Genomic DNA, 57,671 nt, shown 5'->3' on the forward strand with positions numbered 1-57,671 from the left:
AGTAATAGGTCAATATCTTGATATTATAAACAATATTTCAAAGAACGTTAAAGAGTATTAATCGCTTGCAAAGTCAAATGACTTTAGCAAAGGAGGATACCATGCGGAGACGCTGTATAGCGCAGCCTATCCTCCTTTGGAGGAGGTGCCCGTAGGGCGGAGGAGGAGAAGCCTCCGTGTTCAGCACAAGGAAAAGCTCAGTGTTTCTGTGTCTCCGTGTTTTTATTCAATTCCAATCTGATTTGAACCAAATAATGCAGATTAAATAAGCTTTTTCTTTTTCCGGTAATTCTCTCTGAACTCTTTTGGCGAGCAGTTTTTTTTCTTCTTAAATATCCGATTAAAATTAGACAAGTTATTAAAACCGCAGTCGTAGCAGATTTCGGCAACAGACATGGTAGAGTCTACCAATAAACGTGCAGCAAAACCAATCCGGATGTCGATAATATAATCGGATAAGTTTTTACCTGTACGTAATTTGAAAAAGCGACTGAAAGAAACCGGAGTCATACTCACCATTTCGGCAAGCTGATTTAAACGAATCTCTTCTTTATAATGTGCATTAATATAACTCTGCACTTTGTGTACACGGCGACTGTCCGATTGTGTATCTATTTTTGCAAATGAAGAACTGGATAATGTTCGGGCATCCTCAACCAATGATAGCTCGTATAATATGGTAAGGAAGTTTATTGTTGCATAAAAACCTTGTTTCTCGGAAGCTAATGTATCGAGCTTGGGATACACTTTTAATATGGCCGACATAGGGAATGCCAAACCTTTCTGTGCCCGCTCAAACATTTTTGCTATGGAATGAAACTGGTTTTTGTTTAAAAAACTTTTAAAGAACAAATCGGAAGAAAACTGAATGGTTATTTCGCGAATCTCTTTCGAATTACATTCGTGTTGTTCCCATACATGTTCCAGTTTTTCACTTGCTATTAGTACCAAATCGTAATCGCCTATTACTTCTACCGAATCGCCAACAATACGCCGCACCCCAGCTGCCTTTTCAGTGAAATTTAATTCAAACTCTGTGTGGCTGTGTATAGGGTAGGTAAATTCTGTTTTATAGCGTTCGGCTATATAGAAACAGTCTTTATCTGATAGTGGGGTTATCTCCCGGATTATATTGTTTGTAGGTGTTGGCATACGGCAATTTTATTACTTAATTAGTACGAACCATTTTTTCGAAATCATTTCCTGAAGGAGCCTGATATACATGCAGATCGAAATAAGGAATTACTGCCAATACATGATCGAAAATATCCGACTGTATGTTTTCGTAAGCTATCCATGCAGTTGTATTGGTAAAGAAGTACAATTCCAGTGGTAAACCTTTGTCGGTGGGTTGCAACTGGCGCACCATGCACGTCATTCCCTGATGTACAGATGGGTGGTTTTTAAGATAGTTATCCAGGTATGCGCGGAAAATTCCCAGATTGGTTTGGCGGCGTCCGTTAACAACAATAGAGTCGTCAATGTTATGCTCTTTGTTGTACTCGTTCAACATTTTTTCTTTATCTTCAATGTATTCGGACACAACCTGTATCTTGTTGTATCTTTCAAGCATTTCGTGGGTACAAAAATGTACACTGTTCATGTCTATATAAATAGAGCGCTTTACCCGGCGACCACCGGCATCTACCATTCCACGCCAGTTCTTAAACGAGTCTTTCATTAACAGGGTAGGGGGGATGGTAACAATGGTGCGGTCAAAGTTTTGAACCTTTACGGTGTTCAGGGTAACTTCAATAACATCTCCGTCAACACCGTATTTAGGCATTTCAATCCAGTCGCCAACCCGTAACATATCGTTAGCCGAGAGTTGAATTCCGGAAACAAATCCTAATATACTATCCTGGAATACTAACATCAGTATGGCAGCCGAAGCTCCTAAACCGGTTAGCAGTATAGCAGGCGATTTATCAATAAGGATGCTAACAATAGCAATTCCGGCAACAAAATAAAGTGCAATTTGTACTGTTTGCAACAAACCTTTTAATGGGCGGTCTTTGAATTTTTCTTTTGCACTATATACGCTATAGAATGCCGAAAGCAGTGCACTGATGAAGCGTACAAATACAGCTATGATATATACCATACATAACCGTTGAACAAGGATAAGTCCTTCGCTTCCGGCTTCGTATGCCAAAGGAGTCAACACATAAATCAATACAGGGGCAATAAGTCCGGCCAATCCACCAATAACTTTCTTGTCGAATATAATATCATCCCAGGTGGCTTTGGTTGATTTTATAACTTTTTGAATGACAGGCAGAATAAGCTTTTTGCATATCCTCTGTGCCAGAAAAGCTAAGGCAATAATAACAAGGAGAATAATAAGTTTGTTTACGAAATCGGCTGTAGAACTTTCCAGCCCGATTGAGGTTAAAAAATCATGTAAGGTTTCTCTAATTGCTTTCATATTTTTAAGTTTTAAATAATGAGTTTAGGTTTACACTTGAGTATGAACAATTCATGTTATAACTCATCTACAAATTTTTGAATGTCTTTTCGCAGCCATTGATATAAATATAGTCCACCGAAATTGGTGTTTTTGCGGAGTACAAGGTTTACATTGGTTTGGCTATTTTGGTAAGAAGTTAGCTCGTTGCGGTAGTGCTGGTTGTGTTCGGCCAATCTTTGGATATCATTTTCGCGTTCCCGGCGTAGTATTGTGCACACAGGATTAAGGATTTTAAGCACAACATTATCCATAATATGATGTCCCTGAATAAAAAGGTAAGTTGTGTCCGGATAAAGACCCACTTCTCGTAATTCGGTACCAAGGTCTATTACATTTTGCCTGTATTCCGGGAATCTTCTCTCCAACTCGGCCAGTTTTTCTGTTACATGGTTACTCATGCCATCAAGGCTTTGGTATGGATTTCGCATACTTATGTTTCTGATACGAACACAACAATTAAAATCAGTAATCGAAAATGTATTCGTATCTCTGTTGCGGTAAAACCAGATACACCACAGAAACAGTGGGTAGGCTATTTCGGAATAGCGTCCCATAAACTTGGTAAAGTTTACCAAGTAACGGTCGTTCAGGGTAGCCTGAACACAAACCCCATGTAAACTTTCGGCATAGCACCGGTAGTTTTCAATGGCATAGGCATACGTTTGAAAGATATATTTGTTTTTATTTATTTTTCTCGATAACGGGGTTATTCCCTGCATCAGGTAATCGTAATCGCTATCTACACAAGCAATCAGGCTTTTGCCCAGTTCGGCAGTATTGAGGGTATTCATCAATACCATTTTCTTTCCTTTGGTCAATGTAGTGGTCGAAGGTAGCATTACCTGAAAATATCTTTCTTCGTTTTCGAATTCGGCCAGCAATGGTTTCCAGAAAGCTATATCTTCATAACTTTCTACATAAGCAATAATTCGGCGGCGTGTTTTCCGTGGATAAAGTTTATGTGCGGCATCAAAGTATGCCGAACTTATGTTATCTTTTAATTTCTTTGCCATGTAATTTTATTTATCCACAGGGGTTGAAATGTCGCTAACTTCGGTTACAGCATCCAACCAGCCTTCCATTATTAATGCAGGCGAATGGGTGGTAAGAATAATCTGCACGTTTGGATTCAGTTCGCGTATCATTGCTATCAGTCGTTGTTGCCACTCTATATGTAATGATGCTTCGGGCTCATCCATAAACAGTACACTATGCTCATCATCTTTAACTAAAACGGTAAGGAGGATAACAAGCATCTGTTTTTCGCCGGAAGATAGTTTACTGGGGAAAAGCAATTCGTTGTTCTGATGAAAAGCTATGTCGTTACGTTTGCGGTCAATCGTTTTATGGGTATCACTGAAGAGGCTATCAATCATATCCTGAAATTGTTTTTTCTTCTTCGATATATCGGCAGCATGTTTACGGATATCTTCATTGTCGCTGTTCAGCATTTCAATCATTTTATTGCCTATATTTACCTGGTAGTCCAGATACTTGCGCTGCAACAGGTATAACTGCCAGTCGAGTTCGGTTACTACGTCTTCCATCGGAATCCGGTTCATCTCTACAGTAAACAGTGGCTTATCGTAACTGTGAATAACATCGTAAGGAATATAGGTAGCTTCGGGATCGTCGAAGAAAATCCGTACTCCGTTTTTGCCGTCATTCTTTATCTTGCCTGAAATCTTTTCGAGTTGATTTACCGAACGATTGAGTATTGTAGTTTTTCCCACTCCGTTTATACCGGAAAGGATATTTACGTCGGCATGGAGATCCCATGCAATATTAAAACGTCCCCACATAGCATCAATCTCAATTCGCTTAATATAGTTGGCTTGTTTTTCCATAATCAATAGTCTCTTTTAAAGGTGAGATAGGCAAATGTAGAGAATTTGGAGTTAATATACAAATTTAGGAGTAAGGAGTAAGGAGTAAGGAGTAAGAATCCATGCGGCATCGTATTCTTACTTCTTACTCCTTACTTCTTACTCCTAGCTATCTACTATCTACTAACTACTATCTACTAACTACTAACTACTAACTACTAACTACTAACTAGCTTTAACAAAAAGTATGAATAATGCTGCTTCTATCTCACATAAAAGGTCTATTTTTGTTCTCAAATTAAAATAGGAAAGATGAAACGTATATTATTCTCCATGTTTATTCTGGCAACTATCTTTACGAATGCCTGGTCGCAAGCCAGATTAACTTCAAATAAGGAGACCCACAGTTTTGGGCAAATAGAATGGAAAAAGCCGGTTACAGTTGAGTATGTTATCACCAATACAGGTGATGCCCCTTTGGTTCTTTCTAATATTACAACATCATGTGCATGTGCCGTGGCCGATTGGACACAGACCCCGATAGCTCCGGGAGGAAAAGGATTTGTAAAAGCTACTTTTGATGCAAAGGCATTAGGACGCTTTCATAAATCAATAGGGATTTACAGCAATGCACCAACCAATTTAGTTTATCTTCATTTTACAGGCGAAGTAGTGCGTAATCCGGTAGTTAATTTGTCGGAATTCTACTCGCATACGATAGGGCAAATACTGATTGACAATACCGAACTAGAGTTTCCTGATACTTATTTAGGAAAGAATCCAACCCAGACAATATATATAGCCAATCAATCTGACCGTCCTTACGAACCCGTATTGATGCATTTACCATCTTACCTGGAGGCTAAAAGTGAACCCAATGTATTGCAGAAAGGTGAAAGAGGAAAAATAACAGTGACTCTTCTTACCGATCGCTTGCCCGATTTAGGGTTAACCCAAACATCAGTTTATCTGGCACGCTTTGCCGGAGACAAAGTTGGGGAAGAGAACGAAATTCCGGTATCTGTAGTATTGTTACCGGATTTAACAAGTGTAAACCCTCCCGAAAAAGCAGACCTGCCTGTTATCGACTTATCCGAAACAACAGTTAATTTGCACCAGAAACTTGAGAAGAAAAGTAAAGTAACTCATAACATAACCATTACCAACAAAGGTGGAACAGCGTTAGAAATCAGTAAATTACAGGTGTTTAATCCGGCAGTTGGTGTCGACTTGAAAAAGAATGTTCTTCAGCCAGGAGAAAAAACACGCCTGCGGATATCTGTAGATCAACAGCTTTTAAACAAAAAAAGACATCCCAGAATATTGATGATAACCAACGATCCTAAAAAAACAAAAGTTACCATCGATCTTATTATTGACAATAAGTAACTTCAATCGTAAATTGTAAATAGTTAAATCGTAAATATCATGGAGCATCCCGAAAACAACGAAGAATACAAAGGTTTGGTAGTGAACAAAGGTATTGAACAACCTTCTTCTATTAATCCGTATCTGAAAAAAATACGTAAGCCAAAGAAGAAAGAACTTACGGTTAGCGAATTTGTTGAAGGGATAATACAAGGAAATATCACCATACTCAGCCAGGCAGTAACACTTGTTGAAAGCGTTAAACCCGAACATCAGTCAATTGCTCAGGAAGTAATAGAAAAATGCCTGCCTTATTCGGGCAACTCTATCCGCATAGGTATAAGCGGAGTTCCCGGTGCAGGTAAGAGTACATCTATTGATGTGTTTGGTTTACATGTGTTAGAAAAAGGAGGAAAACTGGCTGTACTTGCCATCGACCCAAGTAGTGAGCGCAGTAAAGGAAGTATTTTGGGAGATAAAACCCGGATGGAACAACTTTCGGTACATCCTCATTCTTTTATACGTCCTAGCCCGTCGGCCGGGTCTTTGGGTGGGGTAGCCCGTAAAACACGCGAAACAATAATTCTTTGTGAAGCTGCCGGGTTTGATAAAATCTTTGTGGAAACTGTTGGGGTGGGGCAGAGTGAAACTGCAGTACACTCTATGGTAGATTTCTTTTTGTTAATTCAGTTGGCCGGTACTGGCGATGAACTGCAAGGTATAAAGCGTGGTATTATGGAAATGGCCGATGGTATTGTTATTAATAAGGCCGATGGAAACAATATAGACAAAGCAAAACTTGCAGCTACTCAATTTAGAAATGCATTACATCTTTTTCCGGCTCCCGATTCGGGTTGGACTCCACAGGTTCTTACTTATTCGGGCTTTTACAATATCGGAGTAAAAGAAATCTGGGACATGGTGTATGAGTATATAGATTTTGTAAAGGCAAACGGATATTTTAACTACCGCCGCAACGAGCAAAGCAAATACTGGATGTACGAAAGCATCAATGAACAGTTAAAAGATAGCTTCTATACTAATGAAGTAATTAAAAAGATGCTCCCCGAAAAAGAAAAGCAGGTATTGAATGCTGATCTGACTTCTTTTATTGCAGCAAGAAAGTTGCTGGATGCTTACTTTAAGGAGTTGAAAATTGAAAGTTGAAAATTGAAAATTACGATGCCGGTACGCAATCCGCATGGTAATTTTCAATTTTCAATTTTCAATTTTCAATTTTCAATTTTCAACTTTCAATTTTTAATTTAATTCAACGATTTCTTCCGGAGCATTTGTGAGTTTTTCAACTCCTTCGGAAGTTACAAGCCATGAATTTTCAATACCAACCGGACCGATACCAGGTAATACTATTTTAGGTTCGAGTGCAAACACCATTCCGGGTTCGAATTCCTGTTTCTGGCGGGGAGCAAGAACAGGGGCTTCATTAATCTGTAATCCTATTCCGTGGCCAATAAAAGAAGCTTTTTGTCCGGCCCCCATGAAGTAGTTGGCATAGGGAGTATTCTGTACAACAGCCATACCTATGTTATAGAGTTCATCTCCTGTTATACCTGGCTTGGTAGCTTCAATAACAGCATTTTGTACATCTAAACATACCTGATGTGCCTTGAGTGCTTCGTCGGCTGTTTTACCAATAGAGAATACACGGCTCATATCGCTCATATAACCATTGAAGTTGCCACCGTAATCGGCCATTACGGTTTGTCCCACATTCAGTGGAGTACCGTTTACGCTTACAGGTAAAGAACCATCCATGCCTTTTCCTCCCAAAGCAAAATCGTAGGGTGAAGGTTCTAAAGCATTATCGCCAGTCAATAAACTGCCCATGAATATTTCCATGCTTTGACCAAAAACCCGGAAAATACCCAGGCATCCATTCAACCTCATTAGTCTTTCTATCTCGACAGATAATTCATAGTCTGTCATTCCTGCTTTGTAAACCTCAGGAATCTGGCTGTATGCTTTAGCATGAGCAATACCTGCACGGCGAAACATTTCAATTTCGAAATCGGTTTTTGTGCAACGTGCTTCCCTTATAATAGATGTGCCATTTACAATCTCTGTTTCCGGAAACACTGCAGCCAAACGATTAAAATCACTCCATGGAAGTTCATCCCCTTCGAGCATAAGCTTTTTAGGTAATGAAAGTTTTTCTTCCAAAAGAATGGCCGGAATCTGTTCGGGTTTACGTATAGAATGTACAAACTCTCCTGTTATGTTGTTGGGGCGTTTAATGAAAATGCGTGCAGGTTCGTGCAATGGCAGATAAAGATATCCTGAAATAACAGAACCATATGTATAGATGAGATTTACGTTACATGCAATTAATGCAGCATCAATGTTTTGTTCAGCCATAAGTACGCGAATCTTATCACGCCTTTTTTTCAATTCGGGTAATAACATGATTTTTAAATTGAAAATTAATAATTGAAAATTATTTGTGTCGCTATGTCACTATTTTCATAACTAAGATGCAAAGGTATAATTTCAATTTTCAATATTCAACTTTCCATTAAAAAAAGAACCGCCTGCGTCCAGTCACAGGAGGCAGGCGGCAGATACCACAAATACAAATACAACTAAACAAAGTATTTTAATTAACTAGAAATTAATTAATTATGCATTTTGATTCAGTTATGAGTTGCAAAGATATGATTCAAATTTCAAAAATCAAAGTTTTTTATACTATTCCTTGCGCTAACATAGCTTTTGCTACTTTCATGAAGCCTGCCACGTTTGCTCCTTTCAGATAATTAATGTATCCGTCGGGCTCTGTGCCATACTCCACACATTGTCTGTGTATGCCATTCATAATGCTTTTTAGTCTTTCGTCAACCTCTTCGGCTCCCCAGCTAATGTGCATGGCGTTTTGTGTCATTTCCAATCCGCTGGTTGCAACACCACCTGCATTTACGGCTTTGCCTGGTCCGTAAGGTATGCGTGCTTCAATAAATGCTTCAATAGCTTCGGGAGTACATCCCATATTAGAAATTTCTCCGATATATTTTACACCATTATTAATAAGGTTGGCAGCATCTTCACCATTTAACTCGTTTTGTGTAGCACATGGCAAAGCAATATCTACTTTAACTTCCCACGGGCGACGGTTGGGAACGAAAGTTGCTCCGGGGAATTCGTCAGCATAAGGCTGAACGATATCGTTTCCGCTTGCACGAAGTTCGAGCATATAATCAATCTTCTCGCCCGAGATTCCATCCGGATCATAAATATACCCATCCGGTCCTGAAATAGTAATTACTTTGGCTCCCAGTTCGGTAGCTTTCAAAGCTGCTCCCCATGCTACGTTACCAAATCCCGAAATACCTACGGTTTTTCCTACCATGGTTTCGCCTTTGGTTTGCAACATTTGGTTCACAAAGTACAGTCCTCCAAATCCGGTAGCTTCCGGGCGAATCAGCGAACCGCCATACTCTAATCCTTTGCCGGTGAATGTTCCGGTTACTTCGTGGGTTAGTTTCTTGTACATACCATACATATAACCAACTTCGCGACCTCCTACACCAATATCGCCGGCAGGAACATCTGTATCCGGACCTATATGGCGCCATAGTTCGAGCATAAATGCCTGGCAGAAGCGCATAATTTCGGCATCACTTTTTCCGCGTGGCGAAAAGTCCGAACCACCTTTACCACCACCCATTGGCAGCGTAGTTAATGCGTTTTTAAATGTTTGTTCAAACCCGAGGAATTTCAGAATAGAAAGGGTTACTGAGGCATGAAACCGGATACCACCTTTATATGGACCAATAGCGTTGTTAAACTGAACGCGATAGCCAAGGTTTGTTTGTACTTCACCTTTATCATCAACCCAGGTAACGCGGAAGGTGAATATACGATCGGGTTCTACAAGACGCTCAATAATCTTAGCTTTTTCAAACTCTGGATGCTTGTTATAAATATCTTCGATAGAAATAAGAACTTCTTTTACGGCTTGAAGATATTCAGATTCGCCGGGGTGTTTTGCCTCGAGAGAGGACATGATTCGTTCGATATTCATGATGCTTTTCTTTAAGGGTTAATGATAAAATGTAAGATAACTCATCACAAATATAGAAATTAAATTTAAAAAACGATTGTTTGTAGCCAAGAAAAAGTGATAAAAATATCAAAATGACAATATCTTCTGGTAAAACATTACATCCAGTTTCTTGTTGAATTTCTCGGCAACTTCTTTTAGATGTGCACTACGGGTATATTCGGCTTCTTCGAACATACGTATGCTGCCATGGTTTTCGGAGTCGACCAATGCAATAATGGTTTTAAACCCATTTTTACGGATTATTTTTTCTATGATTTTTAATGCTTCTTTTCCATACCCTTTTCCTGTGTAATCCGGATGTAGGTAGATTGTGACTTCTACCGAAACATTGTAAGCTTCGCGAGGTTTAAATCTGGAATAATAGCAAAAGCCACATTTCTCTCCGGTTTCGGTACATATTATATACGACCGGTATTTTTCATCATTAATGGGGATGAAGGATTTTAAATCTTCAACAGATATAGGCGACAAGAAATAGACCGACGTTGTGTGTTCGGTGTAATAATCATAAATCTCCTTCACATAAAGCAGGTCCGATTCCTGCAATTCAACTAATTTGATTCTCATTTTGTCTTTACTTTATAATAGGTTTGTGATGTTGTTAGCTATTCTTGAATATGGATAATTCAGTTAGCTTCTTTTCTCTCAATATTTCTCTGAATGAATTCTATTTTAAGGCTTGCTTCTTTAATCTCTTTTTTTATTTCTTCGATTGAAGATAATATTTGCGATAGGTTGTATAATTCTGCTGCTGCATTACGGTCGTTGGCAGTCATATTGGTTGTGTATTTGTGTTCTCCGCGATAATCAATTTTAATATTATTATCTTTATTCATATAAATAAAACCGATAACATTGCCATCTTGCCCCAGTTTATAATCGGCTTTTTCTATTTTTTGTCCCATATCGGTTGTTTCGTAGCTATCGTTAGAAGCCGGAGTCTCGGCAAATGTTCCATCGGGTGCTGTTACTTTTATTGCTACGTGGTGAATGTTTTTTGCTCCGCAGTAAATGGATGTCATGGTCATAGTTCCATGTTCGTCTACCTGAAAGCGCAAGAAGGATCGGTTCAGGTTTTTTTCTACAACCTGTGTTGGCCAAAAATAATTTCCGGTTTCCTGGTATTCGGAATCTTTCTCCAAAACAAATTTATTTTTTATTTCTTCAAATTCTTTCTGTTTTTGTTGCAACATGCTATCCAGATAGGCAATGGTTTGAGTTTGTTCACTCAACTCTACTTGTTGCATTAGTTTGATTCCTTCTTTGCGAACTTCAAAAGCTTTTGGATAGAGAATTTTAATACTGTCTATTTTCAACTTGGCAGTGTTGTAATCGCCAGTGCTAAAGGACGTTCTGGCATTTTCCAGTAATTGCATTGCTTTTTTCTCTCCATTGTTGTTGCATGCAATAAGTAATATCAAAAGGGAAACAATCGTAACGTATTTCTTCATTTTGCAGATTGTATTGAAGTTCAATTGGCAAATATACAATTTAGCCGCTTAATGCTTTCGTTTTATAAAAATAATTTTTGCTAATTTGGTTAGGGGGGGGTTGAAACGCTGAGTTACGCTGAGTTACGCGGAGTGAATAAAAACACAGAGGCACAGAAACACGGAGCTTTTCCTTGTGCTGAACACGGAGGCTTCGCTTTTGTCGTACGGTGACTCAAAATAGGCCAACGGCCTTATAGCTTCTAGCGTAGGCCAACGGCCTACGATGAAGGATACCGCATGGAATGCGAGGCTGTAAGCCTCAGAGCTTTCTTGCATACAATATGCTTCGAGGCCTACAGCCTCACATTTTTATGTAACATTGCGTAGGCCGTTGACCTACGCTAGAAGCTATTAGGCCGTTGGCCTATAAAAAATCTGTTCAAGGAAATATCAGAGGCTTCGTTTTTAGTTCAACTCAGCCTCTTACCAAACCAAAAATGCAGTTCATTTGCACCTCAAATGCAGTTCATTTACACCTCAAATGCAGTTCATTTAGCATGCAAATGCAGTTCATTTAGGGTGCAAATGCAGTTCATTTGAGTTGAGAGTTGAAAGTTGAGAGTTACGATGCCGCATGGAACTCTCAACTCTCAATTCTCAACTCTCAACTAGAGTATCAGCAGCAGCAGTTTCTTTTTTATCTTTTTCTACTGATGTTTTCTTTTCTGTTATGTTCTTTTCTGTTGCCATGGTATTACCATTTTTCTGTTGCCAGCGTTTGTTTGCGTTTTTCTTTCCGACTATACTGCGTTTAACTATCGTATCATTGTAATTTTGCATAACCCGTGTAACATATTCAGACGAAATCAATGGTTGTCATTTTCCATTCTATCTACAGTGAATAAACCGTGGTTGTACAATACATCATCAATCTATTTATAACGAATGTGCAATTAATCGTAATGATTAACCAACTAAATATATCCAAATTGGGTTTAACATTCTATAACGGGAGTGGGTGTTCCGCTGTTATGATAGATTATTCCGGCTTGTATCCTTCGTAATAATAAGATTGTGTAATCCCCTTGAATATTATTTCTCGGTCGTGAATATTGTATAATTAGACAGTAGAAATATTTCCACCAAAACATTTGGGTAGTGGTGGAATTATTTCTATCTTTGTTGGGTAATCAAACGAGATATTTGACATTATGAAGTACAACGAATTTCACAGGATCGTTAAAGCCCACGGATGGGAAGCGATTCGGCAAAAAGGAAGCCATGTGACATACGAAAAGGACAGCGATAAGGTTACAGTACCGAATCATGGTTCTAAAGAGATGCCAGAGGGGCTTCGATTGACTTTAGTTAAAAGGATGGGGCTTGAATAGCCCTACCTTTTTGTACTTTATAGTAAAATATCTCTTTGATTATTTTTAAAAGATACCAATATGGATAAAGTTAAAGCTATTATTACTGGCGGCAAAGATCAGTTTGGAGTGTGGATTGAAGGCACTGACATATTTAGTGCTGGAGATACAATTGAAGAGTTAAAAAACAATTTAAGTGAAGCCATAGAACTTCATAAAGATGCCGGGGGGATAATCCCTAAAGTAATGGAGGGTAAGTATGAAATTGAATATACATTTGATGTATCCGGTTTCTTGCGTTATTATTCTAAGTTTATTAACTTCGCAAGTATGCGTGACATTACAGGCATAAACCAAAAACAATTATGGAACTATGCTTACGGATACCGAAAACCTCGGAAAGATATATCTGAAAAGATAATTAAAAGTATAAGCAACTTTGCTGAAGAATTAAGTCAGGTTCAAATATCTCTTTGATTACACTTTTGAGTTTTGTTCATGACATTAGCCCTGCCATTGGTGGGGCTTTCTTATTGCAATGTTGTGCAAATGTTAGTCAGCTTTTTACATTATAAAACACAGTAATCACAGCAAAATCAACCTCTATAAAACAACAAAGGTCCATGAGAACCTTCTCACAGACCTTTCTATGTGACCCCGGTGCGATTCAAACGCACGACCTTCAGAACCGGAATCTGACGCTCTATTCACTAAGCTACGGAGCCAAATATTTACGGGTGCAAAAGTATAAAAAATAAAAGCACCTGCCAACTTTTTCATGTCTTTTTGTGTTTACGCTCTCATAAACAAAGAGATAAATGTTATTTTGAAACCAAGTTTGCTTTATTGTATGCATTTTGCTTATATTTTAGGCGTACTTTAAATCATATATAAATATTATTTCTATCTTTGCCAACAAATTTAAAAACAGATACCTTAAATAAGTAAAATCCGTTCATTATATGAGCTATTTGATAAAACCTAAAAACTATCGACCTTTTCTAGATCTCAAGCAGACAGAACTTGGTATTAAACAAATTAAAGAGTTCTTTCAATTGAATCTGTCGTCCGAACTAAGGTTACGCCGGGTTACGGCTCCACTTTTTGTTTTAAAAGGCATGGGGATAAACGACGACCTGAATGGAATAGAAAGACCAGTGTCGTTCCCGATTAAAGATATGGGAGATGTTAAAGCAGAGGTTGTACACTCTCTGGCCAAATGGAAAAGAATGACTCTGGCTGATTATAATATTGAACCCGGATACGGTATTTATACAGATATGAATGCTATCCGGCCAGACGAAGAAATGGGTAACCTACATTCATTGTATGTTGACCAATGGGACTGGGAACGTGTTATTCTTCCGGAAAACCGGAATGTAACCTTCTTAAAGGAAATAGTTACGCGTATTTACGCCGCTATGGTTCGGACAGAATATATGGTTTACGAAATGTTCCCCCTTATTAAACCTTGCTTACCCGAAAAATTATACTTTATTCATTCGGAAGAACTTAGGCAACAGTATCCTGATCTTGACTCGAAGGGACGTGAAGATGCTATAGCCAAAGAATATGGAGCGGTATTTATAATTGGTATCGGTGGCAAATTAGGTGATGGCAAAAAACACGATGGCAGAGCACCCGATTACGATGATTATACCACAATTGGTGAAAATGGATTAGCCGGATTAAATGGCGACCTACTGGTTTGGAACCATGTGTTGCAACGGGCTGTAGAACTTTCGTCAATGGGTATCAGGGTAGATAAAGAAGCACTGTTACGACAACTGAAAGAAGAAGGTGAGGAGAAAAGATTAGAACTCTATTTCCATAAAAAATTAATGAGCGATAGTTTACCTCTTTCAATTGGAGGTGGTATCGGGCAGTCCAGACTTTGTATGTTCTATCTTCGGAAAGCACATATCGGAGAAATTCAAGCAAGTATCTGGCCCGATGATATGCGAGAAGAATGTTTGCAGCATGACATGCCATTAATTTAAGTATTTAGACACGGATAACGCAGGATGACACGGATTAAAAAACACGGATTAATAATCAGTGTTTTTAATCAGTGTTTTTAATCCGTGTTTTTTAATCCGTGCAATCCGCGTAATCCGTGTCTAAAAGAATTTTTATGCAATTGGTATATAAATCGAAGATTTTATCTAGATTTGTAATCTAATTTAATAAACTTATATCATGGATGTACAGATTGAAGACAGTTGGAAAACACAATTAGCACCCGAATTTGAGAAAGATTATTTTCAAAAGCTCACAGAGTTTATTAAAGCCGAATACTCACAAGCCACCATATACCCTCCCGGAAAACTTATTTTCAATGCTTTTAACCTATGCTCGTTCGATAAGGTTAAGGTAGTTGTTATTGGACAAGATCCTTATCATGGACCTGGCCAGGCACACGGATTATCATTTTCTGTTAACGATGGGGTACGGTTTCCGCCTTCCTTAAACAATATATTCAAAGAAATAAAGGCCGACCTTGGCATTGATCCTCCTGCATCGGGAAATCTTACCCGCTGGGCCGAACAAGGAGTATTGTTATTAAATGCTACTTTAACAGTTCGTGCAAGTCAGGCTGGTTCGCATCAAAACAAAGGATGGGAACAGTTTACGGATGCTGCGATTAAAAGATTAGCCGAAGAAAAAGAGAATTTAGTGTTCATTCTTTGGGGATCGTATGCACAGAAGAAGGGGGCATTTATCGACCGTAATAAACACTTGGTACTAGCCTCGGCACACCCTTCTCCGCTATCTGCTTTTAATGGTTTCTTTGGTAATGGGCATTTCAGCAAAACAAATGAATATTTAAAAGCACATAATATCGAAGAAATAAAGTGGTGAGTGCTTAATCCAGCAATTCCATAATTTCTGCTGCCCGTTTAGCATAATAGCCTTGTTCTTAAGTTGCTTACGGGCATATACACCTCTGTTTACCGAATCGCCAACCTGATAAACAGTATAATACTGATTATAGATTTCTGTATCTGTTTTATAATTCTGGAATATATTAAACGCAATTACCCAAGCAATAACAAAAGTATCACGCTTGTGGTACAAAAGTGCCACGCTTGTGATACAAAAGTATCTTAGTAGTGATACTTTTGTACCACGCTGGTTGGTACTTTTGTACCAAGCCTGAAAAATTGTTGGTACTTTTGTACCAGCGTTTCAAAACTAGTGATACTGTAATTTGTTGATTATTAGTAGTGTTGTTGGTTTCTTGCCATTTACGCAAACCTTTGCGTTTTGTTTTGTCCGGTTTACAGTACAACCAATTCGAACTGATCTTATTTTTGATGAAAAAAATAGGAACAGAATATGAAAGTAATCACAATAGCAGGTGAGCGTAAGGTATCTCTTACAGAACGTTCTAAACCGGAAATAACTCCAGATGAAGTATTAGTGAAAATATCCTATGTAGGCTTTTGTGGTTCGGACCTCAATACCTATCTGGGTAAAAATCCTATGGTTAAGCTTCCGGTGATACCCGGGCATGAAATAGGTGCAGTAATAGAGGCAACAGGGAATGCAGTACCCAATAGCATACAGCGAGGTATGAACTGCACTGTTAATCCTTATACCAATTGTGGCAACTGTTCATCGTGTAGAAACGGGCGGCCAAACGCTTGTAGGTTTAACCAGACTTTCGGTGTTCAGCGAGATGGAGCCATGGCCGAATATATCGCTGTTCCATGGCAAAAAGTAATTGTTGATAAAGATATATCCACCCGTGATTTTGCACTGGTAGAACCTATGAGTGTAGGATTTCATGCCATATCACGTGCCGAAATAACCGATCTTGATGTAGTAATGGTTATAGGTTGCGGCATGATTGGTATTGGAGCCATTATAAGAGCTTCCCTGAGAGGAGCATGTGTTATTGCTGTTGATGTAGACGATGAAAAGCTTGAACTAGCCAAAACATTAGGTGCACATTTTACCATAAACTCGCTAACGGAAAATCTGCACAACCGGGTGCAGCAACTAACCGCTCAGATGGGGCCGGATGTAGTTATTGAAGCCGTAGGTGCACCTGCTACCTACCAGATTGCAGTTAACGAAGTAGCCTTTACCGGAAGAGTGGTGTGTATAGGTTATGCCAAAACCGAAATAGCTTTCGAGACCAAATATTTTGTAATGAAAGAAATGGATATTCGTGGGTCGCGCAATGCCATGCCCGAAGATTTCAGGGCAGTAATGAAATACATGAAACAGAAAAAATGTCCTGTTAATGAACTTATTAGTGGCATATATCCACCCGAAGAAGCCGGCCAGGCATTGGAAGCATGGGCTGCCAATCCAGGAAAAGTTTTCAGAATACTAATAAAATTCTAAACAATGGAATACAAAATAGTAGATGCTCATGCACACCTCTGGCTGCATCAGGATACGGAAGTAAACGGTTTGAAGATTGAAACAATGGAAGATGGTAAATCTCTTTTCATGGGTGAAATACGCCAGATGCTTCCTCCATTTATGATTGACGGACGGAATACCGCAGAAATTTTTCTGTCGAACATGAACTACGCACTGGTATCGGCCGCAGTTATTACACAGGAATACATAGATGGTTTGCAGAACGATTATTTATATGAAGTGCAACAAAAATATCCCAACCGATTTCTTTGTTGTGGAATGGTAGATGCCCGGAAGAGTGGTTTTCTACCACACGCGGAAGCATTGATAAATCAGGGATTTGGTGCCATTAAGATACCAGCCGAAAGATTGATTTTGCCCGACAGAAGAGTATATCTTACTTCGGATGAGATGATGCAAATGTTCCGGCTGATGGAAAAGAACGATATCATACTTTCCATTGATCTGGCTGCCGGAAATCTGCAAGTGGGCGAAATGGCAGAAATTATTTCGGAGTATCCCACTCTGCGGATTGCTATAGGTCATTTTGGAATGGTTACCCGTGCTGGTTGGCAGGAACAAATAAAATTAGCACTCAACAAAAATGTGTTTATTGAGTCGGGTGGTATAACCTGGCTGTTTAATGATGAATTTTATCCGTTCAAAGGAGCGGTGTGGGCAATAAAAGAAGCTGCATCACTTGTGGGTATTGACAAACTTATGTGGGGTTCCGATTATCCACGCACAATAACAGCTATTACCTACCGCATGTCTTATGATTTTGTAATCAAATCCAATCTTATATCCGAGGAAGAAAAAGCAAAATTCCTCGGTTTGAATGCTACCGGATTCTATAGGTTTGATAATCTTGTTACATTACCTTATATAAAGAATATGTCTGAATAGGTACAACTTCTGTTTATTAATCAAGAGTTTTCTCCATAATATTCCAATTGCTTCTTTTTAGGAAGTTTCTTTATAACCTCTTCGACCGAGTGCTTAATTAATTCCTCAATTAGGCTATCCGGTACATCTTTTTGAATATATACAGAATTCCACATCAGGTTGTTGCCTGCATAATAACCTTTGGTAACACCAACATATTTTTCTCTTAATTGCACCGTTTTTTCAGGATCACATTTCAAAACTACAAAATGTTCATTGTCTTTTGGGTTCAGAGAAAAAAAGGCAAACATCTTATTCATGACTTTATAAACCAATACATCTTCGCCAAAAGGTGTACATTCTTCTGCATCCTTTACTGCAAGGCAATGATTGCGTAATTCTTCGATATTCATATATGTTTAATCAATAATCAATCACTTAAACAAAGGTAGTGTTTTTTAATTGAATAGAACTCCGCAATATATAAACCACGCGTTTTCGTCTACCAAATAGGCTCATCCGTCTCAAATAAAAAATCCCCCTTTCGGAACCTTGTATTTTCGCAGTAGGAATTAATAATCAATTAAAATACATTACGATGAAACAATTATCCATTTCTATGTTGCTAATCATTAGCATCTTGTTTTCAATAAGCGTATCAGCGCAAGATAATAGGCCTGTACAAACGATTCGTGGAACAGTAATCGACAATGCTTCGGGCAGTCCGCTTTCTTTCGTATCAGTTGGACTCTCTGATTTGCCAGGCATTGGTACAACCACCGATGATGAGGGAAAATTCGTTATCAAGAATATCCCTGTTGGTCGCCACGATTTATTAGCAACCTTTGTTGGTTATGAACCTGCCATTTTCCGTGAAATCATGCTAACATCAGCAAAAGAAGTATATATTGAAATCCAATTGAAAGAAAACATTCAACAGTTAGAGGAAGTGGAAGTCAAACCACGCATCAATAAAGAAGAGGCTTTGAATAAAATGGCCCTGTCGGGTGCACGGATGTTAAGTGTGGAAGAAGCCAGCCGTTTTGCCGGAGGGATGGACGACCCGGCTCGTTTGGTAAGTTCTTTCGCAGGAGTTTCGCCAAGCGTTGGTAACAATGGAATCTCAGTACATGGCAATGCTCCGAGTTTGCTCCAATGGCGGTTGGAAGATGTAGAGATACCTAACCCCAATCACTTTGCAGATGTAGCTTCTTTGGGCGGAGGAATACTGTCGTCGTTAAGTAGTAATGTACTAGGAAACTCCGACTTTTATACAAGCGCTTTCCCTGCCGAATATAATAACGCCGTTTCGGGAGTGTTCGATATGAAAATGAGAAATGGAAACAACCAAAAAATCCAACATACTTTGCAAGCTGGCGTATTAGGGCTTGATGTTGCATCAGAAGGACCTTTCAGTAGAAACAGTAACGCTTCGTATATCTTCAATTATCGCTACTCTACCACCGGACTGATGAATAAAATAAGCCCTGCCGGAGATTTAGAACAGGTGATGGACTATCAGGATTTGAACTTTAAACTGAACTTTCCGACAAAGAAAGCAGGCGTATTCTCGGTATGGGGAACGGCTTTGATTGACGAGATTAAGCCAGAAATAAAATCGCCTAAAGAATGGGAATACATGGATGATGGTAAGGATTCACGAATGAAACAGACTTCGGCTGCTGTTGGATTGAGTCACCGTTACTTCTTCGGCAATGATGCCATGCTAAAAACAACATTGGCAACTACCTATTCTAAGATGGATGCATGGGAAAATATGTTCGATACCGATATGAACTCTTCGCCCTGCCTCGATTTCAAAAGCCGATACACAAATTTAATATTGACTTCTTCTTTGAATAAGAAATACAGTGCAAAGCATACCAATAAAACAGGATTTACACTTACAAACATGCGGTATAATATGGACTTTGATTTGACTCCTTTGTATAATAATCCGATGGAACGTATTTCGGAAGGAAAGGGAAACACCAACCTCATTTCGGCTTATACAAGTTCGTTGTTCAATATTAACGACCGTCTTTCTGCTACTTTGGGTATGAATGGACAATTCCTTACGTTGAATAATAATTGGACTGTAGAACCCCGTGCGGCAATTAAATATCAGGTTTCGGAGAAAAGCTCTTTTGGCATGGCTTACGGACTACACAGCCGTATGGAAAAGATGGACGTATATTTTGTAAAAACAAAAACAACAGGTGATAAATTAGTTAATAAAGACCTCGACTTTACCAAGACACACCACATATCATTGTCCTACAATTACAAGATATCTGATAACATGAACTTGAAAGTAGAGCCTTATTACCAATACTTATACGATGTGCCTGTAATAACAGATAGTTCCTATTCGGTACTTAACCGCAGTACATTTTATGTGGAAGATGCGCTGGTAAACAAAGGCAAAGGTCGTAACTACGGTATCGATGTTACATTTGAAAAGTACATGACTAAAGGTTTGTACTACATGGTAACGGCATCAGTATTTAATTCTGAATATTGCGGAGGTGATGGAGTATGGCACAACACTAAATTCAACCGAAACTATGTGATAAACGGATTAATTGGCAAAGAATGGATGATGGGACGAAATAAGCAAAATGTATTAAGCATAAACCTAAAACTGACATTGCAAGGCGGCAACAGATATTCGCCAGTGGACGAAGCAGCTACATTAGCCCATCCTGATCTGAAAACACAATATAATGAAACAGAGGCTTATTCCAAGCAATTATCGGCTATGTTTCTAGCCAATTATACGGTTAGCTACCGTATGAATCGCAATAAAGTTTCGCATGAATTTGCAGTGAAAGGCATGAATGCTACGGGTTATAAGGAATATTTTGGACATGAGTACAATCTGAAAACCAATGTAATAGAACCGCGTCGGATAAAAAATGCTATCTTCAATGTTACATACAGACTTGATTTTTAATGTATCTTTGTACATCTCTTACAGAAGGAAAAATGAATAAGATAAAAGAAAATAGTTTTTTACCCCTTTTCCTGTTCGGTTCAAAATATCGGATTTGGCGACACTTGATCTTCATTCTTGTGGGGGCGATTATCACTTTCAATCAGGTATTTATTGCTTATCAGGATAGCCAATCTGTTTTGGACAACCGCATCTATCTTATTTGTTTTTCCTCTTTTGCTGCATATCTGATAACTATGTACTTCAACTACTTTTATCTGACACCCAAGTTTCTTTTAAAAGGTAACTATACCGTTTATGCAATAGCCTTGTGTATCATTGTGTTTTTATTGCCAACACTCTCCATTGCCGAAGAATATTGGGTTCGTAATATGTTGGGCTTAACACATCGGATTACTTCATACACCAATCCGTTAATTTTAGTCGATAATTTATCAGCATCTGTTATTACAGCCGTTTGTTTTTGTAGCGTTTCTGTAATTATGCTGTTTCGTAAGTGGATGACAGGAAATCAGGAAGTTGCCCGTTTAGAAGAAGAACGTATCAAATCAGAACTAAACAAATTGAAAGGACAAATTGCTCCTGCATTTTTATCCAAAACACTTCGGAACGCTTCTTCTTCCGCAGAATTGAATCCACAAAAAACCTCTGGTATGTTGATGCAACTGGGGCAATTATTGAGGTACCAACTGTATGATGCTGGTAGAGACAGGATATTACTGAAATCGGAAATAAACTTCCTGACCCAATTTATCGAGTTGGAAGAAAAGAGTAATCCCAGTGTTCAATATTGTATCCACACAGAAGGAGATATAAACAATACATTTGTTGCACCAATGCTTTTTATATCTCTTGTTCAATGTGTAATTGCTGATAGTAGTATGTTAAATTTGTTTTTCATACTCGAAGAGCAGATACTCACTTTTGTTTGCAAAACAGATGCTGAAGAGCTTTTGGATAGTGATGCTTTTTCGTTAGTCGGGCAGCGGTTGGAACTACAATATCCTGATAAATATACGTTGGCAGTAAGCCCAAGAATGATAGAACTTAAAATAGATATAATAGAATGATGGATTTGAAAATACATAAGGACGGCATACCCTCATTCTTAATTGATGATAAATACCATATTTACAGACATATTGTATTACAGGTTATTATGGTAGCCATCTCTGTCAGTATCTTTTTCGATGCACCCGACAAACTGAACATTTCGCCCAACCGTTTTTATGGTTGGATCAGCTATTTTTTGTTTCTCAATATGTTGGTATATGTCAACGCTTATGTGCTGTTTCCCTGTTTCCTGGCAAAGAACAAAGTGTTTGCTTATGCAATATCAGTAGTGTTGTTTACTATTTTTGCATTATTTATCATGGTTATCTTACAAGAACTCTTTTACGATATAGCAGTAACTCATCAGCAACCCTCCGGTGTGGCAATCTTCTTAAGTATTGCATCCTCCATGTGTACCATACTTCTTTTTCTGGGAGGAATATCGACACTTCTCTTATTTAAACAATGGATAATAAACAACCAGAATATCAATAAACTTCAAATTGCAACATCCCAATCGGAACTTAACTTTCTAAAGAGTCAAATCAATCCGCATTTTTTGTTCAATATGATTAATAATGCCAATATTATGGTAGATGAGGATTCTAAGATGGCTTCGCATATATTGGATAAATTGGATAACATGTTGCAATATCAATTCAATGACAGTACACAGGATAAAGTTTTGTTGAAGGCTGATATTGCTTTTCTTTCCGACTTCCTTGATTTGGAGAAGGTCCGTCGTGACCATTTTGAATATACTGTTGTGGTAGAGGGTAATATTGAAGAGGTTGAGGTGCCGCCGTTGCTCTTTATCCCATTTGTGGAAAATGCGGTAAAACACAATCTCGACACAAACAAGTCGTATGTACATCTTAAAGTCCGTTTGGAAGACAGTCGTTTATTTTTTGAATGTACAAACTCAAAACCAGCAAAACCTGTTAAACGAGATGTAGGAGGATTGGGATTGGTAAATATCAAACGCCGCTTGGATTTATTATTTGAAAACAGGTATGTGTTGGATGTGCTGGAAACAAAAACAACCTACACAGTAAATTTATATTTGAACTTATGAAATGCATTATAGTAGACGATGAGCCTATTGCACGTAAAGGCGTAAAAAAATTAGTTGATCAGATTTCGCAGTTGGAATTATTGGATAGCTTCAATAGTGCAGAAGCTGCTTCCGAATATATACAAACAACAGATGTTGATTTGATATTTCTGGACATTCAAATGCCGGGTATCAATGGTATTGAGTTTGCCCGAAGCATACCCAAACACACATTGATTATTTTCACAACAGCCTATTCGGAATACGCACTCGACAGCTACGAGGTCGATGCTATCGATTATCTGGTAAAACCTATCGACCCAGCCAAATTTCGTAAAGCAGTAGATAAGGCTATTACTTACCATTCTTTATTGCTGGAAGAAGACAAGAAAAATGTAGAAAATGTAGAAGATGAATGCATCTTTGTTAAGTCCGACAGGCGTTTCTTTAAAGTAAACCTGAAAGATATTCTTTTCATCGAAGGGTTGAAAGATTATGTAATCATACAAATGGAAGAGCAACGCCTCATTACCCGAATGAATGTGAAAAATATACACGATCTACTTCCTAAGAATATATTTTTGCGAATAAACAGGTCGTATATAGTAAATAGAAATCACATAGATTCTTTCGATAACAACGATGTTTTTATTAAGAAACACGAAATAGCCATAGGGAATTCGTATCGCGATGCTTTCTTTGGTGAATTGATGAAGAACAGATAACTTATAATGGATGCCACGTAGCGAAGTTGTGGCAGTCGTACAACGATTTTTCTGAGGCTTATTGTTTAAGACATTGTATTTCCTCATACACATTGTTGCAATCAGCAGCCAGTTCTATGAGTTCGTCCGAACTCATCATTTCGGCCAGATTGTAATGGGTAGGGTTAGTGGTGAAGGCTTTGAGTTCGTTGAGCAGCAGATCAAGATCTTCTTTGTCAGCATGGATGGTGAAGGCGGGATAGTCTTTCCGTTCGTATTTGTAGAGGTCTTTCAGCGTTATTCTTCCTTTTCGGAAGGTTTCCAACAGGATGGCGGAAAGATCGATTACCACGTCGATAGCAATGTCAAAATCGCTTGTCAACTCTCTGCCATCAGGCATGACGGTGGTGTAGAACAGGTCTGCTCCGTTGTGTATCTGATCCTGTCCCAGCTTGTCGAAGAGGTGGAGGTCAGTGAGAATGGTTTTGAGGTTGTAATCGGTCGCGCTTTTTTCCTTGAAATAATCAAAGAGTGTCAGGGTATCGTCGCTACACCATTCGTCAAATAGGATTTTTTTGTTATTCATTATATTTGGCTTTTAAGACAGTTTATACTCGTTAACTATGTTCGTTCAATATTAAATTCCGTTTGATTTCTTTTTCCCATGCGTTTACATAGGAGTTCCTATTCCGGACAGCATATTATTCATTTCTTCAAAATGCTCTTTGCTTCCTGATGCATAAGCTATACAATCCGATGCGGGCATATAGGTAATCACGGTATCGGGACGATTTCCATAAAATTCAATACCCCCGATCCATTGTTGAAATGATATGTCGCGCTTTTGAAAGTTATGCCTGATAAACTGTATATCACCTGGTGTTACTTCCCGAAAACATTCGGGTGTGTATTCTAAGGCAAAGGTGGCTTGAAGACAGGCCATGGCATAAAGAAACTGGGATAACGTAGGTGATTCTATTTCCCAGTTAATTTTATTTCCACTCATATAAACGGGCGGGTCGGGGTTTGATAAATCATTTTTGTTTATTGCCCAAAAACAACAGCCCTGATTTTCTATATAAAAGATCAAATAATCAGGATTTGTAACATTCAGAATATTGTCGGGTGTTAATAAACTATCCTGTGCCTGATTAAAAGAGTATTTACCCAGTTTAGCATAGTAATCGGCTAATAGCTGTGGGATTTCCCCAAAAAGATTTTTAATTATCTCAATTTCTGCTTTTTCATATCCATTGGGCTGGTTAATTGTGTACAGTTGAGTGATATGGATAAACTGTTCCATGTTGTATTTTTATCTATAGTTACACGATTCTCAATTTTCTGCAAATGTATAAAGAATTCCCGATTCTCTTTGATTCTTAGTATCTTTATCCGCGGTTTTCCTTGAAATAATCGAAGAGTGTTAGGGTATCGTCGCTACACCAATTTCTTCTATATCGTATTCAAAATCGTTGCCGTTTTTGTCTTCCTGGCGTTCAAAAAGTTCTGAGAAGTACGAATTATGAATTGGTTGTTTGAAAATATTCGTATTAAGCGTTAATCTGTTCTCTGTACTCCTTTGGATTTCTATTGGTTATTGTATAAAATTGTTTGATGAAATAAGGAATATTATTATAGCCTGATTCATAAGCTACCTGAGATACAGTTAGATTGGAGTAAGAGAGCAATTTACAAGCATGTTCAATCCGAATTTCTGCAAGGCACTGAAATATACTTTTGTCCGTTTTCTGTTTAAAAGAACGACAAAGTGCCGACGGATTCTGATTTACATAGTTGGCAACTTCTTTTAATGTAATCTTATCTTTAAAATGATTAAACAGATAGGCATAAACCTTGTTGATAGGTTCGTTTAGCTCATTAACGATATTAGAACTATTATAAGCCGTATCAGAAAGTAATTTTGTTCTTTTACATTGTGAAAGCTTCTCTAGGATACGGAATAAATGGATTAACCGTGCGGTAAATTCTAAACCATTTATTTCTTGAATCATTTGTTTTATCTCAAAATAAAGCTCCTTGTCGTAGAACCGTATTCCATACTGGCTCTTATATAGCAACTCATAGATATCCCGGTAATCAGGAAGTTTTTCCATGTTCAAGGGGAAAATTTCAGGCAGAAACTGTAAAGTATCTCCTCCACTTATTTCAGTTTCTGGTGAATTTTTTAGTTTGGTATTGCATAAATGAAGATGAGGCACATTACTACCTATTAGAGCTAAATCACTTTCTCTATAATCGGCAACGCCTTCTCCTACAAACTGTTTTCCACTACCTTGGTTAAAAACCATTATTTCATACTCAGGATGTTTATGACGAGGTAATACAAACTGCGGATATGGAACATGGCTACACAAGGTAGTCATATTATGGATAATTTTTCGTTCTAAAATGGCCATAGTTTTATTTTTATTCACTGCAAATATAGAAAAGTATACTGCAAATAAAATAGAATTTAATCAGAAATAGTTCCTTTAAATTTGCCAAATAATAATTTGATAATTCAGGATGCTAGTTTAATAGCTGAGATTGTATTTAAATACTCAAATAACAGGAAAATGGATTTTTCGATGTGGATGCTCTCACTTTTTGATTGGTTGATGTTTTTCATAGCAGCATTGCTTATTGGTATGTCCAAAACGGGCATACAGGGTATTAGTTTACTGTCTATACCTTTAATGGTTATGGTTTTTGGAGCAAAACCTTCCACCGGAATTATACTACCAATCCTATGCTTTGCCGATTTGATAGCTGTATTTTATTACAGAAGAATAGCCAAATGGAAATATATACTCAAATTATTACCATCGGCTTTTATTGGTTTTGGTATAGCCTTATTAGTTGATAAGATAATTCCACCCGAAGGGTTTAAACAATTGATGGGTATTTGCTTACTAATAGTCTTTTTGTTTATGCTTTGGTCTGAATCGAAAGGAAAGGAGAATAACATATCTACTCACTGGTGGTATGCACCATTGTTTGGAATATTGGGAGGCTTCACAACGATGATAGGCAATGCTGCCGGTCCGGTTTTAGCTATATATCTTTTATCCATGAAACTTCCTAAATACAGTTTCGTAGGAACTAATGCATGGTTTTTCCTTGTTATAAATTATCTAAAAATCCCAGTTCAGGTTATAGCATGGAACAATATAAACACAACCTCTTTGATATTAGATGCCTTTGCCATTCCTTTTGTTATTGTAGGAGGAATATTAGGAATTCAATTGGTCAGGAGGCTTCCAGAAAAAGGATTTAAATATTTTACGATAATTATGACTTTTATATCGGTTTTATTATTGATAATATAAACTCAAAAATCAGAAAAATATGGAATACAGAAAATGCACCCAAAAACTATCCATATTGGCACCAAGATGAAAAGCCGTGGTTGAAATCACAAATATTTATTTAACAAATTAATAATAATGAAAATTGTTTTATGAAAAGTGTCTTTAAAATCTCATTGCTTGCTGGGTTATTGATTTTGTTACCCAGCATCACATTTAGTCAAACAAGTACAAATTCTAACAATAGAAAGAAAATGAAAATAATGGTAACAGGACACAAGGGGTTCATTGGTGGTCACTTTGTGAAAACATTTGCAGACAGGTATGAGATAGTAGGTTATGATCTTAAAGATGGAGATGATATTTTGGATTATGACAAACTAAAAGAACGTATGAAAGGGTGTGAAGTTGTAGTGCATGAAGCAGCTATACCGGCACCTGTTCCTGGCAAAACTTATGAAGATTATATCCAAACCAATGTAATGGGAACTTTCAACATTTTGAAGGCAGCACACGAAAATGGTGTCAAACGAGTAGTATACGCTAGTTCGACTACTGTGTACGGTATTGAGGGTGGTATTCCTTTCTCATATCCTATCGTTGAAGGACAGATGTTTGTATCACAATACCTGAAAGCTGATGATTTGAGTTGTCGTGATATTGATCTATCCTATCATACCAGCAAAGTAATGGCAGAACAGATGGTAGCATGGTATGGGTTGAATAAAAAAATTCAAACTATAGCCTTACGTTATGGGCCAACTGAGCATGTAAACCTCGGATCGCATGTGAGTATCCTGAATGTGTTACAGGCAACTCGTTTGGCCGTTGATAGCCCTAAAGAATTCTGGTATGAGGCTTTTAGTATTGTAGATGAAGATGTCGATTATATTGATATATCCAAAGCAAGGGAAATGTTGGGCTACAAACCTGAACCAGCTACTTATCCAAAGGACAAAGTGGTAGCAACTTTTGAAGATAGATTGAAATTGGATAAACACGAATAGGAATTGGTTTAAAAAAAAGTCCTGTATTCAATTGAATATCAGGACCTTTTTTTGTGCCGTACATGATTATTAACCTGTGTAAGTCCACTACGGGTAGCTTACAACAGCTTCACCGGGATGCAGATATCTACAATATGCTTCTGCTCGGGATGTGTAGTGTAGTCGTTATGATAGAGTTCGTAGGTACAGCCGTCACCTTGCTGATAGCCGCTTTCCACAAACCAGTTGCACATGGAGTTCCATGCTTTCTCAAAGTCGGCAAAGCCCAGTTCAAAGTGTCCGACTGCATATTTCCCGCCGGGAATGGTGAGTTTGCCGATTTCGCCATCTACTTTCACGTCTTCTTCGATGATGATACAGGCGCTTTGGCGTACTTTCTCCAGTTCGGTTACAGAAGGATCATCATGGGTGATAGATGCCGACTTCGATACATTGGGTGTATACAATCCACGAGGGTATGCCCATTTGAATAGTTTCTCGTAGGCCTGACCAATTTGATTGAATGCTCCGATGTGGCGCACATACACTGCCTTCATTTCAGGCATTTCCTTTACTTCAATGTTTGCTTTCATAAAATAAAATTGATTTGATTCGACGATACAAAGGTCGGCGTTATCGCCTGCATCGCTTTTCAAATTCTTGCGGAGCATTTGTCCATTCTTGCTAAACAGCTTCCCATTTTGCGAATAGACGGGTTTATCGGCTTTGCTAAACTGACTGGGAGTCATACCGAAGTGCTTTTTGAAAGTTCTACTGAATAAAGAAACGCTTCCAAAGCCACAACCGTAGGCGATCTCAGTAATGGTTTCAGGAGCCTTTTCACGGAGTTTCCATGCGGCTTTCTCTACCCGCAGGCGTTGAATGTAGTCGATAGGCGTTTCGCCAATCAGGAAAGAGAAAATACGATGAAAGTGAAATGGAGAGAAGTTGGCAATATCGGCGATGGTTTTCAACTCCAATGACTGGTCGAGGTGCTGGTCGATATAATCCATTACCCTATTGATGCGTGCACGGTATTCTATGCGGCTATTTTCTTGTATATTCATAGTCTGCAAAGGTAATCGGAAGGAAAGAGATGGAGTGTCCTATTCTTGCTACTTTTTGAGTATTCTCTTTAAGTTCTCAACACTCAATAGATTTACCGTCTCGAATCGTTCTTTATAAAACATGGCCCAGTTATTGAAAACGCAGGGCAATTCTTTTGCTTTTTGCAGTGTATCCACTTGAATTAAGGAAATAGGAATATGGTGTGCGTCGCAATACTGTTTTAAAGTTTCAATGGTTTGATAGACAAACGGACACTGGAAGACAGAGCCTTATTTTGATTTGATGAGAATAGCGTTCCACGTATTAACCAATTTATCGTCATAAAGTGCGCCTTGTGCATTTGACGCAAAAATACGAATTAAAAGAACTTCAACCCAATTATACCAATGATAATCAACGATGCAGAAAACAGTCGCATCAGTCCCATGGAATCATTGAAAAAGAGAATACCTATTGTAATCGTGCCAATAGCTCCGATACCTGTCCATACGGCATACGCTGTACCAATCGGGATACTTCGCTGAGCAAGATACAGAAAGTAACCGCTCATAGCCATAGAGAGTACGGACATCGCAATAAACAAGAACTTGTGTAGATGAAGCTAATTTGAAACCGAGAGGCCAGCCTATTTCGAAAAGCCCTCCTAATACAAGGAATAACCATGCCATAATTTAATGATTTAGGATGGTCGTCCATCTGTTATTAGTTTATAGCCGCTCGTCCGGCATTGCAAAGGTAATATTTTTTTTGTATAAAACAATCCTAAATCTACTGTTCCAACATATCACTTTATTTATTGTCATAATATTTTTGACTTTACTCGATTCTGGAAATTATTTATGCCAACTGAATCTTTCTGCTCAATGCAGTAAAGCATATTGAGCACATCTATCATCTTAGAGGTTGCCTCTGCCGCTTCTTTGCTTATTATTTCCCCGCCGCCATATGCCTTAATCATCGCCTCTCTTAATACGTGGTCATCCATCCCTCTAAAATCCTGCGACCTGTCATATAACCTCGCATCGCCAAAATCAATAACACCTACGCGATTTTCATCGTTTATCAAAGTGTTATTGTAATCTAAGTCGCCATGACAGAAAACAAGATCGCCCGTCTCTATCATACACTTTGGCATCTCGCAGGTAAAAAAGTCATCTATCTTTTTTAGTTCCGGTTCAGAGAAAAAGTCTTTTAGCAAATCCCTGTCTCTTCGATACCAATTCTGGTATTCTTCAGCTTGCTCTTCGAGTGTTTGTTCCTTTATATCACCGTAGTTTTTAATACTGTGAAGTTGCTTTAAGAAGTCGCCTAATTGCGTACCTATTTCGATTTTTTGATGTTCGTTCAATCCATCTATAACTATTCCGAGCGGCTTACCCTCCACACCATAAAAGCCAAAGTATGAGTTATCCTCCGCCACCCAATTCAAAACAGGAACGCTTAAACTAAAATGTTGCTCTTTTATTAATTTGAGTGTGGCGATTTCTTGTTTACATTCCTCCTGGAATTCGACATTACGTGGAAATTTGAACACAATTCTTCCACCGTCAATGATATAGACCCGGCTGGTCCAGCCTGTTTCATTGACTTCAATTCTATTCTCGTCAACGTTCGCTAATCGCTTTACTATTTTTAGTTCGTTCTCTATACTCATACAAACATCATACTATTGCTGAGCCGTTGATAAACAAAACGGATGCCCTGCCGGGTCGAGCATTACGGTAGAAGTGTTATAATATTGAACTTCTGCCTTTTTTGCGCCACACAGCAAAGCGTATTCTACGGCTTTCTGCAAATCATCTACCTTGAAGTCGATATGTGCCATCTGCTGTTGAGCATTTTCTTTCCATGGCCATACAGGGGGAATATAATTCTCTACAGTCTGAAAAACAAGTAGTATTCCTTGTGGAGTGCGTAAAGCAGCAAATTCATCACCGGAGATTTCCTTCTCCCAACCCGATAATTTTACGTAAAAATCGGCAAGTTCGTTTGCATTCGGGCAGTCAAACGCTATGCCTATAATAGATGAAATCATATTGTTTGTTTATATAAGAATTAAAGTTTCTTTATCATTTCATACTGCTTGCCTTTGGGTTCGATGCCGTGAACAGAAAGAAAAGCCTTTACCGAATCGCAGCCTATATCTGTATTCACGACTTTAAGCGTTGGAAATGTGTTATCATTTACCATTTCCTGCAAAAGCATCGAACCAATCCCTTTACGGCGGAAACCGGGATGCACGGCAAGTTGCGTTACATCACCCGAACCGGGTTCAAATATACTGTAGGCGATGAGATTCCCATCCGAGAACACTCCTTTGCAGATGAAATCCTCTTTCGTCCGTTCTATCGATTCGAAACTGTTTTGCCAGGAGGGGTGAAAATTCCAGAAAGTGGGTATTATATCTTTGTATTCGTCGATATGGATGGGTTGTATGATATAAGAGTGCCGGATCATAACCGCGCCTGCGGATCATCGTACGGAATTCTTCCTTGTCTATTTGAACATCATATTGAGCGAATGCTTGTGAAAAAGCTTCGAACAACTGGTCAAAATTGGTTTTTGAGAAGGATTTGATTTTCATATAGGTTGTGCCATAGTTCTATTATTTTAGATTTTCGTCTTGTTGAACAATCAGTTATTCATATTTTTTGCCGGTTGCTTCTACAATCTCGATTTCGATAACGCTTGTTGCTTTTAGCATATTATCGGGAAATGGTATTTCTGCCAGATGGGGAGTGTACTTACTTACAATAGCTTTCAGTGCGTTAGTTTTCTCATCGCCTTCTACCAATTTGGCATTTCCTACTATAATTACACTTTTGTAGGCGGTATTCACATCACAAGGTTTCTCGTCTAATATCAATCCTAACATCTCTTCCGTTTCAAAACAAACCTTCGGATTATTGTTGATATTACCAATTTTCTGCCCCTTTGATAAACCGTGAATGTAAATACGATTGTTTTCATAAACGAAATGAACCGGTGTTACATACGGATATCCGTCGGAGTTCTGGGTAGCCAGTCTACCCACCTTCTGCTCTTTTAAAATCTCTTCTATCTCAGAAAAAGAGATTTGATATTTTTTCATTCTTCCTTGCATATTCTGCGTAATATCTGTTTTCTATACTCTTTGAATTGCCAACAAATTTAGTAAATATCCGGTAAACAGTTTATTTTATATATTTTCCTTTTTTTCCTAATATATCCTGCCACCATAATGGCGTAAATTCTTTACTTCGGGGATAGCTGGAAAATTCTTCTATAAAGTTTTCGGGGGCTTTTAATCTTTCTTCTGGTAGCTTGTTTCTGTCATCGTAATTAAAATTGACTTTATACTCCATGTCAGGATAAACTTCTATTGTACACATAATCCATGCTCCTTCTTTCTGGGCTTGAATATACATTTCATCTTTTACTTCACCCATCAAATCGAAAGAGCCTAAATTTCCTCTTATTTTATCATCTTTTGCACCTATTGTAAAAAACGTTCTTACCTGTATCCCGATATCCATGCAGCGTGCTTCTATAATGATCTTATCCCATTTTTCATTATGATCTTTGCGAAAAGAATCAAGTGTATTATTTATAACGGTATCTATCTTTTTAAGAATAGATTCTGTTTGATAAGTTTGTGCTCTTTCAAGAATTGTTTTTTCTGTTGATAAAGAAGGAATACTTATACTTAACAATTGTGTATCATGTGACTGATTTATTTTGAGTATCATATCAAGATACCACAACCAAAAATCCCGCCGCTTACTTATATCTCCTTCGCTCTGAAAAGGGTTTCCTCCTGAATATGCCATTGATGCATAGAAATCCGGATTCCAGACATCCCATTCATAGGAATTATCATCTTGTCTTTTGTATTCATCAATATTAATGATTGGCGAGGCATCATATAATATCGAATTAGATAATGAGATACATCCCAATCCCACTAAGCCTGCCGTATGATCAACTTCTTCAAAAAAGTTTTTATATTGTTCGGATAACTGTGCAAATTCATTTTTATTTCCTTTACTTTTATATAAATAATCTTCCGCTTTTTTTAAAATTGAAAAGACTGAATTATCTGATGGAAATTGCTGTAGCCATATTTCCTGAACATATTTTATACATTCAAAGAATATTCTATTAATGGTTTGTATGTTTCCAATATCCTGCATTAAACTTACTCTGTAGGATAATGGAAGATGCCCTTTGGTATCTTCCATTATGACTGTTCTTAATTTTAGTATTCTATTTTCCATTTTCTTATATATAAATTAAATCAATACCAAAATCGGATGGGTCTGCATCACCAATATCCAATGGCTTTTTTCCTTGTCTGAATATCTAGGGTTCCAAACAGGCATTTTGCTTCCGAATCTTCTACACCCAGTTTGCTTCGTCAAGCAGATAGCGCTCGGTATGCCGGGTGCTGAGCTGGCTTGCTGCTGTAGGATCGTCGCTGAGCGTGCGCACAAAGTTACGAATTATCTTCGTCAAAATGTTCACGGTCTATTTTTCCTTCTGATTGTACCTCGTATTGCTGCCGGTCATTTACAATCAGGACATCCTGCCAATTTCGGTCAAACTGTACCCCCTTCGTTTCGATTTACTGTACCTCTTGCATTTTTTCGGAAAGGGGGTACAGTTTAGGTTAGCTGCTTTGTCTTTTTATGTCTTTTTTTTGTCTTTCGACCAAGACACTATAAACAAAAAAGTCCTTCATATTCACTGAATATCTACAAGATATAGAATTGTCCGCCTTGTAGTCCACCTGATGTGACTTTTTAATAATTTTTCAACGAACGCTTGCGCACTTCAATTGCATTGAGTAATTTTGCTAATCATATTGAGTAAAATCAGAAACATATGTTTGAACGTCCTTATTTGAACTCGGTTAAAGCAAGAATTGAAGAACCAAGAAAGTTCATTCAAGTTGTTCTTGGACCTCGTCAAGTGGGTAAAACCACTATGGTTACCCAACTTGTTGAACAGTTATCAATTCTTAATCTATTTGAATCAGCAGACGCCATTTCAGCTACAAATTCTGCTTGGATCACACAAGTTTGGGAATCAGCACGGTTGCGAATGAAAGCATCTAACGCATCAGAATTTCTGCTTGTAATTGATGAGGTTCAGAAAATAGACAATTGGAGTGAAGTTGTGAAGCGACAATGGGATAGGGATACTCGTGAGAAAGTCAATATTAAAGTGATTCTACTTGGGTCTTCTCGCTTGCTAATTCAGAAAGGATTAACCGAATCCTTAGCTGGGCGGTTTGAAACACTCTATCTTGGGCATTGGTCTTTTCCTGAAATGCAAGAGGCATTTGGGTGGAGCATCGAACAGTATGTTTACTTTGGTGGATATCCGGGATCGGCAACATTGATTAACGATGAAGGGCGTTGGAAGAACTACATAAAGGATTCACTTATAGAGACGAGTATTTCCAAAGATATTTTGATGCTGACACGTGTTGATAAGCCTGCTTTGTTAAAACGATTATTTGAGTTAGGCTGTCTTTATTCAGGTCAGATACTCTCATATACGAAGATATTGGGCCAGCTTCAGGATGCCGGAAATACAACCACTCTCGCCAATTACCTGAAACTATTATCCGATTGTGGATTATTAGGCGGGTTAGATAAGTATGCCGGAGATATAATCCGTAAACGTGGTTCAAGTCCAAAGTTTCAGGTATATAATAATGCTTTGATTACAGCCCAAAGTGATGAAATTTACGAGAAAGCAATTATCAATCCCGAATTATGGGGGCGGCTTGTAGAATCTTCAGTCGGTACACATCTGATTAATCACGCTATTTCCGAAAGATATAATCTCTACTACTGGCGAGATGGTAATTACGAAGTTGATTTTGTCTTAGAAAAAGGCGATAAGGTAATGGGGCTTGAAGTGAAAAGTGGGATGAAAGCTGAAAATGCAGGGATGGGAATTTTTGCAGAGAGATTTCATCCTGAAAAAGTGTTGCTTGTCGGAACGGGCGGTATTTCTTATGATGAGTTTTTGAAGATTAATCCGAGAGAGTTATTTTGATAAATATGCAATAGTATTACTGATTGCAAACAAAAATTAACACATAGTCACTAAAATGGATTTTACTCCCAATAAATCAATAACTCCTAGCGTAATCTTAGAGAAGTCATCGATATCTCATGTCGAACGACTATTTTTAGGTTCCGAGGCAAACCCGTATTTGTCTGATAATGATAAAACGCCTAATTATGACGGTATTATAGAGTTGCTTGATGGGCAGATTATTTGCGGTAAGATTACAGTTCAAGTTAAATCATATCCCCCAAAGTATGCTGGATTAAATAAATTTGACATCCCAACGTCTTTATTGGGGTATGCACAAAGAGTCCCTACTGAAGTCGTTGTGTTATTGGTTGTTGATCATCTGAATAAAATTGTATTTTGGAAGCATATTTCAAATGAGTTTATAAACCAAAATAAATCAAAAGCGACTCAATTTACGATTACTTACAATTTCACAAAAGAAGAGATTTTATCTGAAATCAATAAAGATGAGACGATTAAACAATGGAAAGCGATATACAACACAACCGCAGAAAGTATCGTAAATAAAACAGAGAAGATAAATGCGATTATTGACTCATATGCTTGTGCCTTTGAATGTGTGAATACGCACTTTTACAGCATTCCAGATTCATATATCGAGAGACAAGAACTCAGCCAAATATATCAATGGATATATGATGCTAAAGGAAACATAAAAGAGTCGGATAATATTTGTATCCTAACCGGGGAGGCTGGCGTTGGTAAAAGTGTGATCATTAAACAATTAGCCAATAAATTAAGAACTGACAACTTGCCTTTATTAGCAATTAAGGCAGATATAAGCAACATAACTTCTAACAAAATCATTGAAACAATAAATGAGGTAGTCAATTATATATCGTCTGATAAAAATGTAAGAGCAGTCTTATTGATAGATCAGATAGATGCACTATCTCAGTCGTTATCTAATGATCGAGCACAAATAAATGCTTATTATAGCATTCTCAGCAAATTCTCATCACTAACCTATTCAAACTTAAGGATTATAGTTTCTTGTAGGAAATTTGATTTGAACTACGATCCTATTTTAAGCAATCTGAAGACAAATAAGAATATTGAGCTAGGAGAACTAAGTATTAAAGAAGTTGAATCTACGTTGAGATTATTAGTCGGCAATGAATCCGTTTCTAACATTAACGACAAGACAAAGGAACTTCTTCAAACAGCACAATATTTGGATGCGTATTGTAGGATATATCGAGACAACAATACAATTCTGAATTTCTCATCACATCACAAGCTCTATGAAGAGTTGTGGAAAGTAAAAATTCTGCATCCTCGGTCTGAAAAAATATTACCCGATATTTTAGAGCAAAAAATGTCAAAAATTGCAGATAAAATATATAATGACCAAACGTTGTCAGTTAAGTGGATCTCTTCAGGGAAAGACGTTAACTACATAAATTATTTAGCGACAGAAGGTATTATCACATGTGAGAATAATACTATTAGGTTTTTTCATCAAAGTTTTTATGATTACGTATTTGCCCGGAAATTTTTATCTGATAAAGAGTCATTGTATTCTTTCATCACAAGCAACCATCAAGGGCTTTTCATCCGATCTTCGATAAAACAATTGTTAGAGTTTCTTAAAGGCTATGATCCAGATAGGCATTTCAAACAAATTAGTTTGTTGCTAAGCGATACTCAAATAAGATACCATATTAAACTATTAGTTTTACAGCATCTTGGCACTCAGGCCCCAGAGAAAAGAAGCATAGATATTATACTCAGAATCAAACAAGAAGATACTGAGTTATTCAACGATTTTATCAAACTTAGCGTAGCTGTCGAGTGGTTCGATGCCTTAATTGATGAACTAGAGAACGATATTGTTTTGATTGACAAGATTGATCGATATTCAGTATTAGCTAATTTTCTGTCTTCGTTTTCAGGGCTTCGAGAAGATAAAGTATTTGCTTTAATTGACAAGATTAAGAATGAAGAAGTTAGAGCACAAGTGGCTTCAAAAGCAATATGGTTTGTTCAGAATCACAGCAGTCCAGCTGTGTTAAAGTGGTATTATCAATTATACAAAGGCAAGAATGACTTTGAAAAATTAATGTTTTTAGAACGAGCCATTACTGATAATCCGCAATTTGTATTTGAAGAGATCTCGCCCATTCTTGATGAAGTCGCTAAATGCTGGTGTAAAGATGAGGAACTGCCTGTTGACGAACATCGTTTTTTCGACGAAATAATCGAATCATTATCTGAAAAACATCCTCGAGATTTATATCCAATATTAAAAAACATAATCGTCACCCTAATTAGAGACACCTCCCATTCGTTATTTAATGATTACTTAAAAGGGAATACTACTTTTGAAGGCTATTTCTATCGAAGCGAATCGCGATTAAAAATAATCACTTATCTTTTAAATATTCTCAAAAACGAATTACTCAATAATTCCGATTTTGTCGTCAAAGAGGTTGATTATTACTTATCTACCGACAGTAGTACTCTTTATGCCATGGCTTTAGAGATAATGCTAAAGGAACCGAAGTTATTTATTAGCACGACTTACAAACTATTAGATAATCATAAGCTCGTATGCTATCTGCTTAATAACGATAGAGAAGGCTATTATTTTAAGGAGTTATTAAAACATAGTTTTCAATATTTCAATATGGAACAACAAAATCGAATAAAGCAATATGCTTTGTCATTTAGTTGCAAGAATGAAATGGTCGCAAATCCAGAAAGACGCTGGCAGCGACAATTGTATCCTCATATAGGAATACGGCAAAGAGCATTTATCTACTCATTACCAAAGGAATCATTAACCATTGCTTTAAAACGGAGAAAAAACGAACTAGACAGAAGATTTCCATGGAAATATAAGAATGAAAAATCATCAGATCACGTGACGATGGCACATGTATGTGGTGGATTAGTTTCTGATGAAAAATACAAAAAACTTTCGTTATACAATTGGGAAACATCATTTGTTAAGTTAGCAGGCAGTCGCAGGTTCGATCTTCACTTTGACCCACATGTGCACGAACGCAAATTCAGAGAATGTGTAAAAGATGATCCGGGGAAATTTTATCCTTTTGTCTTTAGAATATTCGATGATGGTAGAATTAAAGCCTATTATAAGTTAGCTGGGATACGAGGATTATTAGACGCTCGGTATAATGTAGACGATTTATATCCCCTATTAAAACGAGTATATGATTCGAATCCCGATAATGAAACTTTATATGATATCGTAGAGACAGTTCAGTTATTTATTAAATGTGGCTCATTGTACTCAGACGAAGTATCTGAAATACTCATTTCCATAATCAAAAAAGAATATGCTTCTTCATATAATATAGAAAAAGAGAGTAAACCATCAGAATCCGATGATAGGATATCTGGGTTACTGACCACAGGTATAAATCTTCTTCAAGGACGAGCAATAGAAGCATTTATCGAAAATGCAGCGTTTGCTGACCGAAGAGAAAAAGCATATAAAGCTCTTATTGGACTAGTTGAATCGTTAGGAGTCGAGTTGAAGCTAACAGTTCTTTATCGTATATATCATGTAGACGTATACGATGAGAAACTATTTGAAGAGTTACTTCCATTATGTCTTCAAAGTGAGGTTTCTGAGTTTGTTTATGTGGCAAGTAATATAATCAATGGATATTTGTCATGTAAACCGGATGTCGTTATGCCATATCTAAAAAGTGTGGAAAATATCACGCGTGCCCAGAGAGGATTGGGAATATTGTACTTCTTAGGTTGTTGTTATGGAAATATAAAATGTGAAGATGTGCTTTATTCCAAAATAAATCAAGCACAAGATGCTGGGTTCTTAAAAGGAGCTTTGAAAGCAGCCTTTACGAATTTCTCCCACCCTCTTTGTCGTGAGCATTCACTATCAGTAATCAATCAACTGGCAAAGTCTAATGATGAATCTGTTGTTAAATCGTTTGCATATAAGTTCTCAAAACTTACATGCGAAGACTTTCCTGTGATAAAGTATGCCCTAAAATCACATATTAGTAGTCGGTATGTATGTCGAGTAAAAGGAATTATAGATTATTTAGAGTTATGCGCAGCAAGCTATCCTGAAGAATGCTTTGAATATTTAGACATCATCATGAAAAAGGAAACGGATGCAGAAAACAGTATACACCATAAAGATTGCCTGGAATTGTTATTTGCAATATATAAATATCTAAAGGAAACTACTGCCATTCAAGAGAAAATAATCGACACTTTTGATTTTGCATTGAAGAAAACATACGGACATTATGGCGTCAATGAAATATTAGAGAATGTTGATTATAATAGATAGAATGCGTAATTACGAACATAGCAATTAATACAGGATTTTGTGAGTTGAATTGTGACTGATCATTGTAATTTACAAGATATACAATAATTGAGCTGGTAAATTTTTGTTCCAAGGTCGAAAGTTTCGACCTTGGAACAAATAGACAACAAGATTTAGCAAATTCTACTGATTAGAAATTCATTGCTTTTATCACATTTTCCATATCTCGCTTGATAGAGCAATCAAGAACCTTTGCATAGCGCTGGGTCATCTTAGTGCTTTTATGACCAAAGAATTTTAGCGACATTTTCCATCGAAACCTTATTGGCTAAAAATACTACAGTCGCTGCTGTGCCTAGCTAGGTGGAATGACAAATTTTTATCAACTCCTTTTCCTGCTTTGGGGTTCCAATCTGCGGGGTCAACCTCGCATTTTACACTAAACTGGGCAATTTCCCCGTTTAAGGTTATTCTTGCCATTATGGGAGCTTTCCCATTGCTCTTAATCGCATTCTTTTTAATGTAGAAAAGAATTTTAAATGTACTACGCATAATTACTCAATTATTAAGATTACAAAATTACTTTCTTGTGATCTCATATGAGGAATTTCTGCTACGCCAAATTGCGACAAATCAACGCCTTATCGCGACATTCGTTACCTTTTTGGATTTTTAGAAAATAGGTAATGATTTGGTAACGGAACTCTGTCCGACTTTGGCTTTTTAATGACTTTAGTGTGTCCTAAAGGGATATAAAAAAGCCTGTAAAATAGCATTTTACAGGCTTTTTGTCTTCGTAATTGACTGATTGTCAGTCTTTTAAGCGGTATGGACGGGACTCGAACCCGCGACCCCCTGCGTGACAGGCAGGTATTCTAACCAGCTGAACTACCACACCAATTTACTTTTTCAAGTAGCAATCTCTCTCGATTGCGGATGCAAAGGTAAGCATTAATTTTAAATCTGCAATAGTTGGAGAAACTTTTTTTGCTCAAAAGCTATATTTTTTTCTTTTCCTATTAGTTAATAGCCAATTAACCAGCATTATTCATGCTTCATAAATTAAGTTCAAATCAGAGAGGGCAAAATCGCAAATCAGTTATACCTCAGAAAATGTTTTTTCGCCATTTTGCTATCACTGCTATCACTAGCAGTGATAACATTCTGATAAACAGTTGATTAATTTAGTGATAGATACAGTGATAGTAAAATATATCTACCACTGCTATCACTAAGGTGTTTTCTGTTAATTGCTAAATATCAGCGAATTATAAAAATTTGACTCATAATTATCCTCTACACAGAAATTAAAAATCAAAATTTACCAGCATGCAAGATGCGCATGAAACAACTAGTTTCATTCTGATTTTGTACAGTGAAACAAGTAGTTTCCTATATAGAAAACCAACTGTTTTCTACGTAGAAAACAAGTAGTTTCATACATAGGAAACTGTTGGTTTCCTACCGTGAATGTTAGTTTCCTACCGTGAAACTGTTGGCCTTCTACCGAGATGTCGTTGGCTTTCTTTATAGAAGTGTGAAATTAGTTGGTTTCTCACTTTACCTCCTCTACCTCACTTTACCTCCTCTACCTCACTTTTAAGCTTATATGTATATTTTTATCCATCCACAAATCATTACTATTTTTCATGCAGCAAAACGCGATTTCAAAATGCAGCATTTCACACTTTCAAAATGCAGCATTTTGAATGAACGAAATGCAGCATTTCATCAATGCGAAATGCAGCATTTTGAAAATACGCAATAAAAACGGCTCTGTAGCGCGTATAACGGTGGTGAAGTAAGGCAACTTTCCATTTTTGTTGTTTTTTTGAGCCGTAAAATAGCTAAACAAGAAGAGGACGGTTGGAAAGTTTTTTCAAATTGTACGGTTGAATAGGGCCCACTAAAACTTAAGTACCATAGTCAAAGGCAGGGAAAACGCTTGAATATCTTTCTATCTGTAACTTTTATCTCTTTCAATTAAAACTTCTTGCTCATATTATTTATAATTTGGCAATAATTCGTTAATTTTGCGCGCTTAAGTGAAACAAATAATTCGTAAATGCCTTATGACAACAGCCAAACTGTTATTACATTGCCCCGATAAACCGGGAATATTGGCAGAAGTAACAGACTTTATCACCGTTAACAAAGGAAACATCATATATTTAGATCAATATGTAGACCATGTAGAAAACATGTTCTTTATGCGAATAGAATGGGAATTAGTGAACTTTTTGGTTCCCAAAGAAAAAATAGAAGACTATTTTGCAACGCTATATGCACAGAAGTACGGAATGAATTTCAGACTGTACTTCTCGGATGTAAAGCCCAGAATGGCGATATTTGTATCGAAGATGTCACATTGTATATACGATATCCTTGCCCGCTACACAGCAGGAGAGTGGAATGTGGAAATTCCTCTGATTATAAGTAATCACCCGGATTTGCAACATGTTGCCGAAAGATTTGGTATTCCTTTCCATCTATTCCCTATCACCAAAGAAAATAAAGAAGAGCAGGAAAAAAAAGAAATGGAACTGCTCAAAGAACACAGGATAAGTTTTATTGTACTGGCACGATACATGCAAATCATCTCCGAAAACATGATTAAAGCATATCCTGATAAGATTATCAATATACATCATTCTTTTTTGCCCGCTTTTGTTGGGGCAAAACCTTATCATGCAGCTTTTGAACGGGGAGTGAAAATTATAGGGGCAACCAGCCACTATGTAACAACCGAATTAGATGCAGGGCCGATTATAGAACAGGATGTTGTTCGCATCAGCCACAGAGACTCGATCTCTGATCTTGTAAATAAAGGTAAAGACCTTGAGAAAATTGTATTGTCAAGAGCGGTACAAAAGCACATTGAACGGAAAGTTTTGGCTTATAAAAACAAAACAGTGATATTTAGTTAGAACATGAAAATAGTTATTATTAAATATAATGCAGGCAATATCCGTTCGGTAGATTATGCGCTGAAAAGACTTGGAGTATCTGCCGAAATTACCAGCGATAAAGAAACAATCCTTGCTGCCGATAAAATTATCTTTCCTGGGGTTGGTGAAGCAGCAACCACCATGCAATATCTGAAAAAGGAAGGTTTGCATACTTTAATTAAAGATCTTCGTCAACCGGTTTTGGGAATCTGCCTTGGCATGCAACTAATGTGTCGCTACTCCGAAGAAGGTGCAACAAACTGTCTTGGAATTTTTGATACCGATGTAAAGCTCTTTGTACCTCAAAAACAAGAAGATAAAGTGCCACACATGGGATGGAATACACTTGAAAACTTAAACAGTCCCCTGTTTAAAGGATTCACCAAAGAAGAATTTGTTTACTTTGTACACAGTTTCTATGTGCCAGTAAACGATTTTACAGCAGCACAAACCAACTACATTTTACCATTTAGTGCAGCTTTGCATAAAGATAACTTTTATGCAACCCAGTTTCATCCGGAAAAGAGTGGCACTGTTGGCGAACGAATCATCCAAAACTTTCTTGACCTATAAACTCAAAAACTCAAATGATCGAACTAATACCCGCAATAGATATAATAGATGGAAAGTGTGTAAGACTTTCGCAAGGAGATTATGGTACTAAAAAGGTATATAACGAAAACCCTGTTGAAGTAGCCAAAGAGTTCGAAGCACACGGCATCAGGCGTTTGCATGTGGTTGATCTGGATGGAGCAGCTTCACATCATATTGTAAACTACAAGGTATTAGATCAGATTGCATCTCGCACTTCATTGATTATTGATTTTGGAGGAGGGATTAAAAGCGATGAGGACCTTATAATTGCTTTCGATAACGGTGCAGAGATGGTAACAGTTGGTAGCCTCGCGGTGAAGAGTCCCGAGCTGTTCTTAAAATGGCTGGAACGTTACGGGGCAGGTAAAATGATATTAGGTGCCGATGTAAAAGACAATAAAATAGCCGTGAACGGTTGGAAAGACGAAACCACACAGGATATCTTTCCTTTTTTAAAGGACTACATTCATCACGGAGTAGAAAAAGTTATCTGTACCGATATCTCTAAAGATGGTATGCTTGAAGGCCCCTCGATAGACTTATATAAGGAAATACTTAAACTCCATCCCAATCTTTACCTGATTGCCAGTGGTGGTGTAAGCAACCTGGATGATATATTTGCCTTGCAGGAAGCCTGCGTTCCAGCTGTAATATTTGGAAAAGCTATATACGAAGGGCGTATCCAATTAAAAGATTTATATCAGTTCCTATCCTGAAATATTCATATTCCAGAATGGAAGTAGTTAAAGGGAGTTATAGTTCTAAGATACTTCAGAGCATCTAAAGCTTTAACTCCTTTAACTCCTAGCAAAGCGATAACTCCTTCCATTCTATAAAAAATGTAAATAACATGGCATTAGCAAAAAGAATAATCCCCTGTTTGGATATAAAAGATGGCCAAACAGTGAAAGGAACAAACTTTGTAAACCTGCGTCAGGCGGGCGATCCTATTGAACTGGCCAAAGCATACAGTGAGCAGGGAGCCGATGAACTTGTGTTTCTGGATATTACCGCAAGTCACGAAGGGCGCAAAACCTTTACCGAACTGGTAACCCGTATTGCTGCCAATATAAGCATTCCATTTACAGTTGGAGGCGGCATCAATGAACTAACCGATGTTGACCGGTTGTTAAATGCCGGAGCCGATAAAGTTTCTATAAACTCATCGGCAATGCGAGATCCCGGTCTGATTGATGAAATAGCCAAACACTTCGGAACACAAGTTTGTGTACTTGCAGTAGATGCCAAGCAAACAACTGCCGGCTGGAAGTGTTATTTAAATGGTGGCCGTGTAGAAACAGAAAAAGAACTCTTTACTTGGGCCAAAGAAGGGCAGGAGAGAGGAGCTGGCGAAATACTGTTCACCAGTATGGACCATGATGGAGTAAAAACCGGATATGCTAACGAAGCACTGGCAACACTCTCCGGGCAGCTATCCATACCCGTTATAGCTTCTGGTGGAGCAGGGCAAAAGGAGCATTTCCTTGAAGTATTTACCAAAGGAAAAGCAGATGCCGCACTGGCAGCCAGCGTTTTTCATTTTGGTGAGATAAAAATTCCCGAATTAAAATCGTATCTTTGCGCGCAAGGAATAAGCGTGAGATAAGTTTTGAGTTATGAGTAATGAGTTTTGAGAGCCATGCGGTTAATGAAACTCATAACTCAAAACTCAAAACTCAAAACTCATAACTCATAACTCATAACTCATAACTTAAAATGATGGATTTCGATAAAATGAACGGATTGATTCCGGCAATTATACAAGATAATACAACTAGTAAAGTGCTAATGTTAGGCTATATGAATAAAGAGGCCTACGATAAAACACTTGAAACAGGAAAAGTAACATTCTTTAGTCGTACCAAAAACCGTTTATGGACAAAAGGGGAGGAGAGTGGCAATTTTCTACATGTTGTATCTATACAATCGGATTGTGATGATGATACCCTACTTATAAAAGTAGATCCTGTAGGGCCGGTATGCCATACCGGAACCGATACCTGTTGGGGAGAAAAGAACGAAGAAGATATTCTGTTCCTTAAGCAGTTGCAAGACTTTATAGTAAAACGTCATGAAGAGATGCCTGAAAACTCGTACACCACAAGCTTGTTCGAATCGGGCATTAACCGTATGGCACAGAAAGTAGGCGAAGAGGCTGTGGAGATGATTATTGAAGCAACCAACGGAACAGATGAAAGAATGATATACGAGGGGTCGGATATGATATACCACCTTATTGTAATGCTAACATCCAAAGGATATCGTATTGAGGATTTAGTAAGAGAATTGAAAGTTAGGCATAGCGACTCATGGAAGAAACATTAATCCGTTATAAGGATGTTGAGATAAATCAAGAAGACCATTCCGTTCTTTGTGATGTGAATTTGCAGTTATGCAAAGGCGAGTTTTTGTATCTGATTGGTAAGGTTGGTTCGGGTAAAACCAGTCTGCTGAAAACTTTTTATGCCGAGTTGGATATAAAAAATGGTGAAGCCGAAGTACTGGGCTATAATATGCGTACTATAAAGAAAAAACATATTCCTAATTTACGGAAGAAGATGGGAATCGTTTTTCAGGATTTTCAATTACTTACCGATCGTACTGTATACGATAACCTATACTTTGTACTGAAAGCAACCGGATGGAAAGATAAAAAGGAAATAACCAGCCGTATTAACCATGTTTTATCGCAGGTTGAGATGGAAACCAAAGGCTATAAAATGCCCAACGAACTATCAGGGGGCGAACAGCAACGCATTGTTATTGCGCGTGCCATATTAAACTCACCTCAAATAGTACTGGCCGATGAACCTACCGGTAACCTGGATGTAGAAACAAGCCAATCAATTACTAAACTCTTACAATCAATATGCCAGTCGGGTGCATCTGTAATTATGTCTACACATAATATTGCATTGATCGAAAAATTTCCCGGACGCGTATTGCGTTGTGACGAACATCAGATTGTTGATGTTACTCACGAGTTTAATAACAACGTAAACAATTAATCTATAATAATTTAACAAAGTAACGAAAATGAAAGTTTTAAAGTTTGGAGGAACATCTGTTGGCTCGGCTCAGAGAATGAAAGAAGTAGCCGAATTGATTACCGATGGCGAAAGAAAGATTGTTGTTCTTTCAGCTATGTCGGGAACAACCAACTCATTGGTGGAGATTTCGGACTATCTTTACAAGAAAAATCCGGATGGGGCGAATGAAATAATCAACAGACTCGAAATTAAATATAAACAGCATGTTGATGAACTATATAAAACTGAGGAATATAAACAGAAAGGACGTGAAGTTATAAAATCACATTTCAACTATATACGTTCTTTTACCAAAGACCTCTTTACTTTGTTCGAAGAAAAAGTAGTTCTGGCACAAGGCGAATTAATATCCACAGCTATGGTAAATTACTACCTACAGGAATGTGGAGTGAAATCGGTATTACTGCCTGCTTTGGATTATATGCGTACAGATAAAAACGCAGAGCCCGATCCTATTTACATCAAAGAGAAACTTCACATTCAGCTTGAGTTACATCCGGATGCTGAAATATACATTACTCAGGGATTCATCTGCCGTAATGCTTACGGCGAGATAGACAACCTTCAAAGAGGGGGTAGCGATTATACAGCCTCGTTGATTGGTGCTGCTGTTAATGCATCCGAAATTCAGATATGGACCGATATAGACGGAATGCACAACAACGATCCGCGCATTGTTGAAAAAACATCTCCGGTGCGTCAGTTGCATTTTGAAGAAGCTGCCGAACTTGCTTATTTCGGAGCAAAAATATTACATCCTACCTGTATTCAGCCTGCTAAATATGCCAACATCCCGGTACGTTTGCTGAATACGATAGATCCTACTGCTCCCGGAACCATGATTTCTAACGAAACAGAAAAAGGAAAAATCAAAGCAGTAGCAGCAAAGGGTGGTATTACAGCAATTAAAATAAAATCAAGCCGCATGCTTCTTGCGCACGGTTTCTTGCGCAAAGTATTCGAGATATTCGAAAGCTACCAAACTTCTATCGACATGATTTGTACTTCGGAAGTAGGTGTATCTGTAACCATTGATAATACCCGCCACCTGAATGAAATACTTGACGATCTGAAAAAATACGGAACCGTAACTGTTGACAGCGGCATGTGTATTATCTGCGTGGTTGGCGACCTTGACTGGGAAAACTTAGGTTTCGAAGCCAAAGTAGTACAGGCCATGAAGAACATTCCTGTTCGTATGATTTCGTACGGTGGTAGCAACTACAATATTTCATTGCTAATTAAAGAAGACGATAAGAAAACGGCATTACAATCATTAAGCCACGTCCTGTTTAATGAGTGAATTTTGAGTAATGAGTTTTGAGTTTTGAGTAATGAGTTTTGAGTAATGAGTTTTGAGTTGCAATGCTGCATGGTAACTCATTACTCATCACTCATTACTCATCACTCATCACTCATTACTCAAAACTCATCACTCATAACTCATTACTCACTACTCACTACTCAAAACTCAAAACATGAAAGGTATATTCCCTGTTGACAAATTCAGCGAGTTACAAACTCCCTTTTACTACTACGATACTAAATTACTGCGCGAAACATTAGCTACTGTAAAAAGAGAAATCGGTAAATTCGATAACTATTGTGTTCACTATGCAGTAAAAGCAAATGCCAATCATAAAATACTGTCCATTATACGCGAGGCCGGATTAGGTACCGACTGTGTAAGTGGTGGCGAAATTCAGGCTTCGATCAAAGCCGGTGTTCCTGCTAATAAAATAGTATTTGCTGGTGTAGGCAAAGCCGATTGGGAAATCAATTTGGGATTAAAATACGATATCTTCTGCTTCAATGTAGAGTCTATTCCCGAACTTGAAGTAATCAACGAATTGGCTGCCGCTCAGGGCAAGATTGCAAATGTTGCTTTCCGTATCAATCCAAACGTTGGTGCACATACCCATGCCAACATTACTACAGGATTGGCCGAGAACAAATTTGGCATCAGCATGGAGGAAATGGATCATGTAATTGATATTGCTTTGCAATTGCCCAACATTAAGTTTATTGGAATACACTTCCACATTGGGTCGCAAATTCTGGATATGGGCGACTTTGTAGCTCTTTGCAATCGTGTGAACGAACTACAGGAACGTTTATACAAACGTCAGATAATTGTTGACCATGTAAACGTTGGCGGTGGATTAGGCATTGATTACGAACACCCTAACCGCCAGGCAATACCCGATTTTGCTGCTTACTTTGCTGTTTTCGCACAACATCTGAAACTCCGTCCGAAACAAACATTGCATTTTGAGTTAGGCCGTTCTATTACAGGCCAGTGCGGAAGTTTAATAAGTAAGGTACTGTATGTAAAACAGGGAGCCAACAAACAATTTGCTATTCTCGATGCAGGTATGACCGATTTAATTCGTCCTGCCCTGTATCAGGCTTATCACAAAATGGAGAACATCACCTCCGAAGAACTTATTGAAACATACGATGTGGTAGGTCCTATCTGCGAATCATCGGATGTATTTGGCAAAGCCATCGACCTGAACAAAGTGAGAAGAGGCGATTTAATTGCTTTACGCTCTGCGGGTGCCTATGGAGAAATTATGGCATCATCTTATAACTGTCGGGAAATTCCCAAAGGATATACAACAGAAGATTTAATTTAATTTCAGACTTTCCCCATATAACATAAAGAGAGTGTCAAAGAGTGATTAGACTTTTGACACTCTCTTTTTTTTGCTTAACTCCTTTAACTCCTTAACTCCTTTCATTCTTTGTTCTAAAGTCACTAGCAGAAACAAATGGCACAATACAGCACAGTAGCTCGTATTTTGTGCTCTATTGTGCCATTTGTGCTCTTTTGATACATTCTTCATTGTGACATCATTTTGGCATGCATAGTAATATGTGGCAAATTCAGACTTTCTTTCTTTGCAACGGATGGTTAACCCATCTGCAATTAATCTTAATGTTTAACCTTATTTTTTATTAAACATGAAAAATGTCATTTGTAGCATAAAGGGGCTGACATTCTTGCTGTTGATGGTTTTACCACTCAGTTTTGTTGGATGTTCTAGTGATGACGATGATAGTGACAGTGGCCAAACCACATCACCATATTGGGAACTTGGAGGCGAAAATGCCAATATGCCTTCAAGCGGGACAATTATAGCAGAATATTCGGATGCACCTGTAGGTTCGGAAATAAGCAAATTGGTAGATAATAATGCAAATACTAAATATCTAACAAATCACAGTACTTTTGATATAACATGGAATGGAAATAGGAGTGTCGTTGTACAGTCTTATTCACTGACTTCTGCTACCGATAAACCAGAAATGGACCCAAAGTCGTGGACTTTATCCGGTTCTATAGATAATAAATCGTGGAAAACAATTGATACACAAGAAAGTCAATCGTTTTCGGGCAGGAAAGAAGTAAAAACCTATAAATTAGATAACAGAGCAACTTACCGGTATTACAAATTATCTATTCTAACTAATAATGGAGGCAATGCTACACAAATAGCCGAATGGGTACTTTCTGCCACAAATTCATATAACGGCAGTATTAGTGACCTGATGCAATTTTCAAGTGGTAATACATTCTCAGAGGTTACCCCAATGGGAACCATGCATGTGAATGATCGCGTGGCAAGTGCATCAGATATATTGTGGCTTAAAGATCCGCTTAAAGAACCCAATACATTTGGAAACTTTTCGTGGTCGTACTTTACTGTAAATTCATTGTATCCTTTTGGAGACCCAAGCCCGGCAGATGTAAATCAGCGTAGCATAGGCGATTGTTGTTTGGAAGCAGTAATGGCTTATATAGCTCACAATTATCCCGGATTTATTAAAAGTATCATTAAAGATACCGGCAACAGTACATTTGCTGTTACATTGTATGACCCCAAAGGGAATCCGGTAGAGGTAGGTGTAAGCAATTTATTTATAAAAGATGGAAATAATCTGGGGGCATCATCCGGTAAAAACAGTCAGGTAACTTGGGCCACTGTGCTTCAAAAAGCAATAATTAAATGGAAACAAGTTTATACTGGTTCGTCGGATATTGGTGGAATTGCTACTGAGTTTGCAGCTGCTATAATAACCGGAAATGGTAAGACGTTTGCTTTTGCACCCCAAACACTATCGGCAGACGATCTTCAACGTGCTGTAACTGTGTCCATTCAGCAAGGTAATATAGTGATTGGTGGTTTTACAAAATCGGATTTAATAATAGACGGTAAATATAAAAGTGTAAACTTCCACGCATATAGCTTCTTCTTACCCCATAACAACAAATATTTGTTTACCATGCGTAATCCTTGGGGTTCTGCTCCTGCAATAAGCGGAGATGGCGGAAGGGAAGATGGCTTGTTGAATATTGCAAACGATGGAATAGTTCCTCCGGAAATAGATTTACGCATCTGCGATCCGGGTGCAGCCAAAGAATTTGCTACTGTGGGCAATGTAAAGCCATATGTATATAAATAATTAGATGAATAACCATCTTATAATTGATATTAATGTTTAACCTTATTTTTTATTAAGTATGAAGAATTATCACCCTCCGGACTGCTGAGGTCCTTAAAAAAGAATGAATTGTCCACATTAGATTGGTTGTTGGGTTATAATCCCAACTACTATGCTAATACTATGAAGATTATCTTTTGGATAAAAAATGCACGATTATTCGCGCATAAAGAATTAAGATTTCAAATCAATTAACACAACTGGTAATATGAATTCATTAACAAAAATCAAACATTTTACTAGATCATTATGCTTACTGTTACTGCTGTCTGTAAGCACTCTTATTGTACAGGCGCAAGATTCGCCTTCTGTAACGGGGCGTGTTTCCGATGAAAAGGGCGAGTTCCTGATAGGTGCTACTGTTATGGAAAAAGGTACCCTAAATGCTGTTATCACGGATATAAACGGTCAGTATAACCTTAAATTAACAACAGCAGACCCTACTCTTGAAATATCTTTTACTGGCTTTAAAACTCAGGAAATCAGAGTGAATAACAAGCGTGTAGTCGATATTGTACTTGTCGAAGACATATCTACACTTGATGAAGTAGTGGTTGTAGGATACGGACATCAAAGAAAGGTATCTGTTGTAGGGGCTCAATCTGCAATGAGGATAGCCGATATAAAGATGCCTACAGGAAATTTATCCAATGCTATTTCAGGACGTATTGCTGGTATCGTTTCTGTTACACGTAGTGGTGAACCCGGACACGACGACTCTGATATTTGGATCCGTGGTATGTCAACACTATCAGGACAAAGCTCTTCCCCTCTTGTATTGGTAGACGGGGTGGAACGTAGCCTTAATAACCTCGATCCGGAAGATGTTGAGTCTTTAACTGTATTGAAAGATGCCTCTGCAACTGCTGTTTATGGTGTACGTGGTGCAAACGGTGTTATCATTATAAAAACCAAACCGGGTAAAGTAGGTAAACCTCAGTTTAGTGTTGATTATTACGAGAGTTTTACGCGTATGACTAAAACTCCTCAGATGACAGATGCATATACATATATGGATGTTGCTAACGAGGCTTATGCAAATGCTTATCCAGGCAGCAAAGCATTATATTCTCCCGAATACATTGCTGCTACAAAGAAAGCTCACGGCATACTACCCAACGATAATCCTAAAATGTACAACGAATATCTCTATCCGGCAGTAAACTGGATGAATGAAATATTTAACGACTGGGGACACAACCGCCGTGCAAACATGAATATACGAGGTGGGGTTCCAAATGCCAATTACTACGTATCATTAAGTTACTACAATGAGCAAGGACAGACTAAGAATTTTGAACTGGAAAATTACAATACTAAAATGCAATACAACCGGTTCAACTTTACTTCAAACCTCAATTTAAAACCAACTTCAAAAACTTCTGTTGACCTTGGTTTCTCAGGATGGTTATCATCAGGACACTATCCGCAACAATCTGCAGCAGAGTTGTATTCTATATCTATGCAAATCAATCCTGTTTATTTGCCGCTGACCATGCCTGATGGCTCACTTTCTGGTATAAACAGTAACGGTGACTTGCGTAACCCATACATGGACCTGTCAAAACGCGGATATTATCAGGAATTCAATAATCAGTTGAACTCAAATCTGCGTGTAACTCAAGACTTGGATTTCTGGGATTGGAGTAAAGGGCTTAAGATTTCGGGAATGTTGGCATTCGATGCATACAACTCGCGCAAACTTGAATATAAACGTTGGAGTGATATGTATTACTTTGCTGGTTCAAAAGATACAGAAACTGGTCTTTGGCAAGAGAATGGCATGTTCGATAGTGAAGGAAATTACAATATGAACCGCAACCGTCAGGGAAGCGACCAATTGAGTTTTGAGCAAAAGTCGGGTGCTAATCGCAACACATACCTGGAATTCTCGCTTAATTACGACCGTACTTTTGGTAAGCACCGTGTAAGTGGACTTCTGCTTTATAACCAAAAAATATACAGAGACCTTACTGCAAACAATATGACCAATTCTCTTGCTTACAAAAACAGAGGATATGCAGCACGTGGTACTTATTCGTTCGATGACCGTTATTTGTTCGAAGTAAACCTTGGTATAAATGGTTCCGAAAACTTTTCTCCAGATAAACGTTATGGTGTATTCCCTGCTTTTGGTTTAGGTTGGGTAGCATCCAATGAATCTTTCTGGAAGAAGATACAGCATGTTGTGTCTTATTTCAAAGTAAGATATACAATCGGATGGGTTGGTAGCGATGCTGTAACAGACCGTCGTTTCATGTATCAGGGCGTAATGTCGGGCAGTTCAGGCGATAAGATTTATGGTCTTCGTCAAGGTACATCTTATGGCTTAACAAACGGTTGGGGTGTTGCCAAATATGGTGTTGATGTAGGTTGGGCACGTGCTCGCAAGCAAGACCTTGGTATCGACATTAATTTCCTCAATGACAATCTAACATTTACGTTCGACTTGTTCAAAGAATACCGCGACAACATCTTCCTTCAAAGAAAACTTCTTCCCGACTATGCCGGTTTCGTAGAAAGCCCTTGGGCTAACTTGGGTATTGTTGAGAATAAAGGTTTCGAAATACAGGCAGAATATTCGCAACAACTTGCCAAAAAAGTATTTCTTACAGTACGTGGTAACTTGACATACAACAAAGACAAAATAATTGAAGATGATACTCCTGCCGCTGCATACCCATGGCTTGAAAGTAGAGGAACTAATGTAAATGCCAGATGGGGGTACATAGCCGATGGATTGTTTACAAGTCAGGAAGAGATAGATACTCATGCTACACAATTTGGAACTGTTTATGTAGGAGATATTAAATATCGCGACTTGAATGGTGACGGACGCATTGACGAAGACGACAAGTGTGTGATTGGACAAGGAGATGTTCCTAAAATTTATTATGGTTTTGGTTTCGATTTGCAAGTTCATGATTTCTCTATTGCTGCGTTGTTTCAGGGAACCGCAAAAGCCGATCGCCATTTAGAAGGACGTTCCATACATCCTTTCTCCGGACAAAACGGTTTGGATAACCTTTATGACAATATAGACGACCGTTGGAGTGCAGACGACCCAACTAATACCGATGTATTCTATCCACGTTTAACATATACAGGAGAGTCTAACACCAACAATACACAAAAAAGTACATGGTGGCAAAAAGATGTAAGCTTCTTACGCCTCAAACAGCTTACAGTATCTTATCGGATTCCAAAGAAATTGATGAATAAATGTTTGCTGAAAGATGGAAGCATTTATTTAATGGGAAGCAACCTGTTTACTCTTTCTAAGTTTAAGTTATGGGATCCGGAACTTAACACCAACAACGGTTCGGCTTATCCAAATACGTCGAGTTATTCGATAGGTGTAAAATTTAGTTTTTAACCAATAATGCAATAACGAAATGAAAAAAATATTCAACCTAAGTTTGCTGGTATTGGCGGCCGTCTTGTTGTCGGCATGCGATGATTTTTTCGAAAAGATGCCAGGTGTGCAGCTTGACCTAGAAGATACGTTTACAAACCGTGAAAAAACACGGCAGTTCCTCAACAACGTATATACCTATATACCCGATGATGTTACCGGAGAACGTTATTATAGTAACACCGCCGACCGTTATGGAGGTATCTGGGGTGGATCTTCTTTAGAAGCCAACTGGAGTTGGGACTGGCATAACAGCCATAAATGGAATCTAGGCGAAACAAGTGCGGGATCGGACTATGTAACTTTCTGGTGGAAACACTACTATGCAGGCATTAGCAAGGCTAGTACATTTATGCAAAATGTAGAAAAGAATCCGGAACTTACCGATTACGAAAAAACGTTGTGGAAAGCAGAAGCACGTGCGTTAAGAGCATTGTACTATTTCTATGTTTTCAGACAATATGGTCCTTGTGTATTGAACGGTGAAGCTCCTGTTGCTTTAGACACACCTGCATCAGAGTTGCTTAAACCCAGAAATACTGTTGATGAATGTATTGATTATATTGTATCAGAGTTCGATGCAGCAGCCGAAGTTCTTCCTCCTGTATATGGTGGAACAAATCTTGGATACATAGACCGAGGACAGTGTAAGGGCTATAAAGCGAAAGTATTGCTTTACGCAGCTAGTCCACTTTACAACGGTAACACAATGTTTGCATCTATTCAAAATGAAGATGGTACACACTTGTTCCCACAAATGCATGATCAATCTAAATGGGAAAGAGCAAGAGACGCATACAAAGAATTTATGACTGAATTTGTTCCTTCATATTATGATCTTCATGTTGTGACTACTGATGGCAAGAAAGACCCATACGAATCTTACCGCCAGATAACAACAGGATGTTACCATGATAGTAAAGAAAACATTTCGATGAAACTTGTGTGGCATGGTGATCTCAATTATGCAATTACACCCTATCACAAACATATAAATGTAGGCGAAATCAGAGGTGGGCTTGGATTGGCAGTAAGCCAGAACCTGGTAGATATGTTCTTTACTGATAAGGGATTGACCATTGAAGATGATCCGGATTACAAAGAATATGGTTTTGGAGTAACTCCTTCCAGTGATTATTATGGATCTGCCGAAAATTATAATGACCCTATAATCCCAACCCGTAATTATTTTAAAGCGAACAGCAATCTTACGCTTAAACAATGGGAAAACCGTGAACCACGCTTCTATGTTTGTGTAACATTTAACGGATCAACTTGGGTAAACACACAAACTACTGCTGGCGAAGTAACCACTGAACTGCATTATAACGGAAATTCGGGTAACGCATCGGCCGGACACGACGCTCCTTATACCGGATATGGTTGGAGAAAACTGGCACGTTCCAGTGCAGAGTCAGGACGCGACAACCATTTCTCGTGCAACCTACGTCTTGCCGATATGTATCTTGGTTATGCCGAAACATTAAGTGCCACCAATGATTTTACAACTGCTATGGAGTATGTAAATAAGATACGTAGCCGCGCAGGTGTTCCCGAATACGGAACAGGAACAGATGACAACGGATATACAAGAATCAGTTATCCGGCTAATCGTGACGACGTTGATAAACGCATTCGTCGTGAGCGTCTTATAGAAATGGCACTTGAAGCCAATCGTTTCTTTGATGTTCGCCGTTGGATGGTTGCAGATATGGCTACCGGCGACGGATGGATATATCCAAGTTACAAAAAAGGTGGTGAAGGTGGTGAATTCCATGGGCTTAACTATCGTTATGATCCGCCCGAATTCTTCCAGAAAGTGGTAATGCAAAATCGTATATTCGAGAAACGTCATTACTTTATGCCTATTCCGGATGCCGAAATACGACGTAATCCGAAAATGGTTCAGAACTACGATTGGAAAGCAGACGAGTAATTATCATCTCGTATAGATTTAAAACAAGGTCATAAGGACTCTTTGACCTTGTTATACAAATCATTAACCAGTAATAGAAAATTAATATGAAAAAATTATTTATAGCTTGTATAACAGTGCTGGCTATGGCAGCATGTAGCGACGATGATTGGAGCGGCAACCCAGGGCAGGTACTTGCCAATACTGAAGACATAGGTTCTGTAGTGTTGACATCGGCCACTGTGGGAGCAACTGTATACGGAGACGGTATTACCGACCGCGGTATATGTTGGGCTACTACAGAGTTTCCTACAATCGCAGATTCTTTTGTAAGCGATGGTAATAGCGGGGCAGGTACATTTGAAGTAACACTTACTAACCTGACACCAGGAACTAAATATTATGTGCGTTCTTATGCAACATTTGGTGATAAGACAACTTATGGCTCTTCCAGAACATTTACAACAAAACCACCATTGACGGTTACCGTAAGCTCAATACCCGAAGATAAATCCATTGTGATTAAAACAAAAATTGCAGGTGGCGATGATAATCAGGAGATAACCGAACGTGGTGTTTGTTACGGTACATCTGCTAATCCTACTGTTGAAGGAAACAAAATAGCAGCAGTTGCCGGTGGTAAAGGTGAGTATATGTTAACTATACCAAGTTTGACTCCACAAACCACATACTACGTAAGAAGTTACGCAATCTCCGAATATGGAATAGAGTATAGTGCAGACCAAGTGATAGAAACATACGAAATTGGTTCACCAAAGATATTCTGGAATTGGCTGAACGAATCCGAATACGATACTTATGGTATTGTACGAGACGAGGAAGATACCAAGTTCGTTATGCATTATACCATGGATGTTGAAAACAGCAGTATTACTTTTACCTATATTGAAAATAGTGGAAACATGGATGCCAAGCATGTAACAAAAACATTCACAATGAATGGTGATGCCACAGAAGTTACTTGGGATCCGATCTCGTACAACGATAAAACATTTAGTGGTATTACCAGAAACGGTAGTGCTTTTGCTGCTAGCGGAGTAGGAGTTACCCTTGATAAAAGTATGCCAGCAAATGATATTTATAAAATGTTTGTTAAAGGTGATAACGGTGGATTGGGTAGATGCTCAGAAACATTAAAACCCAACTGGCATCCTTCTATTCAAAGTATATGGGAAAATTACAGTTTAATTGAACTTAACGGTGGATTTAACGGTGTGATGACTCAATTTGATGGTGGCTTTGGAAATAATTGGTTGTGTCATGAATACTCATCAGATATTCCTGTAGTAGAAGATGTAGCAACCTTTGAATTCAAATCTTACTTCTGGGGACATGCAGATAATTCAGAAGCATGCAGCGCTGCATGGACAAAGTTTGAGCCATTCAGAAATATGCTATATAACGCCAAGGGAGTTTATATCATCAGAGAATTGAAAGAAACTAAAACTGTTCAACAAGGTGGATTCAATTACTTTATGATCAGAACCAATGGTGTAGAATGGTATAAATGGTTTTTTAGGGTAGAAGGAACTTAATTTCCGGATGTTTTTTTGAGGACGGGCCAGAACAGGCTTTCTGGCCCGTATACTGTCCAGACTATCATACGATTATTTATCTAAATAAAAAAGAAGATGCAAATTAACAAATTAACTATCGCTTTTTCATTATTACTTTTTAGCGGAATAACCTTAGGCCAAAACAAAAGTGATTACGTAAATCCTATGATTGGAACGGACGGTATGGGACATACATTCCCCGGTGCTTGTGTGCCTTTTGGAATTATTCAACTTAGCCCAGACACAGATACCATACCACATAATATAAACGGAAGTTACCAAAAAAAGGCATACGAGTATTGTGCAGGATATCAGTACAGCGACCCAACCATTGTTGGTTTTAGTCACACTCACATGAGCG

Annotated in this window: 49 protein-coding genes, 2 tRNA genes and 4 pseudogenes (1 of these 55 running past the window's edge); 29 read left to right on the top strand and 26 right to left on the bottom strand. The window is 38.1% G+C overall.

The window, feature by feature from the left end; all coding sequences use genetic code 11:
- Positions 1 to 261: 261 nt before the first annotated feature.
- From D0T85_RS00005 to D0T85_RS00020, 4 genes are read right to left on the bottom strand one after another with little or no spacing between them, the layout of a single operon-like run.
- The gene (locus D0T85_RS00005) at positions 262 to 1,152 is read right to left on the bottom strand and encodes an AraC family transcriptional regulator (protein ID WP_163208965.1); all 891 of its coding nucleotides are present in this window, start codon (positions 1,150 to 1,152) and stop codon (positions 262 to 264) included.
- A 16-nt stretch (positions 1,153 to 1,168) separates the two neighbouring features.
- Positions 1,169 to 2,428: a mechanosensitive ion channel family protein gene (locus D0T85_RS00010; protein ID WP_163208967.1), complete on the bottom strand. Its 1,260-nt coding sequence runs from the start codon at positions 2,426 to 2,428 to the stop codon at positions 1,169 to 1,171.
- Between the two features lie 56 nt (positions 2,429 to 2,484).
- Positions 2,485 to 3,483, bottom strand: a complete 999-nt coding sequence (locus D0T85_RS00015) for a DUF4435 domain-containing protein (protein WP_163208969.1) — start codon at positions 3,481 to 3,483, stop codon at positions 2,485 to 2,487.
- Positions 3,484 to 3,489: 6 nt separating this feature from the next.
- Positions 3,490 to 4,317 (bottom strand): AAA family ATPase, encoded by an 828-nt coding sequence (locus tag D0T85_RS00020; protein ID WP_163208970.1) that lies wholly within the window; start codon positions 4,315 to 4,317, stop codon positions 3,490 to 3,492.
- A gap of 291 nt (positions 4,318 to 4,608) precedes the next feature.
- On the opposite strand from D0T85_RS00020, the gene D0T85_RS00025 reads away from it, so the two are divergent.
- Together D0T85_RS00025 and meaB are read left to right on the top strand one after the other, a co-directional pair.
- Complete coding sequence (locus tag D0T85_RS00025) at positions 4,609 to 5,685, top strand: DUF1573 domain-containing protein (protein WP_163208971.1); 1,077 nt, start codon at positions 4,609 to 4,611, stop codon at positions 5,683 to 5,685.
- Positions 5,686 to 5,724: 39 nt separating this feature from the next.
- Positions 5,725 to 6,831 (top strand): methylmalonyl Co-A mutase-associated GTPase MeaB, encoded by a 1,107-nt coding sequence (gene meaB / locus D0T85_RS00030; RefSeq protein WP_163208972.1) that lies wholly within the window; start codon positions 5,725 to 5,727, stop codon positions 6,829 to 6,831.
- A 93-nt stretch (positions 6,832 to 6,924) separates the two neighbouring features.
- Here the strand turns inward: meaB and D0T85_RS00035 are convergent, their stop codons facing one another.
- From D0T85_RS00035 to D0T85_RS00055, 5 genes are all read right to left on the bottom strand, one after another.
- Positions 6,925 to 8,088 (bottom strand): Xaa-Pro peptidase family protein, encoded by a 1,164-nt coding sequence (locus tag D0T85_RS00035; RefSeq protein ID WP_163208973.1) that lies wholly within the window; start codon positions 8,086 to 8,088, stop codon positions 6,925 to 6,927.
- Between the two features lie 277 nt (positions 8,089 to 8,365).
- Complete coding sequence (gene gdhA, locus D0T85_RS00040) at positions 8,366 to 9,703, bottom strand: NADP-specific glutamate dehydrogenase (RefSeq protein WP_163208974.1); 1,338 nt, start codon at positions 9,701 to 9,703, stop codon at positions 8,366 to 8,368.
- Between the two features lie 108 nt (positions 9,704 to 9,811).
- Positions 9,812 to 10,312 (bottom strand): GNAT family N-acetyltransferase, encoded by a 501-nt coding sequence (locus D0T85_RS00045; RefSeq protein WP_163208978.1) that lies wholly within the window; start codon positions 10,310 to 10,312, stop codon positions 9,812 to 9,814.
- 59 nt (positions 10,313 to 10,371) lie between these two features.
- Entirely contained in the window at positions 10,372 to 11,196 is an 825-nt protein-coding gene (locus tag D0T85_RS00050) for a hypothetical protein (protein ID WP_163208980.1), read from the bottom strand.
- A gap of 639 nt (positions 11,197 to 11,835) precedes the next feature.
- Entirely contained in the window at positions 11,836 to 12,018 is a 183-nt protein-coding gene (locus D0T85_RS00055; protein ID WP_163208983.1) for a hypothetical protein, read from the bottom strand.
- A 371-nt stretch (positions 12,019 to 12,389) separates the two neighbouring features.
- Here D0T85_RS00055 and D0T85_RS23120 point away from each other — a divergent pair, with 371 nt between their 5' ends.
- Together D0T85_RS23120 and D0T85_RS00065 are read left to right on the top strand one after the other, a co-directional pair.
- Complete coding sequence (locus D0T85_RS23120) at positions 12,390 to 12,569, top strand: type II toxin-antitoxin system HicA family toxin (protein ID WP_163208985.1); 180 nt, start codon at positions 12,390 to 12,392, stop codon at positions 12,567 to 12,569.
- A gap of 60 nt (positions 12,570 to 12,629) precedes the next feature.
- Positions 12,630 to 13,025 (top strand): type II toxin-antitoxin system HicB family antitoxin, encoded by a 396-nt coding sequence (locus tag D0T85_RS00065; RefSeq protein WP_163208987.1) that lies wholly within the window; start codon positions 12,630 to 12,632, stop codon positions 13,023 to 13,025.
- A gap of 175 nt (positions 13,026 to 13,200) precedes the next feature.
- Here the strand turns inward: D0T85_RS00065 and D0T85_RS00070 are convergent.
- Positions 13,201 to 13,273, bottom strand: a tRNA-Arg gene (locus D0T85_RS00070).
- Positions 13,274 to 13,510: 237 nt separating this feature from the next.
- On the opposite strand from D0T85_RS00070, the gene asnA reads away from it, so the two are divergent.
- Complete coding sequence (gene asnA / locus D0T85_RS00075) at positions 13,511 to 14,548, top strand: aspartate--ammonia ligase (RefSeq protein ID WP_163208989.1); 1,038 nt, start codon at positions 13,511 to 13,513, stop codon at positions 14,546 to 14,548.
- A gap of 199 nt (positions 14,549 to 14,747) precedes the next feature.
- Positions 14,748 to 15,410, top strand: a complete 663-nt coding sequence (ung, locus tag D0T85_RS00080) for a uracil-DNA glycosylase (protein WP_163208991.1) — start codon at positions 14,748 to 14,750, stop codon at positions 15,408 to 15,410.
- Here the strand turns inward: ung and D0T85_RS00085 are convergent.
- Positions 15,375 to 15,635, bottom strand: a complete 261-nt coding sequence (locus D0T85_RS00085; protein WP_163208993.1) for a hypothetical protein — start codon at positions 15,633 to 15,635, stop codon at positions 15,375 to 15,377. The two genes, ung and D0T85_RS00085, sit on opposite strands and share 36 nt — an antisense overlap.
- A gap of 252 nt (positions 15,636 to 15,887) precedes the next feature.
- Here D0T85_RS00085 and D0T85_RS00090 point away from each other — a divergent pair, with 252 nt between their 5' ends.
- Entirely contained in the window at positions 15,888 to 16,904 is a 1,017-nt protein-coding gene (locus D0T85_RS00090; protein WP_163208995.1) for a zinc-binding alcohol dehydrogenase family protein, read from the top strand.
- Between the two features lie 3 nt (positions 16,905 to 16,907).
- A complete protein-coding gene (locus D0T85_RS00095) occupies positions 16,908 to 17,831 on the top strand; it encodes an amidohydrolase (protein WP_163208997.1) in 924 nt (307 codons plus the stop codon).
- 20 nt (positions 17,832 to 17,851) lie between these two features.
- On the opposite strand, the gene D0T85_RS00100 is transcribed toward D0T85_RS00095, so the two are convergent.
- Complete coding sequence (locus tag D0T85_RS00100) at positions 17,852 to 18,223, bottom strand: MmcQ/YjbR family DNA-binding protein (RefSeq protein WP_163208999.1); 372 nt, start codon at positions 18,221 to 18,223, stop codon at positions 17,852 to 17,854.
- A 185-nt stretch (positions 18,224 to 18,408) separates the two neighbouring features.
- Here D0T85_RS00100 and D0T85_RS00105 point away from each other — a divergent pair, with 185 nt between their 5' ends.
- Genes D0T85_RS00105 through D0T85_RS00120 form a run of 4 tightly spaced genes read left to right on the top strand, consistent with a single transcriptional unit; the run spans position 18,409 to position 23,598 of the window.
- A complete protein-coding gene (locus D0T85_RS00105; RefSeq protein WP_163209002.1) occupies positions 18,409 to 20,766 on the top strand; it encodes a TonB-dependent receptor in 2,358 nt (785 codons plus the stop codon).
- A gap of 32 nt (positions 20,767 to 20,798) precedes the next feature.
- Positions 20,799 to 21,836 carry a histidine kinase gene (locus tag D0T85_RS00110; RefSeq protein WP_163209004.1) on the top strand — a complete coding sequence of 346 codons (1,038 nt, stop codon included), beginning with the start codon at positions 20,799 to 20,801 and terminating at the stop codon, positions 21,834 to 21,836.
- The gene (locus tag D0T85_RS00115) at positions 21,833 to 22,894 is read left to right on the top strand and encodes a sensor histidine kinase (RefSeq protein WP_239060603.1); all 1,062 of its coding nucleotides are present in this window, start codon (positions 21,833 to 21,835) and stop codon (positions 22,892 to 22,894) included. The genes D0T85_RS00110 and D0T85_RS00115 overlap by 4 nt, the downstream gene beginning before the upstream one ends.
- The gene (locus D0T85_RS00120) at positions 22,891 to 23,598 is read left to right on the top strand and encodes a LytTR family DNA-binding domain-containing protein (RefSeq protein ID WP_163209006.1); all 708 of its coding nucleotides are present in this window, start codon (positions 22,891 to 22,893) and stop codon (positions 23,596 to 23,598) included. The genes D0T85_RS00115 and D0T85_RS00120 overlap by 4 nt, the downstream gene beginning before the upstream one ends.
- 58 nt (positions 23,599 to 23,656) lie before the next feature.
- Here D0T85_RS00120 and D0T85_RS00125 read toward each other — a convergent pair whose 3' ends face one another.
- From D0T85_RS00125 to D0T85_RS00135, 3 genes are all read right to left on the bottom strand, one after another.
- Positions 23,657 to 24,163 carry an imm68 putative immunity domain-containing protein gene (locus tag D0T85_RS00125; RefSeq protein ID WP_163209008.1) on the bottom strand — a complete coding sequence of 169 codons (507 nt, stop codon included), beginning with the start codon at positions 24,161 to 24,163 and terminating at the stop codon, positions 23,657 to 23,659.
- Positions 24,164 to 24,247: 84 nt separating this feature from the next.
- Entirely contained in the window at positions 24,248 to 24,880 is a 633-nt protein-coding gene (locus D0T85_RS00130; protein ID WP_163209010.1) for a hypothetical protein, read from the bottom strand.
- 247 nt (positions 24,881 to 25,127) lie between these two features.
- On the bottom strand, positions 25,128 to 25,994 hold the full coding sequence (locus D0T85_RS00135; protein WP_163209012.1) for an AraC family transcriptional regulator: 867 nt from the start codon (positions 25,992 to 25,994) through the stop codon (positions 25,128 to 25,130).
- A gap of 159 nt (positions 25,995 to 26,153) precedes the next feature.
- Between D0T85_RS00135 and D0T85_RS00140 the strand changes: the two genes are divergently transcribed.
- Both D0T85_RS00140 and D0T85_RS00145 read left to right on the top strand, forming a co-directional pair.
- The gene (locus D0T85_RS00140; protein ID WP_163209014.1) at positions 26,154 to 26,906 is read left to right on the top strand and encodes a sulfite exporter TauE/SafE family protein; all 753 of its coding nucleotides are present in this window, start codon (positions 26,154 to 26,156) and stop codon (positions 26,904 to 26,906) included.
- Between the two features lie 233 nt (positions 26,907 to 27,139).
- Positions 27,140 to 27,892, top strand: a complete 753-nt coding sequence (locus D0T85_RS00145; RefSeq protein WP_163209017.1) for an NAD(P)-dependent oxidoreductase — start codon at positions 27,140 to 27,142, stop codon at positions 27,890 to 27,892.
- Positions 27,893 to 27,990: 98 nt separating this feature from the next.
- Here D0T85_RS00145 and D0T85_RS00150 read toward each other — a convergent pair whose 3' ends face one another.
- The 8 genes and pseudogenes from D0T85_RS00150 to D0T85_RS00185 all read right to left on the bottom strand — a co-directional run bounded on the left by D0T85_RS00150 (position 27,991) and on the right by D0T85_RS00185 (position 33,195).
- Complete coding sequence (locus tag D0T85_RS00150; protein WP_163209019.1) at positions 27,991 to 28,938, bottom strand: GyrI-like domain-containing protein; 948 nt, start codon at positions 28,936 to 28,938, stop codon at positions 27,991 to 27,993.
- A 48-nt stretch (positions 28,939 to 28,986) separates the two neighbouring features.
- A pseudogene (locus D0T85_RS00155) lies at positions 28,987 to 29,196 on the bottom strand (YoaP domain-containing protein); the annotation flags it as partial.
- 101 nt (positions 29,197 to 29,297) lie between these two features.
- A pseudogene (locus D0T85_RS00160) lies at positions 29,298 to 29,607 on the bottom strand (multidrug efflux SMR transporter).
- Positions 29,608 to 29,738: 131 nt separating this feature from the next.
- Complete coding sequence (locus D0T85_RS00165) at positions 29,739 to 30,593, bottom strand: aminoglycoside phosphotransferase family protein (protein WP_163209021.1); 855 nt, start codon at positions 30,591 to 30,593, stop codon at positions 29,739 to 29,741.
- 12 nt (positions 30,594 to 30,605) lie between these two features.
- Entirely contained in the window at positions 30,606 to 30,974 is a 369-nt protein-coding gene (locus tag D0T85_RS00170; RefSeq protein WP_163209023.1) for a VOC family protein, read from the bottom strand.
- 20 nt (positions 30,975 to 30,994) lie between these two features.
- Entirely contained in the window at positions 30,995 to 31,396 is a 402-nt protein-coding gene (locus D0T85_RS00175; protein ID WP_370459894.1) for a GNAT family N-acetyltransferase, read from the bottom strand.
- Positions 31,397 to 31,577: 181 nt separating this feature from the next.
- Positions 31,578 to 32,030, bottom strand: a complete 453-nt coding sequence (locus tag D0T85_RS00180; RefSeq protein WP_239060604.1) for a pyridoxamine 5'-phosphate oxidase family protein — start codon at positions 32,028 to 32,030, stop codon at positions 31,578 to 31,580.
- Between the two features lie 82 nt (positions 32,031 to 32,112).
- Positions 32,113 to 33,195 carry an Imm5 family immunity protein gene (locus D0T85_RS00185; protein WP_163209027.1) on the bottom strand — a complete coding sequence of 361 codons (1,083 nt, stop codon included), beginning with the start codon at positions 33,193 to 33,195 and terminating at the stop codon, positions 32,113 to 32,115.
- A 607-nt stretch (positions 33,196 to 33,802) separates the two neighbouring features.
- On the opposite strand from D0T85_RS00185, the gene D0T85_RS00190 reads away from it, so the two are divergent.
- On the top strand, positions 33,803 to 34,987 hold the full coding sequence (locus tag D0T85_RS00190; protein ID WP_163209029.1) for an ATP-binding protein: 1,185 nt from the start codon (positions 33,803 to 33,805) through the stop codon (positions 34,985 to 34,987).
- A gap of 55 nt (positions 34,988 to 35,042) precedes the next feature.
- Entirely contained in the window at positions 35,043 to 39,323 is a 4,281-nt protein-coding gene (locus D0T85_RS00195) for an NACHT domain-containing NTPase (RefSeq protein ID WP_163209031.1), read from the top strand.
- A gap of 169 nt (positions 39,324 to 39,492) precedes the next feature.
- Here D0T85_RS00195 and D0T85_RS22650 read toward each other — a convergent pair.
- The 3 genes and pseudogenes from D0T85_RS22650 to D0T85_RS00205 form a co-directional block, all read right to left on the bottom strand.
- Positions 39,493 to 39,677 (bottom strand): annotated as a pseudogene (locus D0T85_RS22650) (tyrosine-type recombinase/integrase); the annotation flags it as partial.
- Positions 39,678 to 39,704: 27 nt separating this feature from the next.
- Positions 39,705 to 39,854: pseudogene (locus D0T85_RS23125) on the bottom strand (Arm DNA-binding domain-containing protein); the annotation flags it as partial.
- 272 nt (positions 39,855 to 40,126) lie between these two features.
- Positions 40,127 to 40,200, bottom strand: a tRNA-Asp gene (locus tag D0T85_RS00205).
- Positions 40,201 to 41,374: 1,174 nt separating this feature from the next.
- On the opposite strand from D0T85_RS00205, the gene purU reads away from it, so the two are divergent.
- From purU to D0T85_RS00270, 13 genes are all read left to right on the top strand, one after another.
- Positions 41,375 to 42,229 (top strand): formyltetrahydrofolate deformylase, encoded by an 855-nt coding sequence (gene purU, locus D0T85_RS00210; protein WP_163209035.1) that lies wholly within the window; start codon positions 41,375 to 41,377, stop codon positions 42,227 to 42,229.
- Between the two features lie 3 nt (positions 42,230 to 42,232).
- The gene (gene hisH, locus D0T85_RS00215) at positions 42,233 to 42,823 is read left to right on the top strand and encodes an imidazole glycerol phosphate synthase subunit HisH (protein WP_163209037.1); all 591 of its coding nucleotides are present in this window, start codon (positions 42,233 to 42,235) and stop codon (positions 42,821 to 42,823) included.
- A 14-nt stretch (positions 42,824 to 42,837) separates the two neighbouring features.
- Positions 42,838 to 43,560: a 1-(5-phosphoribosyl)-5-[(5-phosphoribosylamino)methylideneamino]imidazole-4-carboxamide isomerase gene (gene hisA, locus D0T85_RS00220; protein ID WP_163209039.1), complete on the top strand. Its 723-nt coding sequence runs from the start codon at positions 42,838 to 42,840 to the stop codon at positions 43,558 to 43,560.
- Positions 43,561 to 43,694: 134 nt separating this feature from the next.
- Positions 43,695 to 44,450, top strand: coding sequence for an imidazole glycerol phosphate synthase subunit HisF (hisF, locus tag D0T85_RS00225; protein ID WP_163209041.1), 756 nt, complete (start codon positions 43,695 to 43,697; stop codon positions 44,448 to 44,450).
- A 110-nt stretch (positions 44,451 to 44,560) separates the two neighbouring features.
- Positions 44,561 to 45,169, top strand: coding sequence for a bifunctional phosphoribosyl-AMP cyclohydrolase/phosphoribosyl-ATP diphosphatase HisIE (hisIE, locus tag D0T85_RS00230; protein WP_163209043.1), 609 nt, complete (start codon positions 44,561 to 44,563; stop codon positions 45,167 to 45,169).
- Complete coding sequence (locus D0T85_RS00235; protein ID WP_163209045.1) at positions 45,154 to 45,852, top strand: cell division ATP-binding protein FtsE; 699 nt, start codon at positions 45,154 to 45,156, stop codon at positions 45,850 to 45,852. The genes hisIE and D0T85_RS00235 overlap by 16 nt, the downstream gene beginning before the upstream one ends.
- Before the next feature lie 28 nt (positions 45,853 to 45,880).
- On the top strand, positions 45,881 to 47,197 hold the full coding sequence (locus D0T85_RS00240) for an aspartate kinase (protein WP_163209047.1): 1,317 nt from the start codon (positions 45,881 to 45,883) through the stop codon (positions 47,195 to 47,197).
- 175 nt (positions 47,198 to 47,372) lie between these two features.
- The gene (lysA, locus tag D0T85_RS00245) at positions 47,373 to 48,533 is read left to right on the top strand and encodes a diaminopimelate decarboxylase (RefSeq protein WP_163209050.1); all 1,161 of its coding nucleotides are present in this window, start codon (positions 47,373 to 47,375) and stop codon (positions 48,531 to 48,533) included.
- 328 nt (positions 48,534 to 48,861) lie between these two features.
- Positions 48,862 to 50,364 carry a C2 family cysteine protease gene (locus D0T85_RS00250; protein WP_163209052.1) on the top strand — a complete coding sequence of 501 codons (1,503 nt, stop codon included), beginning with the start codon at positions 48,862 to 48,864 and terminating at the stop codon, positions 50,362 to 50,364.
- 247 nt (positions 50,365 to 50,611) lie between these two features.
- Positions 50,612 to 53,779, top strand: coding sequence for a TonB-dependent receptor (locus D0T85_RS00255; protein WP_163209054.1), 3,168 nt, complete (start codon positions 50,612 to 50,614; stop codon positions 53,777 to 53,779).
- Between the two features lie 19 nt (positions 53,780 to 53,798).
- Entirely contained in the window at positions 53,799 to 55,754 is a 1,956-nt protein-coding gene (locus D0T85_RS00260) for a RagB/SusD family nutrient uptake outer membrane protein (RefSeq protein ID WP_163209056.1), read from the top strand.
- Between the two features lie 86 nt (positions 55,755 to 55,840).
- Positions 55,841 to 57,289 carry a fibronectin type III domain-containing protein gene (locus D0T85_RS00265; protein WP_163209059.1) on the top strand — a complete coding sequence of 483 codons (1,449 nt, stop codon included), beginning with the start codon at positions 55,841 to 55,843 and terminating at the stop codon, positions 57,287 to 57,289.
- A gap of 96 nt (positions 57,290 to 57,385) precedes the next feature.
- On the top strand, positions 57,386 to 57,671 hold the beginning of the coding sequence (locus tag D0T85_RS00270; RefSeq protein WP_163209061.1) for a GH92 family glycosyl hydrolase. 2,051 nt of this gene lie beyond the right edge of the window; only the first 286 of its 2,337 coding nucleotides appear in the window; it begins with the start codon at positions 57,386 to 57,388; its stop codon lies beyond the right edge, outside the window.

The sequence above is a fragment of the Bacteroides sp. 519 genome (assembly GCF_010500955.1).
Classification (GTDB): Bacteria; Bacteroidota; Bacteroidia; order Bacteroidales; family Bacteroidaceae; genus Bacteroides.

Excerpts from the sequence above, each read along its gene's own strand:
- D0T85_RS00190 (WP_163209029.1), top strand. The coding sequence starts at position 33,803 with ATGTTTGAACGTCCTTATTTGAACTCGGTTAAAGCAAGAATTGAAGAA.
- gdhA (WP_163208974.1), bottom strand. The coding sequence starts at position 9,703 with ATGAATATCGAACGAATCATGTCCTCTCTCGAGGCAAAACACCCCGGC.
- asnA (WP_163208989.1), top strand. The coding sequence starts at position 13,511 with ATGAGCTATTTGATAAAACCTAAAAACTATCGACCTTTTCTAGATCTC.
- D0T85_RS00255 (WP_163209054.1), top strand. The coding sequence starts at position 50,612 with ATGAATTCATTAACAAAAATCAAACATTTTACTAGATCATTATGCTTA.
- D0T85_RS00250 (WP_163209052.1), top strand. The coding sequence starts at position 48,862 with ATGAAAAATGTCATTTGTAGCATAAAGGGGCTGACATTCTTGCTGTTG.
- D0T85_RS00170 (WP_163209023.1), bottom strand. The coding sequence starts at position 30,974 with ATGATTTCATCTATTATAGGCATAGCGTTTGACTGCCCGAATGCAAAC.
- D0T85_RS00050 (WP_163208980.1), bottom strand. The coding sequence starts at position 11,196 with ATGAAGAAATACGTTACGATTGTTTCCCTTTTGATATTACTTATTGCA.
- ung (WP_163208991.1), top strand. The coding sequence starts at position 14,748 with ATGGATGTACAGATTGAAGACAGTTGGAAAACACAATTAGCACCCGAA.
- D0T85_RS00005 (WP_163208965.1), bottom strand. The coding sequence starts at position 1,152 with ATGCCAACACCTACAAACAATATAATCCGGGAGATAACCCCACTATCA.
- purU (WP_163209035.1), top strand. The coding sequence starts at position 41,375 with ATGACAACAGCCAAACTGTTATTACATTGCCCCGATAAACCGGGAATA.
- D0T85_RS00120 (WP_163209006.1), top strand. The coding sequence starts at position 22,891 with ATGAAATGCATTATAGTAGACGATGAGCCTATTGCACGTAAAGGCGTA.
- D0T85_RS00175 (WP_370459894.1), bottom strand. The coding sequence starts at position 31,396 with ATGATCCGGCACTCTTATATCATACAACCCATCCATATCGACGAATAC.
- D0T85_RS00135 (WP_163209012.1), bottom strand. The coding sequence starts at position 25,994 with ATGGCCATTTTAGAACGAAAAATTATCCATAATATGACTACCTTGTGT.
- D0T85_RS00125 (WP_163209008.1), bottom strand. The coding sequence starts at position 24,163 with ATGAATAACAAAAAAATCCTATTTGACGAATGGTGTAGCGACGATACC.
- D0T85_RS00195 (WP_163209031.1), top strand. The coding sequence starts at position 35,043 with ATGGATTTTACTCCCAATAAATCAATAACTCCTAGCGTAATCTTAGAG.
- D0T85_RS00140 (WP_163209014.1), top strand. The coding sequence starts at position 26,154 with ATGGATTTTTCGATGTGGATGCTCTCACTTTTTGATTGGTTGATGTTT.
- D0T85_RS00115 (WP_239060603.1), top strand. The coding sequence starts at position 21,833 with ATGATGGATTTGAAAATACATAAGGACGGCATACCCTCATTCTTAATT.
- D0T85_RS00165 (WP_163209021.1), bottom strand. The coding sequence starts at position 30,593 with ATGAGTATAGAGAACGAACTAAAAATAGTAAAGCGATTAGCGAACGTT.
- D0T85_RS00025 (WP_163208971.1), top strand. The coding sequence starts at position 4,609 with ATGAAACGTATATTATTCTCCATGTTTATTCTGGCAACTATCTTTACG.
- D0T85_RS00110 (WP_163209004.1), top strand. The coding sequence starts at position 20,799 with ATGAATAAGATAAAAGAAAATAGTTTTTTACCCCTTTTCCTGTTCGGT.
- meaB (WP_163208972.1), top strand. The coding sequence starts at position 5,725 with ATGGAGCATCCCGAAAACAACGAAGAATACAAAGGTTTGGTAGTGAAC.
- D0T85_RS00105 (WP_163209002.1), top strand. The coding sequence starts at position 18,409 with ATGAAACAATTATCCATTTCTATGTTGCTAATCATTAGCATCTTGTTT.
- hisA (WP_163209039.1), top strand. The coding sequence starts at position 42,838 with ATGATCGAACTAATACCCGCAATAGATATAATAGATGGAAAGTGTGTA.
- hisH (WP_163209037.1), top strand. The coding sequence starts at position 42,233 with ATGAAAATAGTTATTATTAAATATAATGCAGGCAATATCCGTTCGGTA.
- hisF (WP_163209041.1), top strand. The coding sequence starts at position 43,695 with ATGGCATTAGCAAAAAGAATAATCCCCTGTTTGGATATAAAAGATGGC.
- D0T85_RS00095 (WP_163208997.1), top strand. The coding sequence starts at position 16,908 with ATGGAATACAAAATAGTAGATGCTCATGCACACCTCTGGCTGCATCAG.
- D0T85_RS00045 (WP_163208978.1), bottom strand. The coding sequence starts at position 10,312 with ATGAGAATCAAATTAGTTGAATTGCAGGAATCGGACCTGCTTTATGTG.
- D0T85_RS00020 (WP_163208970.1), bottom strand. The coding sequence starts at position 4,317 with ATGGAAAAACAAGCCAACTATATTAAGCGAATTGAGATTGATGCTATG.
- D0T85_RS00180 (WP_239060604.1), bottom strand. The coding sequence starts at position 32,030 with ATGAAAAAATATCAAATCTCTTTTTCTGAGATAGAAGAGATTTTAAAA.
- D0T85_RS00055 (WP_163208983.1), bottom strand. The coding sequence starts at position 12,018 with ATGCAAAATTACAATGATACGATAGTTAAACGCAGTATAGTCGGAAAG.
- D0T85_RS00260 (WP_163209056.1), top strand. The coding sequence starts at position 53,799 with ATGAAAAAAATATTCAACCTAAGTTTGCTGGTATTGGCGGCCGTCTTG.
- lysA (WP_163209050.1), top strand. The coding sequence starts at position 47,373 with ATGAAAGGTATATTCCCTGTTGACAAATTCAGCGAGTTACAAACTCCC.
- hisIE (WP_163209043.1), top strand. The coding sequence starts at position 44,561 with ATGATGGATTTCGATAAAATGAACGGATTGATTCCGGCAATTATACAA.
- D0T85_RS00185 (WP_163209027.1), bottom strand. The coding sequence starts at position 33,195 with ATGGAAAATAGAATACTAAAATTAAGAACAGTCATAATGGAAGATACC.
- D0T85_RS00035 (WP_163208973.1), bottom strand. The coding sequence starts at position 8,088 with ATGTTATTACCCGAATTGAAAAAAAGGCGTGATAAGATTCGCGTACTT.
- D0T85_RS00265 (WP_163209059.1), top strand. The coding sequence starts at position 55,841 with ATGAAAAAATTATTTATAGCTTGTATAACAGTGCTGGCTATGGCAGCA.
- D0T85_RS00010 (WP_163208967.1), bottom strand. The coding sequence starts at position 2,428 with ATGAAAGCAATTAGAGAAACCTTACATGATTTTTTAACCTCAATCGGG.
- D0T85_RS00145 (WP_163209017.1), top strand. The coding sequence starts at position 27,140 with ATGAAAATAATGGTAACAGGACACAAGGGGTTCATTGGTGGTCACTTT.
- D0T85_RS00150 (WP_163209019.1), bottom strand. The coding sequence starts at position 28,938 with ATGAATATACAAGAAAATAGCCGCATAGAATACCGTGCACGCATCAAT.
- D0T85_RS00240 (WP_163209047.1), top strand. The coding sequence starts at position 45,881 with ATGAAAGTTTTAAAGTTTGGAGGAACATCTGTTGGCTCGGCTCAGAGA.
- D0T85_RS00100 (WP_163208999.1), bottom strand. The coding sequence starts at position 18,223 with ATGAATATCGAAGAATTACGCAATCATTGCCTTGCAGTAAAGGATGCA.
- D0T85_RS00130 (WP_163209010.1), bottom strand. The coding sequence starts at position 24,880 with ATGGAACAGTTTATCCATATCACTCAACTGTACACAATTAACCAGCCC.
- D0T85_RS00065 (WP_163208987.1), top strand. The coding sequence starts at position 12,630 with ATGGATAAAGTTAAAGCTATTATTACTGGCGGCAAAGATCAGTTTGGA.
- D0T85_RS23120 (WP_163208985.1), top strand. The coding sequence starts at position 12,390 with ATGAAGTACAACGAATTTCACAGGATCGTTAAAGCCCACGGATGGGAA.
- D0T85_RS00235 (WP_163209045.1), top strand. The coding sequence starts at position 45,154 with ATGGAAGAAACATTAATCCGTTATAAGGATGTTGAGATAAATCAAGAA.
- D0T85_RS00090 (WP_163208995.1), top strand. The coding sequence starts at position 15,888 with ATGAAAGTAATCACAATAGCAGGTGAGCGTAAGGTATCTCTTACAGAA.
- D0T85_RS00015 (WP_163208969.1), bottom strand. The coding sequence starts at position 3,483 with ATGGCAAAGAAATTAAAAGATAACATAAGTTCGGCATACTTTGATGCC.